Origin of the sequence: Duganella sp. LjRoot269 (assembly GCF_964254095.1) — a bacterium.
GTDB classification, from domain to species: Bacteria; Pseudomonadota; Gammaproteobacteria; order Burkholderiales; family Burkholderiaceae_D; genus Rugamonas; species Rugamonas hordei.
In genome coordinates this window covers 6319292-6374891 of the sequence record NZ_CAXUSL020000001.1, presented here as the reverse complement: position 1 = coordinate 6374891, position 55600 = coordinate 6319292, and the positions used below count along the sequence as shown (strand labels likewise).

General features: G+C 63.3%; 57 protein-coding genes and 1 tRNA gene (2 of these 58 cut by a window edge). 28 read left to right on the top strand and 30 right to left on the bottom strand.

Translation table 11 applies throughout. The features are described 5' to 3' along the window. Positions 1 to 888, top strand: the final stretch of a protein-coding gene (locus tag ACSQ3S_RS28525) for an alkaline phosphatase D family protein (RefSeq protein WP_436144483.1). Its footprint begins 1653 nt before the window's first position; only the last 888 of its 2541 coding nucleotides appear in the window; its start codon lies off the left edge, out of view; its stop codon occupies positions 886 to 888. On the opposite strand, the gene ACSQ3S_RS28520 is transcribed toward ACSQ3S_RS28525, so the two are convergent. Both ACSQ3S_RS28520 and ACSQ3S_RS28515 read right to left on the bottom strand, forming a co-directional pair. After that, positions 881 to 1183 (bottom strand): transcriptional regulator, encoded by a 303-nt coding sequence (locus tag ACSQ3S_RS28520; protein WP_176652660.1) that lies wholly within the window; start codon positions 1181 to 1183, stop codon positions 881 to 883. The two genes, ACSQ3S_RS28525 and ACSQ3S_RS28520, sit on opposite strands and share 8 nt — an antisense overlap. Beyond that, entirely contained in the window at positions 1174 to 1518 is a 345-nt protein-coding gene (locus ACSQ3S_RS28515; RefSeq protein ID WP_436144482.1) for a type II toxin-antitoxin system RelE/ParE family toxin, read from the bottom strand. Before ACSQ3S_RS28515 ends, ACSQ3S_RS28520 begins: the two co-directional genes overlap by 10 nt. A gap of 116 nt (positions 1519 to 1634) precedes the next feature. Here ACSQ3S_RS28515 and ACSQ3S_RS28510 point away from each other — a divergent pair, with 116 nt between their 5' ends. Genes ACSQ3S_RS28510 through ACSQ3S_RS28500 form a run of 3 tightly spaced genes read left to right on the top strand, consistent with a single transcriptional unit; the run spans position 1635 to position 3929 of the window. Next, a complete protein-coding gene (locus tag ACSQ3S_RS28510; protein ID WP_353405124.1) occupies positions 1635 to 2543 on the top strand; it encodes a DMT family transporter in 909 nt (302 codons plus the stop codon). Positions 2544 to 2554: 11 nt separating this feature from the next. Beyond that, a complete protein-coding gene (locus ACSQ3S_RS28505; RefSeq protein WP_176652662.1) occupies positions 2555 to 2941 on the top strand; it encodes a methylglyoxal synthase in 387 nt (128 codons plus the stop codon). Positions 2942 to 2954: 13 nt separating this feature from the next. After that, positions 2955 to 3929: a quinone oxidoreductase family protein gene (locus ACSQ3S_RS28500; RefSeq protein ID WP_436144481.1), complete on the top strand. Its 975-nt coding sequence runs from the start codon at positions 2955 to 2957 to the stop codon at positions 3927 to 3929. A gap of 98 nt (positions 3930 to 4027) precedes the next feature. Here the strand turns inward: ACSQ3S_RS28500 and ACSQ3S_RS28495 are convergent, their stop codons facing one another. Next, complete coding sequence (locus ACSQ3S_RS28495) at positions 4028 to 4699, bottom strand: DUF4136 domain-containing protein (RefSeq protein ID WP_436144480.1); 672 nt, start codon at positions 4697 to 4699, stop codon at positions 4028 to 4030. Positions 4700 to 4906: 207 nt separating this feature from the next. On the opposite strand from ACSQ3S_RS28495, the gene pepN reads away from it, so the two are divergent. From pepN to ACSQ3S_RS28480, 3 genes are all read left to right on the top strand, one after another. Continuing rightward, positions 4907 to 7582, top strand: a complete 2676-nt coding sequence (pepN, locus tag ACSQ3S_RS28490; RefSeq protein WP_436144479.1) for an aminopeptidase N — start codon at positions 4907 to 4909, stop codon at positions 7580 to 7582. Positions 7583 to 7643: 61 nt separating this feature from the next. Then, entirely contained in the window at positions 7644 to 8645 is a 1002-nt protein-coding gene (locus ACSQ3S_RS28485; protein WP_353405128.1) for a class 1 fructose-bisphosphatase, read from the top strand. Between the two features lie 106 nt (positions 8646 to 8751). Beyond that, positions 8752 to 8827 (top strand) — tRNA-Thr (locus ACSQ3S_RS28480). Between the two features lie 286 nt (positions 8828 to 9113). Here the strand turns inward: ACSQ3S_RS28480 and ACSQ3S_RS28475 are convergent. From ACSQ3S_RS28475 to ACSQ3S_RS28425, 11 genes are all read right to left on the bottom strand, one after another. After that, entirely contained in the window at positions 9114 to 9728 is a 615-nt protein-coding gene (locus tag ACSQ3S_RS28475; protein ID WP_436144478.1) for a YopT-type cysteine protease domain-containing protein, read from the bottom strand. Positions 9729 to 9937: 209 nt separating this feature from the next. Continuing rightward, positions 9938 to 10219, bottom strand: coding sequence for a hypothetical protein (locus tag ACSQ3S_RS28470; RefSeq protein ID WP_436144477.1), 282 nt, complete (start codon positions 10217 to 10219; stop codon positions 9938 to 9940). Between the two features lie 131 nt (positions 10220 to 10350). Continuing rightward, positions 10351 to 11148: a DUF4239 domain-containing protein gene (locus tag ACSQ3S_RS28465; RefSeq protein WP_436144476.1), complete on the bottom strand. Its 798-nt coding sequence runs from the start codon at positions 11146 to 11148 to the stop codon at positions 10351 to 10353. Continuing rightward, positions 11142 to 12170, bottom strand: a complete 1029-nt coding sequence (locus tag ACSQ3S_RS28460; RefSeq protein WP_436144475.1) for a hypothetical protein — start codon at positions 12168 to 12170, stop codon at positions 11142 to 11144. Before ACSQ3S_RS28460 ends, ACSQ3S_RS28465 begins: the two co-directional genes overlap by 7 nt. Positions 12171 to 12250: 80 nt before the next feature. Continuing rightward, positions 12251 to 12763 (bottom strand): helix-turn-helix domain-containing protein, encoded by a 513-nt coding sequence (locus ACSQ3S_RS28455; protein WP_436144474.1) that lies wholly within the window; start codon positions 12761 to 12763, stop codon positions 12251 to 12253. Between the two features lie 146 nt (positions 12764 to 12909). Next, the gene (locus tag ACSQ3S_RS28450) at positions 12910 to 13560 is read right to left on the bottom strand and encodes a glycoside hydrolase family 19 protein (RefSeq protein ID WP_436144473.1); all 651 of its coding nucleotides are present in this window, start codon (positions 13558 to 13560) and stop codon (positions 12910 to 12912) included. Between the two features lie 64 nt (positions 13561 to 13624). Further along, on the bottom strand, positions 13625 to 14218 hold the full coding sequence (locus ACSQ3S_RS28445) for a DUF2589 domain-containing protein (RefSeq protein WP_436144472.1): 594 nt from the start codon (positions 14216 to 14218) through the stop codon (positions 13625 to 13627). Between the two features lie 167 nt (positions 14219 to 14385). Then, positions 14386 to 14919, bottom strand: a complete 534-nt coding sequence (locus tag ACSQ3S_RS28440; RefSeq protein WP_436144471.1) for a hypothetical protein — start codon at positions 14917 to 14919, stop codon at positions 14386 to 14388. Between the two features lie 8 nt (positions 14920 to 14927). Beyond that, a complete protein-coding gene (locus ACSQ3S_RS28435) occupies positions 14928 to 15194 on the bottom strand; it encodes a hypothetical protein (RefSeq protein ID WP_436144470.1) in 267 nt (88 codons plus the stop codon). Positions 15195 to 15216: 22 nt separating this feature from the next. Further along, positions 15217 to 15735: a DUF2589 domain-containing protein gene (locus ACSQ3S_RS28430; protein ID WP_436144469.1), complete on the bottom strand. Its 519-nt coding sequence runs from the start codon at positions 15733 to 15735 to the stop codon at positions 15217 to 15219. A 125-nt stretch (positions 15736 to 15860) separates the two neighbouring features. Next, positions 15861 to 16307, bottom strand: a complete 447-nt coding sequence (locus ACSQ3S_RS28425; RefSeq protein ID WP_436144468.1) for a hypothetical protein — start codon at positions 16305 to 16307, stop codon at positions 15861 to 15863. Positions 16308 to 16621: 314 nt separating this feature from the next. Between ACSQ3S_RS28425 and ACSQ3S_RS28420 the strand changes: the two genes are divergently transcribed. From ACSQ3S_RS28420 to ACSQ3S_RS28410, 3 genes are all read left to right on the top strand, one after another. Next, complete coding sequence (locus ACSQ3S_RS28420; protein ID WP_436144467.1) at positions 16622 to 18133, top strand: carboxylesterase/lipase family protein; 1512 nt, start codon at positions 16622 to 16624, stop codon at positions 18131 to 18133. 111 nt (positions 18134 to 18244) lie between these two features. Continuing rightward, positions 18245 to 18643: a VOC family protein gene (locus ACSQ3S_RS28415; RefSeq protein ID WP_353403412.1), complete on the top strand. Its 399-nt coding sequence runs from the start codon at positions 18245 to 18247 to the stop codon at positions 18641 to 18643. Between the two features lie 107 nt (positions 18644 to 18750). Further along, positions 18751 to 19050 carry a hypothetical protein gene (locus ACSQ3S_RS28410; protein ID WP_436144466.1) on the top strand — a complete coding sequence of 100 codons (300 nt, stop codon included), beginning with the start codon at positions 18751 to 18753 and terminating at the stop codon, positions 19048 to 19050. Here ACSQ3S_RS28410 and ACSQ3S_RS28405 read toward each other — a convergent pair. Further along, positions 19047 to 19964: a cupin domain-containing protein gene (locus tag ACSQ3S_RS28405; RefSeq protein WP_436144465.1), complete on the bottom strand. Its 918-nt coding sequence runs from the start codon at positions 19962 to 19964 to the stop codon at positions 19047 to 19049. The two genes, ACSQ3S_RS28410 and ACSQ3S_RS28405, sit on opposite strands and share 4 nt — an antisense overlap. Before the next feature lie 100 nt (positions 19965 to 20064). Here ACSQ3S_RS28405 and ACSQ3S_RS28400 point away from each other — a divergent pair, with 100 nt between their 5' ends. Next, positions 20065 to 20808, top strand: a complete 744-nt coding sequence (locus ACSQ3S_RS28400) for an SDR family oxidoreductase (RefSeq protein WP_436144464.1) — start codon at positions 20065 to 20067, stop codon at positions 20806 to 20808. Between the two features lie 3 nt (positions 20809 to 20811). Here ACSQ3S_RS28400 and ACSQ3S_RS28395 read toward each other — a convergent pair whose 3' ends face one another. From ACSQ3S_RS28395 to ACSQ3S_RS28375, 5 genes are read right to left on the bottom strand one after another with little or no spacing between them, the layout of a single operon-like run. Continuing rightward, positions 20812 to 20988, bottom strand: coding sequence for an XRE family transcriptional regulator (locus ACSQ3S_RS28395; protein ID WP_436144463.1), 177 nt, complete (start codon positions 20986 to 20988; stop codon positions 20812 to 20814). 56 nt (positions 20989 to 21044) lie between these two features. Further along, entirely contained in the window at positions 21045 to 21977 is a 933-nt protein-coding gene (locus ACSQ3S_RS28390) for a hypothetical protein (protein ID WP_436144462.1), read from the bottom strand. A gap of 21 nt (positions 21978 to 21998) precedes the next feature. Continuing rightward, positions 21999 to 22982, bottom strand: a complete 984-nt coding sequence (locus ACSQ3S_RS28385; RefSeq protein WP_436144461.1) for a hypothetical protein — start codon at positions 22980 to 22982, stop codon at positions 21999 to 22001. Continuing rightward, complete coding sequence (locus ACSQ3S_RS28380; protein WP_413448091.1) at positions 22979 to 23509, bottom strand: (2Fe-2S)-binding protein; 531 nt, start codon at positions 23507 to 23509, stop codon at positions 22979 to 22981. Before ACSQ3S_RS28380 ends, ACSQ3S_RS28385 begins: the two co-directional genes overlap by 4 nt. Then, positions 23506 to 26145 (bottom strand): xanthine dehydrogenase family protein molybdopterin-binding subunit, encoded by a 2640-nt coding sequence (locus ACSQ3S_RS28375; protein WP_436144460.1) that lies wholly within the window; start codon positions 26143 to 26145, stop codon positions 23506 to 23508. The genes ACSQ3S_RS28380 and ACSQ3S_RS28375 overlap by 4 nt, the downstream gene beginning before the upstream one ends. A gap of 168 nt (positions 26146 to 26313) precedes the next feature. Between ACSQ3S_RS28375 and ACSQ3S_RS28370 the strand changes: the two genes are divergently transcribed. Together ACSQ3S_RS28370 and gudD are read left to right on the top strand one after the other, a co-directional pair. After that, on the top strand, positions 26314 to 27408 hold the full coding sequence (locus ACSQ3S_RS28370; protein ID WP_436144459.1) for a LacI family DNA-binding transcriptional regulator: 1095 nt from the start codon (positions 26314 to 26316) through the stop codon (positions 27406 to 27408). A 132-nt stretch (positions 27409 to 27540) separates the two neighbouring features. After that, positions 27541 to 28884, top strand: a complete 1344-nt coding sequence (gudD, locus tag ACSQ3S_RS28365) for a glucarate dehydratase (RefSeq protein WP_436144458.1) — start codon at positions 27541 to 27543, stop codon at positions 28882 to 28884. Positions 28885 to 28889: 5 nt separating this feature from the next. Here the strand turns inward: gudD and ACSQ3S_RS28360 are convergent, their stop codons facing one another. From ACSQ3S_RS28360 to ACSQ3S_RS28335, 6 genes are all read right to left on the bottom strand, one after another. Further along, entirely contained in the window at positions 28890 to 29141 is a 252-nt protein-coding gene (locus ACSQ3S_RS28360; protein WP_176652694.1) for a hypothetical protein, read from the bottom strand. A gap of 59 nt (positions 29142 to 29200) precedes the next feature. Beyond that, positions 29201 to 29656, bottom strand: a complete 456-nt coding sequence (locus tag ACSQ3S_RS28355) for an Ohr family peroxiredoxin (RefSeq protein ID WP_176652695.1) — start codon at positions 29654 to 29656, stop codon at positions 29201 to 29203. A gap of 84 nt (positions 29657 to 29740) precedes the next feature. Next, on the bottom strand, positions 29741 to 30694 hold the full coding sequence (gene gcvA, locus ACSQ3S_RS28350) for a transcriptional regulator GcvA (protein WP_436144457.1): 954 nt from the start codon (positions 30692 to 30694) through the stop codon (positions 29741 to 29743). A 29-nt stretch (positions 30695 to 30723) separates the two neighbouring features. Then, positions 30724 to 32154: a putative bifunctional diguanylate cyclase/phosphodiesterase gene (locus ACSQ3S_RS28345; protein WP_436144456.1), complete on the bottom strand. Its 1431-nt coding sequence runs from the start codon at positions 32152 to 32154 to the stop codon at positions 30724 to 30726. 175 nt (positions 32155 to 32329) lie between these two features. Further along, positions 32330 to 32518 (bottom strand): hypothetical protein, encoded by a 189-nt coding sequence (locus tag ACSQ3S_RS28340; protein ID WP_176652698.1) that lies wholly within the window; start codon positions 32516 to 32518, stop codon positions 32330 to 32332. A gap of 69 nt (positions 32519 to 32587) precedes the next feature. Further along, positions 32588 to 32998: a response regulator gene (locus ACSQ3S_RS28335; RefSeq protein ID WP_176652699.1), complete on the bottom strand. Its 411-nt coding sequence runs from the start codon at positions 32996 to 32998 to the stop codon at positions 32588 to 32590. 196 nt (positions 32999 to 33194) lie between these two features. Between ACSQ3S_RS28335 and msrA the strand changes: the two genes are divergently transcribed. The 7 genes from msrA to ACSQ3S_RS28300 all read left to right on the top strand — a co-directional run bounded on the left by msrA (position 33195) and on the right by ACSQ3S_RS28300 (position 41904). Beyond that, on the top strand, positions 33195 to 33698 hold the full coding sequence (gene msrA, locus ACSQ3S_RS28330) for a peptide-methionine (S)-S-oxide reductase MsrA (RefSeq protein ID WP_436144455.1): 504 nt from the start codon (positions 33195 to 33197) through the stop codon (positions 33696 to 33698). 129 nt (positions 33699 to 33827) lie between these two features. Next, positions 33828 to 34226 carry a DUF1842 domain-containing protein gene (locus ACSQ3S_RS28325; RefSeq protein WP_176652701.1) on the top strand — a complete coding sequence of 133 codons (399 nt, stop codon included), beginning with the start codon at positions 33828 to 33830 and terminating at the stop codon, positions 34224 to 34226. A 316-nt stretch (positions 34227 to 34542) separates the two neighbouring features. Continuing rightward, positions 34543 to 36237 carry a glycosyl hydrolase family 18 protein gene (locus ACSQ3S_RS28320; RefSeq protein WP_436144454.1) on the top strand — a complete coding sequence of 565 codons (1695 nt, stop codon included), beginning with the start codon at positions 34543 to 34545 and terminating at the stop codon, positions 36235 to 36237. Between the two features lie 3 nt (positions 36238 to 36240). After that, positions 36241 to 37257, top strand: a complete 1017-nt coding sequence (locus tag ACSQ3S_RS28315; RefSeq protein ID WP_436144453.1) for a cupin-like domain-containing protein — start codon at positions 36241 to 36243, stop codon at positions 37255 to 37257. Positions 37258 to 37272: 15 nt separating this feature from the next. Beyond that, positions 37273 to 39669, top strand: coding sequence for a chitinase C-terminal domain-containing protein (locus ACSQ3S_RS28310; protein WP_436144452.1), 2397 nt, complete (start codon positions 37273 to 37275; stop codon positions 39667 to 39669). A gap of 12 nt (positions 39670 to 39681) precedes the next feature. Further along, entirely contained in the window at positions 39682 to 41097 is a 1416-nt protein-coding gene (locus ACSQ3S_RS28305) for a glycoside hydrolase family 19 protein (RefSeq protein ID WP_436144451.1), read from the top strand. Between the two features lie 60 nt (positions 41098 to 41157). Beyond that, entirely contained in the window at positions 41158 to 41904 is a 747-nt protein-coding gene (locus ACSQ3S_RS28300; protein WP_176652704.1) for a YoaK family protein, read from the top strand. A 17-nt stretch (positions 41905 to 41921) separates the two neighbouring features. On the opposite strand, the gene ACSQ3S_RS28295 is transcribed toward ACSQ3S_RS28300, so the two are convergent. Beyond that, on the bottom strand, positions 41922 to 42899 hold the full coding sequence (locus ACSQ3S_RS28295; RefSeq protein ID WP_436144450.1) for a diguanylate cyclase: 978 nt from the start codon (positions 42897 to 42899) through the stop codon (positions 41922 to 41924). 146 nt (positions 42900 to 43045) lie between these two features. On the opposite strand from ACSQ3S_RS28295, the gene ACSQ3S_RS28290 reads away from it, so the two are divergent. After that, the gene (locus tag ACSQ3S_RS28290; protein ID WP_436145088.1) at positions 43046 to 43531 is read left to right on the top strand and encodes an arsinothricin resistance N-acetyltransferase ArsN1 family B; all 486 of its coding nucleotides are present in this window, start codon (positions 43046 to 43048) and stop codon (positions 43529 to 43531) included. A gap of 15 nt (positions 43532 to 43546) precedes the next feature. On the opposite strand, the gene ACSQ3S_RS28285 is transcribed toward ACSQ3S_RS28290, so the two are convergent. Further along, entirely contained in the window at positions 43547 to 44668 is a 1122-nt protein-coding gene (locus tag ACSQ3S_RS28285) for a branched-chain amino acid ABC transporter substrate-binding protein (protein WP_176652706.1), read from the bottom strand. A 133-nt stretch (positions 44669 to 44801) separates the two neighbouring features. Further along, entirely contained in the window at positions 44802 to 45461 is a 660-nt protein-coding gene (locus tag ACSQ3S_RS28280) for a substrate-binding periplasmic protein (protein WP_353403390.1), read from the bottom strand. Here ACSQ3S_RS28280 and ACSQ3S_RS28275 point away from each other — a divergent pair. Further along, a complete protein-coding gene (locus ACSQ3S_RS28275) occupies positions 45442 to 45726 on the top strand; it encodes a hypothetical protein (protein WP_413448104.1) in 285 nt (94 codons plus the stop codon). The genes ACSQ3S_RS28280 and ACSQ3S_RS28275 overlap by 20 nt on opposite strands. On the opposite strand, the gene ACSQ3S_RS28270 is transcribed toward ACSQ3S_RS28275, so the two are convergent. After that, entirely contained in the window at positions 45723 to 47417 is a 1695-nt protein-coding gene (locus ACSQ3S_RS28270) for a hypothetical protein (RefSeq protein WP_436144449.1), read from the bottom strand. The genes ACSQ3S_RS28275 and ACSQ3S_RS28270 overlap by 4 nt on opposite strands. A gap of 186 nt (positions 47418 to 47603) precedes the next feature. Here ACSQ3S_RS28270 and ACSQ3S_RS28265 point away from each other — a divergent pair, with 186 nt between their 5' ends. The 6 genes from ACSQ3S_RS28265 to ACSQ3S_RS28240 all read left to right on the top strand — a co-directional run. Continuing rightward, a complete protein-coding gene (locus ACSQ3S_RS28265) occupies positions 47604 to 47957 on the top strand; it encodes a hypothetical protein (RefSeq protein WP_176652708.1) in 354 nt (117 codons plus the stop codon). Positions 47958 to 48029: 72 nt separating this feature from the next. Further along, positions 48030 to 50450: a catalase gene (locus ACSQ3S_RS28260; RefSeq protein ID WP_436144448.1), complete on the top strand. Its 2421-nt coding sequence runs from the start codon at positions 48030 to 48032 to the stop codon at positions 50448 to 50450. Positions 50451 to 50611: 161 nt separating this feature from the next. After that, the gene (locus tag ACSQ3S_RS28255) at positions 50612 to 52228 is read left to right on the top strand and encodes an MFS transporter (RefSeq protein ID WP_413449012.1); all 1617 of its coding nucleotides are present in this window, start codon (positions 50612 to 50614) and stop codon (positions 52226 to 52228) included. 5 nt (positions 52229 to 52233) lie between these two features. Beyond that, entirely contained in the window at positions 52234 to 53448 is a 1215-nt protein-coding gene (locus tag ACSQ3S_RS28250) for an HlyD family secretion protein (RefSeq protein ID WP_436144447.1), read from the top strand. Further along, a complete protein-coding gene (locus ACSQ3S_RS28245; RefSeq protein WP_436144446.1) occupies positions 53445 to 54827 on the top strand; it encodes an efflux transporter outer membrane subunit in 1383 nt (460 codons plus the stop codon). The genes ACSQ3S_RS28250 and ACSQ3S_RS28245 overlap by 4 nt, the downstream gene beginning before the upstream one ends. A gap of 66 nt (positions 54828 to 54893) precedes the next feature. Then, positions 54894 to 55600, top strand: the 5' portion of a protein-coding gene (locus ACSQ3S_RS28240; RefSeq protein ID WP_436144445.1) for a response regulator. The gene runs 4315 nt beyond the window's last position; only the first 707 of its 5022 coding nucleotides appear in the window; its start codon is at positions 54894 to 54896; the stop codon falls past the right edge of the window.

The window sequence follows — 55600 nt, the reverse complement described above, 5'->3', positions numbered from 1 at the left end:
AGCGGCATCGTCGCCACGCCGCCGGCCACGGCCGCCGGCATCGGCGCGCAGACCATCGCCTTCGGCTACATCAAGCCGGACGTGCAGGCCAATAAGGCCGAGTCGCCGTTTGTCGCGGCGTCGGGCAAGAAGGCCGCGCTGGCGCCGTTCTTCGCGCGCTTCCTGCTCAACTGCGACCAGTGGGACGGCTACAACAGCGAGCGCAAGGCGCTTATGACGCACTTGAAGACCAACAGCGTCAGCAACGTGGTCGCGATCACCGGCGACATCCACGCCTTCTTCGCCGGCACCGTCAGCGACGACTACGACGCGGCCAACGGCGGCACGCCGGTGATGGTGGACCTGGTATCGGCGGGCATCAGCTCCGATTCCTTCTTCACCTACCTGCGCGACGCGGCGGCCGCGCTGGGCGACATCAGCACGCTGGTGTCGTACCCGCTGGCGATACCGGTGCCGGGCGTGGGTACCTTGAGTTTGTCGTTCAACCTGCTGGACTACACGATGGGCAAGACCGCGCCGACAGTGGCGTCGCTGCTGGAGCAGATGCGTGTGCAGCTGCGCGGCGCGCTGGGCGCCAAGGGCTTGCCGGAAGCGCAACTGGATGCAACCACCAGCGCGGTGCTGGCCGGCCTGCAGGCCAGCAGCGATTTCAGCGTCAGCCTGCTGGCGCTGGCGCAGCAGCTGGCGAGCCTGGGCAACAACCAGTGGATCAAGCATCTGAACAACGATGCGCAGGGTTATACGTTGGTCACGCTGACCCCGGGCAAGCTGGTGGCGCAGTTCAAGCAGGTCAACAAGCTGGTGGGCGGCAACGCGCCAACGACGGTGGTGGCGCGCATCGCCACCGCGACCGTGGCGGCGGGGGCGCCTTCGGTGACGATCAGCTAGCGACTACACCCAGCTCCCGCTTGAGTGCGCTGAAAATGGCACTCAAGCTGGGGCTGGTAGCAAGAGAGTCTGTCAAAAGGGCGCACCGTAAAGCTTCGCCCGTCATAGCCAGCGGACGGGACAGCACGTCAAATCCCGTCGTGCCCGCTACCACAACGCGGAGCATTCCACGTGCGGCGGCCTCTTCCCCAGCCAGCAGCAGCTCGCCGATCTCATCCAACATGGCGTTTGCGAATGCAGGATCGGCGGCGATTCGTTCGATCAAGCCGGTTTCAACATCCTGAGTCAGTTCCATAATTTCGCTCCCGCTGCTTTCTTCCTCAGCTTGAATTCTTCATGTAGTGCCTTGACTTGCGCGATGTCCGCCGATTGCCGATTCTTCGTCCCGCCGCCATACAATATGATCAGCGTCTCGCCGTCCTTTGCCAGGTAGAGGCGATAGCCTGGACCCCAATCGATGACATATTCGCCTATTCCGCCGAACCATTTGATGCGGGAGAGGTTCCCACTTTCCATCCGAAATATTGCGGTTGCAACTTTTGCCGCGGCACGCGCATCAAGGCGATCGAACCATTTCTGGAATGGAATCGACTGGTCCGGCCGCACGTATTTTTTTACACTGATCGCCATCCGTCGATATTTACACAGCCTATCACGGCTGGATTGAGCCGGCTCACCTGATTCGCTGCCCAGCCGAAAAATCGCCTCGTCAAGCGAGGCGAAGCGTTTGCCTTTACAATTTGGGCATGACTAAAAGCATCACGGACAGCGCCCCGGCGCGTGCCGCCTATCTGGGCGGCTTGGGCATCGCCATTGGCGGCGCGGTTCTTTTCTCGACCAAGGCCATCGTCGCCAAGCTGCTGTACCGCTATCACATCGACGCCGTCACGCTGATCGCCTTCCGCATGCTGTTCTCGCTGCCGGTGTTCGCCGCCGTCGCGCTCTGGAAGATGCGCACCGAGGCGCCGCTGACCAATTCCGACCGCTGGCGCCTGATCGGCCTGGGCCTGGTCGGCTACTACCTGTCCAGCTTTCTCGACTTCCTCGGCCTGCAATACATCTCGGTCGGCCTCGAACGCCTGATCCTGTTCCTGACGCCGACCTTCGTGCTGCTGATCTCCTCCACGCTGCTCAAGCAGCACATCAAGCGCAAGCAGTGGCTGGCGTTGCTGACCTCCTACTGCGGCATCGTCTTCGTGTTCCTGCACGACCTGCAGAGCGGCAGCAAGAACGTCGTGCTCGGCGCCACGCTGGTGACCGGATCGGCCGCCGCCTACGCCGTCTACCTGCTGCTGTCGGGCGAAATGGTCAAGCGGCTGGGCGCGCTGCGGCTGGTGTCGTACGCGATGTGCGTCTCCAGCGCAGCCTGCATCGGCCAGTTTTTCCTGCTGCGGCCCGCGTCCGGCCTGATCCAGCCGCTGCCGGTGTACGGCCTGTCGCTGGTCAACGGCATCCTGTGCACGGTGATGCCGGTGTTCATGACGATGGCCGCCGTCGAACGCATCGGCGCCGGTACCGCCTCGCAGGCTGGTATGATCGGACCCGTTTCAACGCTGTTCCTGGGCGCGCTGATGTTGGGCGAGCCCGTCACCTCCTGGCAACTAGGCGGTACCGCGCTGGTGCTGGCCGGGATTTACCTGCTGTCGAAAAAATAGAGGATCACGAAATGAAGACCCGTATTGCCCTGATTGCACACGACAAGAAAAAAGACGACATGATCGCGCTGGCCGGCGAATACAAGGCCTTCCTCTCCACCTGCACGCTGACCGCGACCGGCACCACCGGCGGACGCCTGGCCAACGAGCTGGGCCTGACGGTGGACCGCAAGCACTCCGGCCCCTTCGGCGGCGACTTGCAGATCGGCTCGATGCTGGTCGAAGGCGAGATCGACTGCGTGATCTTCCTGCGCGACCCGATGACGCCGCAGCCGCACGAACCGGACATCAACGCGCTGGTGCGCGCCTGCGACGTGCACAACACGCCGTGCGCGACCAACATGTCGTCGGCACATCTGGTACTGTCTCAGCTTCAGCAGCTCGCCGCTGCAAACTGACACGGAGGCAGGCATGACCAAGGCAATCCGCATCAACCGCGTGGGCGGTCCGGAAGTGATGGAGCTGGTGGACGTGGATTTGGGTCCGCCCGGGCCGGGCGAGGCGCAGGTGCGGCATGAGGCGATCGGCCTCAACTTCATCGACGTCTACTTCCGCACCGGGCTGTATCCGCAGCCGCTGCCGGGCGCGCTGGGCATGGAAGGCGCCGGCATCGTCGAGGCGGTGGGCGAGGGCGTGACGGAAGTGCAGGTGGGCGACCGCGTGGCCTATGCCGGACGGCCGATCGGCGCCTACGCCGAAGCGCGCAACATGCCGGCCGCGCAGCTGCTGGTGCTGCCGGAAAAAATCGGCTTCGACACGGCGGCGGCGATGATGCTGCAGGGCTTGACGGTGCAGTACCTGTTCCACCGCACGGTGCCGCTGAAGGCCGGCGACACCATCCTGTTCCACGCGGCCGCCGGCGGCGTCGGGCTGATCGCCTGCCAGTGGGCCAAGGTGATGGGCGTGACCCTGATCGGCACGGTCGGTTCGGAAGAGAAGGCCGCGCTGGCCACCGAGAACGGCGCGCACCACGTCATCAACTACAACAAGGAAAACTTCACCGAGCGGGTGAAGGAGATCACCGGCGGCAAGGGTGTGTCGGCGGTGTACGACTCGATCGGCAAGGACACCTTCATCGGCTCGCTGGACTGCCTGCAGCCGCTGGGCACGATGGTCAGCTTCGGCAATGCATCCGGGCCGGTGCCGCCGTTCAGCCTGAGCGAGCTGGCCAATCGCGGTTCGCTGTTCATCACCCGGCCGTCGCTGATGGCCTACATGGCCAGGCGCGAGGATCTGGAAGCTGCGGCCAAGTCGCTGTTCGGCGTGGTGGCCAGCGGCGAAGTCAAGATCGACATCCGCCAGCGCTACAGCCTGGCCGACGTCGCCCAGGCCCACATCGACCTGGAAGCCCGCAAAACCACCGGCTCCTCGATCCTGCTGCCCTAAAGCAAACCCGGGGTCAGATCCGACATTTGGACACAAGCTCTACCGTAGCGTGCGCTACGGTAGAGCTTGTGTCCAAATGTCGGATCTGACCCCGGGTTTCAGCCGGCCTTGGTCGAGGTGGCTTCGACGGTTTCGGTTTTTGGCTCGATCTTCAGGTCGACCTTGCGCGGCACGCCGCTCGGGCCGGGGAAGCCGGTGAAGGCGCTTTGCACCAGGGCCGGCATCACGTGCGGCGTGGCCTGCACGCGGCTGGTGTTTTGCACCGTGACGTCATACAGCTTGCGACCATCGACGCCGTTGATCGTCACGCGCAGCTGGCGCTGGTATTCGTGCTTGACGCGCTCTTCCAGCAGCACCGGGCCATAACGGAACGGATCGTAGAAGTACGGGCGGTAATAGCCCCAGCGCGAATATCCCCAGCCGCCCCAGCCATAACGGCCCCAGTACGGCCCGGTCATGAACGGATCATCGGCCTCCAGCACCCGCACCGCATGGTCCACGGTATTGAATTTCATGCCAACGAGCAACTTCGGCTGCTGGTTGTCGGCCACCTGGTGGAAGCCCAGCTTGGCCAGTTCATTGCTCACCAGTACTTGATAATTGCGGTATTCCAGCGTGTCGTCGGCGCCCTGCGGGGCCACGAAGGCATAGGACTTGTCGCCGATGTCGGCCGGCCAGTCGTTGAAGGCGGTCACGTCGCTGTGGATGGTGGTGGCGCAGCCGCTCAGCAGCATGACGGCGGCGGTCGCCAAAATGGCGAGATATTTCATGATGTTGCCCCTCTCTTGTAAGACGGTATTTTCCAGTACTAAGTCTACGACGCACGCGCCGGCCCGGCACGATTATTACAGATTGTTACGGCGGCGTGGAAACCAGCAACTTGTTGGAGCTTATTTGTCCTATAACAGGCGATTCGCGCATGGTCCCCGCGCTGGTATTGGTAAAATAGGCTTTTGCCTACGTCATTCAAAGTCCCCATGCGCACAGACAGCAGCCCCAAGACGATATTCCGCAAAGATTACACCCCGCCATCCTATCTGGTCGACACCGTGGAAATCGGTTTCGACCTCGATCCGGACCGTACCGTGGTCGCCAACCGCATCACCATGCGGCAGAACCCGGCTGCCAAGAGCCGCGGCAGCCACGATATCGTGCTGCACGGCGAAGAAATCGAACTGGTGCAGCTGCGCATGAACGGCAAGCTGCTGGCGCCGACCGAATACAAGATCGACGGCTCGACGCTGACCATCGCCAAGGCCCCGCCCAAGGTGGTGCTGGAAATCGAAACGCTGTGCGCGCCGGTGCAGAACACCTCGCTGTCCGGACTGTACGTCTCGAACGGCAACTTCTTCACGCAGTGCGAGGCCGAGGGCTTCCGCCGCATCACCTATTTCCCCGACCGCCCGGACGTGATGGCCAAGTACACCGTCATGCTGCGCGCCGACAAGGCCGCTTATCCGGTGCTGTTGTCGAACGGCAACCTGATCGAGCAGGGCGACCTGGGCGACGGCCGCCACTACGCCAAGTGGGAAGACCCGTTCAAGAAGCCGTCCTACCTGTTCGCGCTGGTGGCCGCGCGCCTGGTCTGCCAGGAGGAGAAATACACGCTGCAATCGGGCCGCGAGGTGCTGCTGCAGGTGTGGGTCGAAGACGGCAACCTCGACAAGACCGACTACGCGATGCAGTCGCTGAAGAACTCGATCCGCTGGGACGAGGAACGCTTCGGCCTGGAGCTGGACCTGGACCGCTTCATGATCGTCGCCGTGGGCGACTTCAACATGGGCGCGATGGAGAACAAGGGCCTGAACATCTTCAACACCAAGTTCGTGCTGGCCAACCCGCGCGTGGCGACCGACATCGACTACGCCGGCATCGAAGCGGTGGTCGGCCACGAATACTTCCACAACTGGACCGGCAACCGCGTGACCTGCCGCGACTGGTTCCAGCTGTCGCTGAAGGAAGGCCTGACCGTGTTCCGCGACCAGGAGTTCAGCGCCGACATGATCGGCACCGACAGCGGCCGCGCCGTCACCCGCATCGACCAGGTGCGCACCTTGCGCCAGGCTCAGTTCCCGGAGGACGCCGGCCCGATGTCGCACCCGGTGCGCCCCGACTCCTTCGTCGAGATCAACAACTTCTACACCGTCACCGTGTATGAAAAGGGCGCCGAAGTGGTGCGCATGTACCAGACCCTGGTGGGCCGCGACGGCTTCCGCAAGGGCATGGACCTGTACTTCAAACGCCACGACGGCCAAGCCGTCGAATGCGACGACTTCCGCGCCGCCATGGCCGACGCCAACGGCCGCGACCTGCGCCAGTTCGAGCGCTGGTACTCGCAGGCCGGCACGCCCGTCGTCACCGCGCGCACGCGCTACGACGCCGTCAAGCGCAACTTCGACATCATCCTGAGCCAGCGCTGCCCGGCCTCCGCCGGCCAGCCGGAAAAGCTGCCGTTCCACATTCCGGTGGCGGTCGGCCTGCTGAGCGCCAGCGGCAAGGACCTGGCGCTGAACCTGGAAGGCGGCACGCACGCCAAGGGCGCCACCACGGTGGTGCTGGAGCTGACCGGGCAGGAGCAGATCTTCCGCTTCCGCCATGTCGACGAGCGTCCGACGCCATCCATCCTGCGCGACTTCTCGGCGCCGGTGATCCTCGAATACGACTACACCGACGCCGAACTGCTGCACCTGTTCAGCCATGACAGCGACCCGGTCAACCGTTGGGAAGCGGGCCAGCGGCTGGCGATGGAACGCCTGCTGAAGCTGACCGCGCAAGTGGCCGTCGCCGGCGGCAGCGACGCCAACTTGAAACTGGACCCCACCTTCATCAACGCCATGCGCTCCGTGCTGATCAGCGAGTCGCTCGACCCGGCCTTCCGCGAACTGGCGCTGATTTTGCCGTCGGAGACCATCATCGCCGAGCAGATGGACGTGGTTGATCCGCAAGCGATCCACACCGCGCGCCAGTTCATGCGCCGCACCATCGGCACGGCCTTGAAGAGCGAGCTGCTGGAGCAGTACCACGCCAACCAGACGCCGGGCGACTACAGCCCGGACGCCCTGTCGGCCGGCAAGCGCGCGCTGAAAAACCTGTGCCTGTCCTATCTGATGGCGACGCCGGACATGGCCGAACTGAAGCTCGCGCAGCAGCAGTTCGAAAAAGCCGGCAACATGACCGACCGTTCCGCCGCGCTGGTGGCGATGATCCAAAGCGGCGCCGAAGCGGGCCCGTATCTGAAGAACTTCTACGAAGACTTCGAAAGCGAAGCGCTGGTCATCGACAAATGGTTCGCCATGCAGGCCGCCGCGCCGACCACCAACGTGGCGGCGGTGCGCAAGCTGATGCAGCATCCGGCCTTCACGCTGAAGAATCCGAACCGCGCGCGCAGCCTGATCTTCAACTTCACCAGCGCCAACCCGTCGCAGTTCCATGCGGCCGATGGCAGCGCGTATGAATTCTGGGCCGAGCACGTGATCAAGCTCGACGCGATCAATCCGCAGGTAGCAGCCCGCCTGGCGCGCGGCCTGGACCGCTGGCGCCGTTACGCGCCGGCGCTGCAGGCCAAGATGAAACGCGCCCTGGAAAAAGTCGCCGCCCGCTCCAAGCTGTCGAACGACGTGCTGGAAGTGGTGACCAAGGCTTTAGCAAACTAATCACGCCTCACTCCCCGGGCAGCGGGGAGTGAAAAATAATTTTTATACTTCAAGGGAAGCCATGAAACGCATCAGCCTCACACAATACCTGGTCGAGGAACAGCGCCAGAACAACTCGATCCCGGCCGAACTGCGCCTGCTGATCGAAGTAGTCGCGCGCGCCTGCAAAACCATCAGCCACTCGGTAGGCAAGGGCGCATTGGGCGAAGTGCTCGGGACCGCCGACACCGAAAACATCCAGGGCGAAGTGCAGAAAAAGCTCGACATTATCTCCAACGAGATCCTGCTCGAGGCGAACGAATGGGGCGGCCACCTGGCGGCGATGGCATCGGAAGAAATGGAATCGATCCATCCGATCCCGAACCGCTATCCAAAAGGCGAATACATGCTGCTGTTCGACCCGCTGGACGGCTCCTCCAACATCGACGTCAACGTCTCCATCGGCACCATCTTCTCGGTGCTGAAGGCGCCGGACGGCATGGGCCAGCCGACCGAGGCCGACTTCATGCAGGCCGGCACCAAGCAGGTGGCCGCAGGCTACGCCGTGTACGGCCCGCAGACCATGCTGGTGCTCACCACCGGCAATGGCGTCAACTGCTTCACGCTGGACCGCGAAATGGGCTCGTGGGTGCTCACGCAGCGCAATATGCAGATCCCGGCCAAGACCAAGGAATTCGCGATCAACATGTCGAACCAGCGCCACTGGCACCCGCCGGTGCAGCGCTACATCAGCGAACTGCTGGCCGGCGACACCGGCCCGCGCGGCACCAACTTCAACATGCGCTGGATCGCCTCGATGGTGGCCGACGTGCACCGCATCCTGAACCGCGGCGGCATCTTCATGTACCCGGCCGACACGCGCGACACGTCGATGCCGGGCAAGCTGCGTTTGATGTATGAGGCGAACCCGATGGCCTTCATCGTCGAACAGGCGGGCGGCGCGGCCACCGACGGCCAGCAGCGCATCATGGACATCCAGCCGCACAAGCTGCACCAGCGCGTGCCGGTGTTCCTGGGATCGCGCGACGAAGTGGCGGTGGTGACGGGCTACCACGCAGGCTGAGAAGCCTGAAAACCGCACAAAGCAATGACATTTTTGCAGCATGGCCAAAATTTATCGGTTTGGGACTAGCGTGCAGCAAGAAATATTTGTTAGAATGTGCGACTTCGCCGCTTTAGCTCAGTTGGTAGAGCAGTTCATTCGTAATGAAAAGGTCGCCAGTTCGATTCCGGCAAGCGGCACCAGAACTCAGCAGTAAAAAGTATTAAGAAGTCCCAAAACCCGCTTCCTCCCTAGGAGAAGCGGGTTTTTTGTTGTCATTGAAAATCCGAGGGGTTAACATAAAATCAAGGACGTATACTGACACTTTTGACGGTATCTCGTTGCTGAGCTCGATTTCGTACCTAAAGGACTACGCCAATATGAGGGAGCTAGTAGGACAGGTGCAGTACGCGCCAGCAAGGGGGGGGCGGCGCGCTGATCTTTAGAGCGGGGACGAACGACAGTGCCGGCCCCGCTCCGCTCTTTGCATCAGAAAATAGGCGCTAGGTTAAAGTCGCCGCTGGTCTGGAAGGTTTCCACTTTCGAGAGCCCATTGTTGAATTCATGATGGAATCCCGTGAGGTAGTTCTCCATGAACTGGTTGGTGAAGCTGCGGTTGAACACAATCTGGCCATAGTTGGGATCGAACATCGAGACGTTCTTGTCCGATGCAACCAGGGCCACCAAATGGCTGGAACCGTTGCTCAGAACCAGATGAAGCGCCAGCGACGTATTGATGCTGCCAATTGCATCGCTCACTGCCTTGGAGGTGTTCTTGGTTTCGAACTTAAGCGCGGTGGTCTTCAGCCAATTCACCTTTTGCGAAGCGATGCCGACACCTTTTTGCGCAAACACTTCCTTCCATCCCGTTTCATAGAAAGCGTTCTGGGCATTGATGGCCGCCAGCTTGTCTTTAAAGGTCGGAGGGAACGTTGTTTTCCCCTGGTTCAGAGACTTCAGCCAATACAGGCAATAGCCGGCACAGGCGCCCGCTCTGGTTTTGGGTGTGACGCCAATCAAGCCATCCGCCGTTTGGTCCCAGGGGATGAAGCTGGACACATAGCTCTTGCCGAATTCTTTGGATATTTCCTGAAAAAGATTCATGACATTTTCCTTTGCGATATGAGTGAGTGCCAATAGGGGCACAACTTCATTGTCACAGTCAGGCAACTGTCATTGATGACCAAATCTGACAGCCAATCAACCTAGGTCCGTGTGACTGCCCCGCCCAGTGCCACCTGCTGGACGATGTGCGAAATTCAGCATCTGTAACGCGCTTCTTAATGACTTTGGAAGCGCGTTATCCTGGGCGATTAACCTATCGACCATTGTGACGAGCCAGGCAGCCCGTGGGACTCGTCGCCTAGCAAGATGGTGCTTCCCTCGGCCCCTTCCGTCATATGGAGCCGCCCGTCATCGCCGTAATACGCCACAGTCAATGTCTTTCCATGACCGTATGCCGGGTCGCCACCCATAGACTCGTTGTTGATGGCGATGGTGCGGTTCGAATCCTGCGCCATGAGCTGAATGCGCGCGGTGACATCGTTGTGTCGGTCGGGTAGGCCGTAACGTGCCGATTGTATTTTGATGCTCATAATTCTTACCTTTCTATCGTCGCGAATTGGAAAGCCCGGTACCGCCGCGACATTGCGGGAACCGGAGGTAGTGCAGGGCCAACATCAAATATCTCAGTTGCAGTGCCGGGCTTTCCGGGGAGGCATCTGCACTACAGCGCAGGCCAGACATGGCTTTGAGTCAGATTCTCTATAGCCTCTTGTAGCGCAGAAGAAGTCACGCTGAAGTCACCCGCAAACGGATGATCCACGGCGACGATGAAGAAGAAGGCTAAACCCAAGGTGCAGGCCCAGCAGCCTATGAGGAAGATATCAAAGGGCCTCGGCGGTAGCACGTACAGCAATACAAACGACATGGCGCTGACAATGAGAATGACCGCCCACAATGTCAGGGGCATGCAGACAACCAGTCCCTGCAGGCGTTGCTGGCGAAATTTGACCATTTCATTCATCCGGGCCATGACTTCAGACAGCAGGATGGTTTGCCGTGGCGTCGTGGGACTGAGGAGACTGACCGACTCAAAAACCTTGTTGAAGCAGATTTCTGTGCCCGGATCGGCACGCTGCTGTCGCTGCATGCTCGGCCATTCGGCTTCAACGACGCGCACCAAGTAAGTTCGTAAATCGAGGTCGGCCGCGTCGGCATCTCGGCTGCCAAAGACCGATAAATCTCGCGCCAGCTCGCTGGCGCTGATGGCTTCGGAGGCGACCGTGCGATCGGCGTCGTTGTAGTTTCCCCATACGCTGATCGCCGCAAAGGCAACCAGCAGGGAATTAATGGTGGTGATGATGGAGACCATCATCAGTGCCAGGGCGCGCTGTTCCGCATCGACCTCCAGCCAGTGAAAATACTTGACGATGGCATAGCCGAAGAAGACGCTGAACACGGTCATGCCAACAATGATGAGGGCCATATAAATGCCGGGTATATGGTATAAAAAGTTCAGCATGATTTACTCCCCGGAGTGGCCGTAGTGGATGACGGAGCTGCCGCGGTGTAAATCGGTGGCAGCATCGACAAGGTCAATTCGGCCAGCCGCTGGCGTAGCAATTCAGGACCGGAGTCGGTGTGGCACGTCTGCTGCAGTGCGAGTAGTTGTGCGGCCAGCTCATTCTTTGAATTGGCGCGGTCGGCAAGCATCTGGGCCTTGTACGTGTCCAGTGAAGACCGGTACTGGGCCGACGGATCACCACGGACCAAGGCGTCGAGTGTTTCGATCAGGCGATGCAGGATGTGATGGACCGCCGTCGAGGAAAAGCCGCCCAGGATGGCAAGCGCGGGCTTCCCGAAATTGCCCAGGGAATTGCCCTCGAATAATTGGGCCGGCAACATCTCGGACAGGATCAGGCCGGCGATCACGCCCAGGATCAGGCGGGCATAGTAGGAGGCGTCATATTTCGGATCGTAGCTGGAGTTCGCGATATAACGGTGGGCCTGAAACAGCGCCGCAAAAGAGGCTCCCAGGCCGGCGCAAAATAACAGGAACAACAGGTTCAACAGTAGGACATCGCCGGCTGACTCCAGCAGGCCGAGCGTAATGTTCTTGCTCGAAACCTCGCTGGATAATCCGGTCAACATCACGGCCATCAAAAAGACCATGGCGGTGACGGTCAGCATGCGGATCAGCGGCACCGGGCCCAGCCAGGCAAGGCGCTGACCCGCAAGGCGCTGCGGGTCCAGCAGCATGATCCCCTGTGGCGTGGCCGGCGCCACAGCGGTAGTCAGCTTGCCGTGGATTTCGGCCAGTGCGAAGATCGCGGCCGGATCTGCCGCCTCATCCTCGTTCGGGGATGCTGTGGTTGCAGCGAGCAAGGCCGCCAGCCTCGCAACGAGCTCCGGCGCAATCGCCAATCCCTGATGCAAAATGTGGCTGGCCATAGCTTGGCATTCCAGCTGGATCTGGCAGATCAAGTCTTGCGTATGCAGCCGATTCGGCGCGTCTTCGCTGAGCTGGAAAGTGTCAGTGTTCATACGATCGACCTTCAGTTAAATTACCGCGATTGAGAGAGTTCATTCGGATGCTGACGGCCCAAAAAAAGATGGCGGCCTGCCTAGCGATCGATGACCAATACGTCGTTGAAAGAAAATCCGCGCACCCTCACCGTGTGCAAAGGCAGCATTTTCTGCGCCTCGTGTTCAACTTTCTTGCGCAAGCGGGTAACCAACGTGTCCAGCCGATTCTGGTCGTAGTTGAGATAGTTCTCGCCGAACTCCTGGACAATGCGTTTGCGCGAAACCGGCTCGCCAACCTCATGCAGCGCGAACAGCTTAATGAAGGTAAATTCCAGGCTGGTGAGGGCGACGCTAACGCCGTTCGGTGCCTGCAATGACTGGCGGCGCATGCTCAGGCACCACCCCGTCTCCACTGGTCGCTCCAGGTCAGCCAACAATCGTTGAAGTTTTTGCAGCTCCGCCGGCGCTTGCACCGCGCCATCGTCGTCCAGCAAATACTGGGAACAACTCGCCGCGCTACTGACTTCCGTAACGTGGTATCCGGCGTTGCTGAATAATTTCGTTAGCTCTTGATCAACTAAGTTGACTCTAAATAGTACTAAATTAATCATATGTTTCCAGACCCTAGATTGACGATTTGTTACAATCTTAGGATCATGGATCGTTTACAATCTGACAGTATCTGACAATCAACACTATCATTTTGGCATCTACTAAAAATCACTATTTAGTGCCATGCTGAACGCGTTACTGACCGTCAGGAGCCGGCCAATATTTTCTGCAGGCGCCGCCACAAATCGATGCGTGCCTGCAGGCCGTGATCGCCTCCGTTGATTATTTTGGTGATGCGGCTAAAGTCGGCGACAGCATCGCCGCCCGGCCGGGCATCAGCTAATTCATTCAATCCACGCGACTTCCAAAACCAGGCGGCCGACCGGGATGCTGCTGTGGGCTGCAAGAGCAAATCGGGTCTGGCGAGCAAGTCCTGCTGGAGTGCGAGGCCGCAGCGGGTATAGTTTTCGCGCCCGGTCAGCTGGATCAGGCCGCGTCCACGGAAGCTATAGCCGTCGCCGCTGCGTTCGTCGCCATTGCCCATGCGGTTGGCATAGACCAGGTTGGCCAGGCGTTCGGGATTGTTGGCAAACGGCGCCGCCGCTTGGGCGCTCTCAAAGCGCTTCGGCCAGACCATGCACAGGCGGGCGGCCGTATAGTTAAGGTTCTCGGTGAGCTGGTTGAACGACGCCGATTCATGGATGACTTGCGCCAGGAAGGCGGCCACGCGCGCGTCGGTATTGATCTCCCATTCATCCATCGCCTGGCGCACGGGCTCGATCCACGACGCGGCCAGATCTTGACGGTTTTTGTGTTCCAACATCGCGGCCAATTGGTCTTTGGTAAGGTGTGACATGCTTGCTCCTCAAGTGGCGAAAAAAAGGCCATGCCGGCGCTAGCTCCGGCATGGCCGCGGGGACTTAGGTTTTGTCCTGGATCGCGGTTTGCAGAATGTCGATCACGCGCGACAGGCCTTCCGGCATGCCGGCGTCTTCAGCGAGCACTTGCACGTGGTACTTGGCCGAATTATCCGAGGTGCGCGTGTTTTCCTTGTGCGAAGCCACCGAGCCTTCCATGTGGACCGAAGCGCTGAAGGGGCCCCAGCCCACCTTCATGTCCGCGCTGAACGAGGCGGAGGAGCTCGAGCCCTCCTTGGCCACGAAGGACGACTTCACTTCCATGTCGAAGGTGATATCGACTTTGGTAATCGCCAGGCTGGGCACCTTGACGATCGCCAGCAACGGCACGTCCAGCGTGACGTCTTCGTCCACCTGCTTGCTCGGATCGGCCGGATCCTGCTTTTTGCGCTTGAACTGGAACGTGGCGGTGCGCGTCACCGTCGGCTTATCGCCGGCCGTCGCCGGCGCCTCGAAGCCGATATATTTGATGAAGTCGGCAGTGGCGTTGGCCAAGCGCACTTGGGCATCGCAAGCGGCGGTCAGCGGGGCTCCGATCAGGTCGGCCATCGGCAGACCGCGGAATTGTGAGGCGATATTGACAAGTTCAGTCATCATGTACTCCTTCAGTTAAGTGACCCCTAAGGGTCGGGAAATTGCCGCGCTTGCACCATGCAGGCGTGGCGAGGCATCGCTGGGTGGCAGCGAATTCTGTTTGATGCGGAATGAGGAAAGCTGGGTGGGGACTTGGCATCCCCGGAATACAGCTTAAGAGCCGTACAGCGCTACTTCGTGACGTTTCCTGTCACTCGCCGCAACCAGCGCAGCAGACCTGCAAGCCAATGGCTGCTGCGCCGCTTCGCCGACGGTTCCAGGCGCAGCTCAGCCAGTTGTGCTTGCTGTTGCGGGCTGAGTTTTAAGCGCAGCGCGGCGCCGGATCGTGTTGCCATGGGAGTCAGTCCGGTGGCGGGATGGAATCGCAGCGTGCAGACGCCATCGGCAACGGCGAGATGGACTTCCAGCGTTATATGCGCACCCTGCCACCACGCCGGCGGGCGCGTGCTCAACATGGCTGACCTGGCAGCGGTCTTGCGTCTGACATAGAAGGCGAGCATCAACTCGGCCGATTCCAGCTTCAGCCGCTGTCGTGAGTAAAACTGCTGCCAGGGAGTGGGCCCGCCGCCGCGATCGCTCCAGTCCGGCCCGCCTGCCATTGAGTCGCCAGGCAGGGGGATGTCGGCCAGCAGACGATTGGCGCGGGCGAACGAGGCCTGTAGGGCGGCGCACAGCGCGTCCAGTGAAATGTCGGTCGAGGTCACGATGGCGCTCAATCGAAGAACATGGGCTTGCGGTTGAAACCGATGTTGTAGACCGCGTACTGCAGCACCACCTGGTGTTCGCCAATGGTGTAGAGGCCGAAGTTCTTTTCGATGCTGACGATATGACCGCGCGGCGTGCCTTGCAGGCAGCGGTTGACCAAGGCCATGGCTTCTTCCACTTCGGCCTCGGTACGCATATTTGTCGGATTGTCGTTGCCCACCACGACACGTTTGATGAAGCGGACCTCGCTGAGGCTGAATCGTTCGGTGCTCACGGCTGTCTCCTGGCGCGGCGCATCACAAGGCCGCCACGGGCGTGTAGCCCTGGCCTTTGACGACATCGTTGATCAGTCGTGCCAGTCCTTCCGATTTCTCGGCGGCGACCAGTTTGAGTTTGATGTGCGCAGCATTGCCGCTCTTCTTGGCCAGACCGCCCGTTTCGGGATTGACCATCAGGCTGGGCCTGCCGGCCTGCGTATCGAAGCCGTCCGGTTGCAGAGCGTCAGGATGGCTGGTGGCAGGCTCTGCTTCGGACAGGGCGCCGAGTTCGACGTCCATCTCGATTTCCGCTTCACCGATGATCAGCGCGCTGTGCGGCACCAGCGAAATCAGCGGCAGCCGGTACAGATAAAATTCGTTGTCGGCGGCGGTGCTGTGGATGGCCGGCAGTTCCAGGTCGATGACCATCGGTCGACGTTCGCGATCGAAGAAGGAGCTGATGTTCGCCACCTGCGCCTTTTCCACCAAATTCTGCGCATCCATTATCGAGCCGGCAATCGCCCGTACCACGTTTTCGAGATTCGCCATCATAGCCATGTAGCCCTCCGAGTTTAGTTTGAGGACTCAGCTTACGCGGCGTTTTTTTATGCCACCTGACCGTTTCTGACGAAGTAAAAAGTACGAGGAACGAGGCCATCGCCACGGCCCCGTATTCAAGCGCTCTATTTGCAGCTTCCTTTGGCGGTGATATCGATTTTCACCCCACGGCGCAGACTTTCACCGAGGGTCGTGGTCAGTGCGCGATGATAGTCATGCAGCCACTTCTGGGGCACGTTAGACGGACCATGAACGGAAGCATACAGCGCTGGCTTCTTGTTGGACTCGACTTCCCGGCCAATGGTCCAGGTATCTTTGCCTTCGCGCGCAAAGACGATCCCATCCTGGCTATGCGGAAGAAGGCGAGCCGCCACGATATCGTTAGGCGCTAACTTTTCAATAAGTTCCCTGCCATTCGCATCCTCGACAGGTGTCGGCTTAACGTACTCTTCGATTAGCCCAGCTTCTTTGGGGTAAAACTTGCACGTATCATCACTGGCGATAGCCAGGTTTGCCGTCAGCGTCACCAACAGGCCCAGTAAGATTTTTTGTTTCAGTAGCTTTTTCATCATGAGATCGCTCCGCATTAGTGTGAAAGGAAAAGAACGGGATACCCAGCAAACAGGCCCAACGACTATACGGCTCCGTCGGGCTCCTAACTGGGGTCCGGTCATAAACCGTCAGGAACAGTCATGTCCAGTGCGGTTCCGTACTAATTTGGGTAGCGGGTCACTAACATCCTAGGACCGAAAGAAGGTAATAAACCCTTCCGAATTTGATCGGCATGATAGTTTGAGTTGTGGTGATCAGAATGCTGTTAGCATTTCCCTCGTTTGGATGAGTTGGTTCAAGCACCGCCCAGACCAAGCTGCCAAAACCAGGAGAAATGATGACGATGAATTTTCGTGCGTGCACCTTGCTCGCATTGTGCCTTGTAGCGCTTTCGGCCAGTCTCGGACATGCCGCCGAGCTAAGCCCGGTGAAAGTTACCGGCGGCGAAGTCGTCGGCTCGCGAGTGGGCTCGCTGACGACCTATCTCGGCATTCCCTTCGCCGCGCCCCCTGTCGGCAATCTGCGGTGGCGGGCGCCGCAACCCGTTGTGCCTTGGGCCGGCGTCAAGGAGGCGCGCAGCTTCTCTACTGCTTGTGCCCAGACCGCCGTGTGGATCACGATGCCCAAAAGCGAAGACTGCCTCTATCTCAACATCTGGGCGCCTGAAAAAGCCAGGAAACTTCCCGTCATTGTCTGGATTTATGGGGGCGGCTATTACGGCGGCACGGCCGCGCAGCCAAGGTACGACGGCGCCAATCTGGCGAAGCGCGGCGCGATCATCGTCACGATCAACTATCGTCTTGGAATATGGGGTTTCTTTGCGCACCCGGAACTGACGGCGGAGTCGCCGGACCATGTCTCCGGCAACCAGGGCATCCTGGACCAGATCGCTGCCTTGCGCTGGGTGAAAAGCAATATCGCAGCCTTTGGCGGCGATGCCGACCGCGTGACGATCATGGGCGAGTCCGCCGGCGCCGGATCTGTTGCGATCCTGATCGCTTCGCCTCTGGCGAAAGGGTTGTTCCAGCGTGCCATCGCCGAGAGTGGCAGCGATATCTTCAACAGTCAGTACGACCGGAAGAGCGCCGAGGCAAAAGCGGAGGTGTTCACCAAGACCGTGGGCGCGCACAATCTGGCGGAGTTGCGCGGCATGAGTGTCGAGGCCCTGCACAAGTCTGCATGGTCGCCGCGCGCGATTATCGATGGTTATGTATTGCGCGAAGACTTGCCCACGGCATACCGCAATCACCGTCAAAATGACGTTCCCTTGCTGGCGGGATGGAACGCGGAGGAGGGCAACGACCTGGCACCGGAAATCCTGGGCACCGGCGATTTCAAGGTAGCCAACCATCGCGAACTGATGGGGCAGATGCTGGGCTATGCGCCTTCCGATGCATTGCTGGCGGCCTATCCCGCTTCCACCAATGCCGAGGCCCAAGCCTCAATGCTTCAATTCACCAGCGACTGGTGGGGCTGGCGCACGTGGTATTGGTCGGGACTTCAGGCGAAATACGGGCGATCCAAGCCGTATGTCTATTTCTTTGCTCACCGGCCGGTGCAGCCGCTGACGCCTTGCGGTTATGGCTGTGGCGCAGGCCATGGCGCCGAGCTGCCGTACGTGTTCGACAATATCGATCAGGACCAGCGCCCGTGGAGCAAGGCGGACCGGCAATTGTCGACCAGACTTGCCGATACCTGGGTTAATTTCGCCCGCACGGGAAATCCGAACGGAAAAGGCTTGCCGGCTTGGCCGGTATTCGATGGATCGAATGCGTCTATCTTCCGCATCGGCGACCAGGACCGGCTGCCGGATTTCCCGTTATTTCAGCGGGCCGGCAAGGATTAGTCATCCGCGCGAGCGGAAAATATTTTTCGCAAGCGTGTCGATTTTGTATGCCGCCACCCGTCGTAGGGATGAAGTACCGATTGCCCATTCCACTCTAACCAAGGAAACGCCATGAACAAACAGATCATCCTCAACCTGCCTGTGAAAAACCTGGACAAATCCAAGGCCTTCTTTTCCGCTCTCGGCTTTACCTTCGATCCCCGATTTAGCGGAGAGAAAGCGGCGTTCATGAACATCGTCGACGACACCATCCGGGCCATGCTGACGAGCGAACCCTTCTTCCAGTCCCTGATCGACAAGCCCGTCGTGAATGCAAAGGAAGCCAATGAAGTCGTCATTTGCCTGACTTGCGAAAGCCGGGACGAGGTGGACAGCCTGATCGCCAAGGCCCTTGCCGCTGGTGGCCGCATACCGCATCCGCCCGAGGACCATGGCTTTATGTATGACCAGGGCTTCGAAGATATCGATGGCCACCTGTGGAATCTGGTCTGGTCGGCGCCAGAAGCCTGATTATTCCTCGGGGCACGCGCCTAGCGGATTACAGAGGAAAATCTGGCCGCAAGATCCCTGGCGGTACGCTGATAAAATACAGAATCAAGCCGACACCGCGAGAGACCATGAACGACTACATCATCCTCATGCTTGACGATACCGCCCACCCTGATGCCGCCAGCAGCACGCTGTGGGAAGCCTATATCACCGGCCTGCGGCAAAGCGGCCAGTTCGACGGGGGCAGTTCCATCGGCCAGGGCGCGCTGTACCGCAAAGGCGCCCCCACCGATTCCGCTAGCCTGGACGTCACCGGTTTCCTGCGCGTGCGTGCGACGAGCATCGACGATGCCGCGCGCTTCCTGGTCGGCAATCCGCACTACGAAGCCGGCGGTGGTGTGGAGATCCGCGAGCTGCCGCAGGATTAATTCGGCGGCTGCGCCGCCAGTTGCTCTCGCACGTAGCGCGCTGGCGGCAGTCCGACATGGCGGGTGAAGGCGACGCTGAACGCGCTGGCCGAACCGTAACCGACGCGTTCGGCAACCTCGGCGATGCCAGCCTCTTGCCGCCGCAGCAGGTTCTTCGCCAATGCCATGCGCCAGGCGAGTAGGTACTCCATCGGCGCGACGCCCAATGCGCGGCTGAAGCGCTCGAAGAACGTCGAGCGCGAGAGGGCGGCCTCTTTCGCCAACTGCGCGACCGTCCAGGGCTTGGTCATGTTTTCGTGGATGCGCCGTAGCGCGACAGCGAGGCGTTCGTCGGCAAGGCCGCGCAGCAAGCCCGGCGATGCGGCAGTTCCCGCCGCGGAGCGCAGCGCTTCGATCAACAGCACCTCCAGCAGCCGCGCCAGGATCACCTCGCGCGCGGGCCGGGCCGACCGCGATTCTTCTCCCACCAGCTGCACGATCGTGGCCAGCCGCTTCTCGCCGCGTACGTGCACCAGTTGCGGCAGCAGCGAAACCAGCAAGGCCGCATCGGGCGAGCCGAAGGTGCAGTGGCCTACCAGCAGCTGCGTGTCGGCCGGTATGTCCTGAGGGCCGTGCCTGAACTCGCCATTCGGCAGCAGGACAGGCGGGCTATCCAGATACTCCAATGCCGGCGGCTCCAGGCTGGTCATCGTGAATGCGTATGCCGACGGAACCAGGACAAAGTCGCCTTGCTGCAGCTGGATCGGCTCGTGACCATTGACTTCAAGCCGGGACGAGCCTTCAAGGATCACGCAGTAGAACGGCTGCCCGGACTCCGTGCGCCGCACCCGCCACGAACCTGCGGCGCTAACGACTTTCGAGAACCGGGCCTGCGGTTGCAGCAGCGTGACAACCTCGGCGAGCGGATCGATCATATCTGGACTATTGCTAATTAAAAGTGGACTCCTGATTGTAGCAAGTCCGGAGACTGCGCACTATAGTTTGGCTACTGCAAACCACCCAACAGGAGTCGCCATGAAAACCGTCCTCATCACCGGATGCTCATCCGGTTTCGGCCTTGAAACCGCCCAATACTTTCTTGATCGCGAATGGAGGGTCGTCGCCACCATGCGCACGCCGAGCGAGGACGTGCTGCCGCGTTCCGAGCATCTGCGCGTGATCGCGCTCGATGTCACCGATGCCGACAGCATCCGCCGTGCGGTGGAGGAGGCCGGGCCGATCGACGTGCTGGTCAACAACGCGGGCATAGGCGCGCTGGGCGCGTTGGAGGGCATCTCGATGGCAACCGCGCGTGAGGTCTTCGAGACGAACACCCTCGGCACGATCGCGATGACGCAGGCGGTGCTGCCGCAGTTCCGGCTGCGGCGGGCGGGTGTCGTCGTGAACGTGACTTCGAGCGTGACGCTGATGCCGCTGCCTCTGTTGTCCGTGTACACGGCCAGCAAGGCGGCGGTCAATGCGTTCACCGAGTCGCTTGCGCTGGAACTGCAGCAATTTAACGTGCGGGTGAACCTGGTGCTGCCGGGACGTTCGCCGACGACCAAGTTCGGCGAGAACGCACGGTCACGCATGGAGGGCGCGATCCCCGAGGCCTATGCCGGCCTGGCGCAGAGCGTGTTCGAGGCGTGGGGGCAATCGACTGCGGTCACTTACGCGGCGGATGTGGCGGAAGCGGTATGGCGTGCGGCGAACGATCCGTCATGCCCGCTGCGCCAGGCGGCTGGTGCCGATGCTGTTGCGTTGTCGCAGCCGAGGTGATCTTCAGGCGACGACTACCTGTGTTTGCCCCAACGCGTGTCGGCCATCCTTTTTCACGACGATGTCCACATCGCAGCCGAGCCGGTTCAGACACTCGATCATTCTTGCCCGGCTAATACCTCGGAACTTGCCGCGAAGTAGATCGGATGGAATCCCGCCAGCGACTGATTGATCGCGCACATGAGCGGGGCCGACATTCGCGGCCGAGCGGCCGCCATCCTTCGCGGTTGACTACTTTACTTGCTCACTTGTGCGCAAATGGCCATGTGGTCGGTCACGGCGGCGACGCTGCCGCCGATCGGCGTGAACTGGGACAGGTATACGGCCTTCACCTCCTTGACCGTCTTGGTGTTGTAGACCGCGACATCGTACTTGGCCGTTCCTTTTGCGTTGGTCCCGCCGGACGTTCTGCCGAACGAGTCGGCCATCTGAATTTCCTTGCCTCCATACGCATCCGTGAATTGAATGCCTATCGCATTGGTCAACGCTGTCGGCGTGAAGCCTGCGCTCTTCTGGTTGGTATCACCCATCAACAGGTCGATCAGGCCGCCGCCTTTGGCGTTGGAGACAATCCCTTGGATCTCGTGGTAATACTCTTGTACTTTGGTCGCGTTACCCGCGAAGTCATTCGGCACGTGAACGAAGAGAGCGATAACGTCGATGCAGCGCACTGCGACCCAGCTCGTACCTTGCGCGATGATGCCGACACCAGAATGATTGCTGTGTACCGAAAAGCATTGGCAGGTCTTGCTGCTCGAGGTCGCCCCGACCAGCGTGCCGGCGTGCTCCGACAGCTTGTTCCAACCCGAGTTGCTGCTGTCGAGTTCGCCGATGACCATCAGGTCGCAGTTGACGCCAAACTCGCGGAACTGCGCCTGCTGCATTTGCCGCATTTTTTCATAGGTCATCCTCTGAAACTCCGCGTCGTCGATCTGGCCTTTGGTGGTGTAGTCGGACGAGGTAGAGGTGGACATCAACTGTGCCGGGCCTTGCAGCGCAATGTGCGGTGCCAGCGTGTGCGAGGTGGGATACACCAGCGCCCAGTTTTCACTTCCCTGTTGCATGGAATGCTTTTGCGCCATGCGTGTGTAGTACTGGATATTGCTGGCCGAAATATCATGGCTACTGCTGCTGTTGGAGTTCAATGACTGATAAACGATAACTGGCATGCGTATCCTTGGATGGCGGAGTTATTTCTTCGACGCCGGCGTAATAATCGGCGTGATCGTGCAGATCGGATTCTTCGGATCGTCGCAGCAGGTCATGATTTTCTGCAGCGATTCCAGGTTCGCCTTGGTCCAGAACGCCTTGGTCTGATCGTTATTGACCGGCATCCAGTGGCTGAGCGGATAACTCATCGCCATCGCGTCGCCGCCTTTCGGGCTGATCTTGCCGGTGGCCATGGGGATATACACCGCGCAGCTGGCCTGGTCGCCGATGCGGTGGCAGCCGACGCAGGTGTTATCGCGCGTGCTGATGCTGTTCGAATGCCACGACGCGAAATCCTTGCCGATGTTGCTGTAGCGGCCCAGCGGATCGGTCGGCACCTTGTGCCACACCTGGCCCAGCCACGGGCTGTACATGAACGGATCGGCGTCGTGGCAGCTGGCGCAGTTCTTCTGCGCGGTGCGGCCGGGCGTCCACCAGAAGTCCTTGGCGGAGACGCGCTTGGGCGGGGCCACCTTCTCGTTCGGCGGCGGCACGCGCGAGGCGTCGAAGCCGCCGCGCTGGCCCGGCTTGTCTTCCGCATGGAACCAGCAGGTTTTGCCGCTGTTGGCGTTGTGCGCGATGATGTCGACCTCGTCGAACATCACGCTCTTCGGATCGCGCAATTGCTCGCGCCGGCAGAAGGCCGAGATCTGCACCTTGTCGCGGGAAAAATTCAGGATGCGCGAATACGGCGTGCACTGGCCGAACGAGTCCGGCTTGTACGGCAGCAGGGCGGGGCGGTCGCAGGTCATGCCGGACGTGTATTCGGACGGCGTCTTGCCGTCGACGGTGATCGGCACGATGGTGCCGTCGAGGCAGTCGAATGCGGGAATCTGTCCGATCATCTCGGCGCATTCCTGGCCATATTCCTGCAGGCTTTGGGTGGCGATCTTGGGCGTAGCCGCGTGCGCGCCGCCGGCGGCCGCGGCCAGGCACAGGGCGGACAGCAATGACGTGATTTTCATTTCTCCTCCTCGCGCGCGGCTTTGGTATAAGGCAGCGCCACCTGGCGTATCGCCTCCATGTAGCGCACATAGCCGGTGCAGCGGCAAAGGTTGCCGCCGACCCAGGTGTTGATGACCTCGTCGAGATGCTCGGCATAGACCGGCGCGTCCTTCAGGTGCGACAGCATGGCCGTCGCCGCCATCAGGAATCCCGGTGCGCAGTAGCCGCATTGGAAGGAGAAGTTCTCCAGGAAGGCGAGCTGCAACGGCGCCAGTGCTTCCTGCGTGCCCAGGCTTTCCACCGTATAGATCCGCATGTCCTGCACTGCGCTGACCGGCGTGGAGCAGGAGAGCGTCTTCTCCATCAGCGCGCCTTTCTCGTTGCGCGTGGCGACGGTGCAGGCGCGGCAGACGCCGATGCCGCAGCAGAACTTGGTGCCGGTGAGGTTCTGGCGCTCGTGCAGGAAATCGATCAGGGCCATGTCGCTGTCGGCCGCATCGGCCTGCACCGGTTTGTCATTGATATGGAAGTGGATGGGCTGTCTCATTTCAATGACTCCAGGACGTTGTGCGCCGTCACCGGCAGCATGGTGTAGCGCTGGCCTCCGGTGGCCATGGCCAGCGCATTCAGGATGGACGGCGCGATCGGACACATGACCGCTTCGGCGATGCCGCGCGCCGTGGTTTCGCCGGGTGCCGGCGGCAGTATCACCAATTCCTGTTTCGGGATGTCGGTGGAGCGCGCGATGGCGTATTTGTTCAGGTTCCAGGTGCCGTTGCCAGGCCCGGACTCGTTGTTGGGGCAATGCTCAAGCAGCACGTTGCCGATGGCCATGGCGATTGCGCCCTGGGATTGTCCGGACACCATTTGCGGGCAATGCAGCACGCCCGCGCACAGTACCGACACCACCGATTCGATCGCGATCTGGCCGCTCTCCGGGTTGATGGTGGCGGCAACCAGCGAGCCGCAGGGCGCGTATGTGGTGCGGCCGAATTTGCTGTTGATCACCGGCGGATTGTTCAACTGGCTGCGGGTCAGGGGCTGCAGCGTGTCGACCGTGGCGCCCATCGCGATATAGTCGAGCGGAACCGTGGCGGCGCCGCTGGTGAACGCATATTGGGCGGTGGCGAACGCACCGACGTAGCTGGCGTGCACCACCGCCACCATCGGCAATTTCATCCGCATCGCCTGCTTGATCAGCGCCGACCATGGCAGCGACGGCAGGTCGCCCGCATGCAGCCGGTTGTCCTTCCAGCTCAGCGCGGAGGCGGGCGGTTCCGCTTTCCACAAGGCCCGCGCGGCCGGCAGCAGGCTTTGCAAGATCAGCGCCAGTCCAGCCTGCTCGACCACGTGGTATTGATAGAAGGCGCCCAGGCAGGCGCTGGACGAGCCGGAACTCTTCAGCACGTAATTGGGCGGCGTCGGCGTGGCGGGTTTGGTCGTCAGGTTCAGGGCGTCGAACAACTGGGTTTCGCCCATGTTGATGCTGTTGGCGTTGCGCCCCAAATAGGCGGCCGGCGCGAGGCCGAGCGCGGTGGCCGCGCCGTTGCCCATGTCGACATACGGCGTGTAGACCGTGATTGTGCCGGTCGGCTCGATCTGCACCGCGCCGAACATGCCGTCTCCGGAAGTGCCGTAGGCTTCGTTGGACATCGCGAAGCCCACGCCGTACAACAAGCCCTCGCGCTTCTTGGCCTGCTGCGTGGCCGCGCGGTTTTGCCACAGCGGATGCTGCTCCAGGCGCTTCAGCATGTCGTCCAGTTGCAGGTCCTGTAGTATCGGCGCGCCTGTCACGGTGGCGCCGCGGTTTTTTGCCAGCAGGTTTTTCCGGCGCAGCGCAAACGGATCGATCTTCAGTGCCTGCGCCGCTTCGTCGAGCAGGGTTTCAATGGCGATGAAGGCTTGCGGTCCGCCGAAGCCGCGCTGCGAACCGCCCAGCAATTGCGGCGTCTGCATCGCGCTGGCGGTGGCGACGGCGCGCGGGATGTTGTAGCAGCTCATGGAACTCAGCGCGGCCAGCTGCGCGACATAAGGGCTGAGATTTTTCTGGTCGCCGCCGTTCAGCGTGAAATTGCAATCGATCGCCTGGATCATGCCGCTGCTGTCCACGGCGAGCGTTTCGCGGAAGTGGGTCTCGCAGCGCTTCAGGCCGATCTGGAATTGTTCGAAGCGGTTCTGCGCCCAGCGCAAGGGCTTGGCCGAAAACGGCGCCGCCATCGACAGGTACATCGAGAAGTACGACTGGTCGCGCCCGCCGAATCCGCCGCCGGGGTAGCACGACACCAGGTCGATATCCTTCACCGGGTAGGCGCTGTTTTCGAAGATACCTGCGGCGTCATACGCGTCGCCGGTCGGCGATTGCGTGCCCAGCACTAGGTTCAGCTGCTGCGGCCCCGGGTCGTACCACGCCAGTCCGGACTCCGGTTCCATGAACATCGGGTCGATGGTCTGCGTGTAGAAGGTGCGCGCAAAAGTCGGCCAGGTCTGGCTGTCGATGCTGGCCTTGATCTGCTTGGCCACCTCGGCCTGGCGCGTCTGGTAGTCGGCGCTGTACACGTAGTTGAAATTCTGCGTGTCGTCGCGCACGTAGCTGGTGGCGGGAGAGTAGACGGTGCGCTTGGTGCTTTCCTTGGCGCCGTAGGAGATAACGTCGGGATTGAATTGCAGGATCTTTACGGCGTGGCGATAGATGTCGAAACTGGCGAAGATTAGCATCACCACCGGCTGCCCGAAGAAGTCCGCCGGCTTGCCGATCGTCGCCAGGAACGGGCTGTTCATGTTGCTGGCCAGGTTCATCTTCTTGGCGACCAGCGCTGCCGCGTCGATGACGGCCACCGGCTGCAGTTCCTTCGGCAGCATGCTCAGGTCGTAGCTGTCGATAACCTGGTCGTAGCGGTCGCAGCGCACGGCGTACAGGAAGTACTCGCCGTCCTGGGGCCAATCCTTGAAGTCGCGGGCCTTGAAGTCGCGCGCGTAGATTTTCTGCCCCAGCACCTTTTGCATGCCGTCGATGCGCCAGCGCGCCTTGCCCGGTTCGGGCGCCCATTCCGGCACCTCCGTCATCCTTGGCCTTGAGGCGTTCATGGCCAGCGCGGTCAGGCTGGTCACGGACAGGCTGACCGTGGCGCCGCTGGCCAGCACTTTCAAAAAGGTACGACGCGTGACTTCCGAAGAAATATCCATATTCATCCACCGGTAAAAAGCCGTTCGTGGACCGATTATAGATAAGTTGACAATTGGAAAACTCTCCAATTGTTGCGCTGTGGCAGCAATGGCGATGGCCGAATTGATGGCCGTTACCGCCAGTGAAACGTTTTATAATTGGTCTCAATTGCCCAACTACGCTAGTCAATGAAAAAAAATGTTTCCACTATCCGCGACGCGGCCGCCGCGACGAGCGTATCGACGGCAACGGAGCCGGCCCGTCCGGGCCGCCGCAACAAGACCGGCGGATTGACGCTGCGCGACGTGGCCCTGGTGGCCGGGGTGGCGCCGATCACCGCATCGCGCGCGCTCAACACGCCCGACGCCGTGTCGGCCAAGGTGCTGAAAAAAGTGCGCGCCGCCGTCGCCAAGACCGGTTATGTGCCCAACCTGCTGGCCGGCGCCCTGGCGTCGAAGAAAAGCCGGTTGGTGGCGGCGGTGGTGCCTAACCTGTCTGGTCCGGTGTTCCTGGAAACCATACAGTCGCTGACGCGCACGCTGGAGGAGTCGGGCTACCAGCTGATGCTGGGCCAGAGCGGCTATGAAAACTCGCGCGAGGACGCGCTGCTCGACGCCATCATCGGCCGCCGTCCGGACGGCATCGTGCTGACCGGCGCCCTGCATACTGAAGAGGCGCGGCGCAAGCTGAAGGCCAGCGGCATCCCGGTGGTGGAAACCTGGGACCTGACGCCGACCCCGATCGACATGCTGGTCGGCTTCTCGCACGAGCAAATCGGCATCGCCGTAGCGCGCTACCTGCATGCCGCCGGCCGCCGGCGGGTTGCCACCATCAGCGGCGACGACGACCGCAGCCTGCGCCGCGCGGGCGCGTTCCGCAAGGCCGCCGCCGAACTGGGCATGGGGCAGGCCGACGGCGAGGTGCCGTGCTGCTCCGTGCCGGCGCCGACCACGCTGGGCGGCGGGCGCAGCGGCCTGTGCGAACTGCTGGGCCGCGGCCTGGAGATCGACGCCTTGTTCTGCAGCTCCGACATGATGGCGATCGGCGTGATGATCGAAGCGGCCGCGCGCGGCATCGCCATCCCGTCGCAGCTGGCGCTGATCAGCTTTGGCGACCTGGGTTTCGCCCGCGACCTGCAGCCGGCGCTGACCACGGTGCGCGTCGACGGCACCGCCATCGGCCGCACGGCCGCGCAATTCATCATGGACCGGGCCGCCGGCCGCGTCGTGGCCGAGCCGTGCTGCGACATCGGCTTCACCATCATCGAACGCGACAGCGTGTGATGCAATTTGAGCAATTCCACGCAATTATCGGTTGACACACTAAAACGGTACCGCTACCATTAAATTTGGTAGCGGTACCGTTTTGCGTGAAAAATTGGGCGCGTCGCTATCTTTACCTTGAAGAACATCAACATGAATCAATCAATTCAGGCGGGCACTCCCACCGTCGTCAAGCTGCAGGTGATCCCGGTCGCCGGCCATGACAGCATGCTGCTCAACCTCAGCGGCGCCCATGGCCCTTACTTCACCCGCAACATCGTGATCCTGACCGACAGCGCCGGCAACACCGGCGCCGGCGAAGTGCCGGGCGGCGAGCGCATACGGCAAACCATCGCCGACGCCGCCGAGCTGGTGGTCGGCCAGCCCATCGGCCATTACCAGCGCATCCTCAACCGCATGCGCACCGCGTTCGCCGGGCGCGACGCGGGCGGCCGCGGCCAGCAAACCTTCGACCTGCGGGTGGCGGTGCACGCCGTCACGGCGGTGGAGTCTGCGCTGCTCGATTTGCTGGGCAAGTTCCTCGGCGTGCCGGTCGCAGCGCTGCTGGGCAACGGCCAGCAGCGCGACCAGGTCGAGGCGCTGGGCTACCTGTTCTTCGTCGGCGATCGCAAGGCCACCGACCTGCCTTACCTGGATGGCGCCGGCGAGCAGGGCGACTGGCTGCGCCTGCGTCACGAAACGGCGATGACGCCGGACGCCATCGTGCGCCTGGCCGAGGCGGCCTACGCCCGCTATGGCTTCAACGACTTCAAGCTCAAGGGCGGCGTGCTGCGCGGCGAGGAGGAAATGGAAGCGGTGACGGCGCTGGCCGAGCGCTTCCCGAACGCCCGCATCACGCTCGATCCGAACGGCGGCTGGCTGCTGAAGGACGCGATCCGGCTGTGCCGCGACCACGGCCACGTGCTGGCCTACGCGGAAGATCCGTGTGGCGCGGAGGACGGCTACTCGGGCCGCGAGGTGATGGCCGAGTTCCGCCGCAGCACGGGCCTGCGCACGGCGACCAATATGGTGGCCACCGACTGGCGCGAGATGGGCCACGCGATCCAGCTGCAATCGGTCGACATTCCGCTGGCCGATCCGCATTTCTGGACCATGCAGGGCTCGGTGCGCGTGGCGCAGATGTGCCAGGAGTGGGGCCTGACCTGGGGTTCGCATTCGAACAACCACTTCGATATTTCGCTGGCGATGTTCACCCAGGTCGCGGCAGCCGCGCCGGGCGACATCACCGCCATCGATACCCACTGGATCTGGCAGGATGGCCAGCAGCTGACCAAACAGCCGCTGCGCATCGTCGGCGGGCTGATCGACGTGCCGGCCGCGCCTGGCCTCGGCGTCGAGCTGGACATGGAGCGGATCGAGGCGGCGCACCAGCTGTACCGCGGCATGGGCCTGGGCGCGCGCGACGACGCGGTCGCCATGCAGTTCCTGATCCCCGGCTGGAAGTTCAACAACAAAAAGCCCTGCCTGGTGCGCTAGCCCCGTCAGTAATCGGCCAGCTTGGCGCCGTCGACTTCGATGAGCTGGTCGAGACGCAAGGTTTCGCCGGTGCTCATGGCCAGGTAGTCGGCGCCGGCTTTCGCGTACACGTCGGTAATGACCGCGTTGCGCAACTGCTCGGCGCCGTCCGCGTCGCGGAAGGCGATCCGCGCCGGCTTGCGCCGGGTCGCGTGCACTTCCAGCAGGTCGTGAAACTCGCAGTTGATCGGCTGGTAGCTGGATGGCGTGGCGGTCATGTGAAACTCCGATTATATGTGCACGCTATTATATCGCATGCGCTTTTAATGATCAAAAATTAAGCGACGACAGCTGTCAACACCACGTCGATATTGCCCCGGGTGGCTTTCGAATACGGGCAGATCTGGTCGGCGGCGTGGGCGATCGCGGTGGCGACTTCCTGGTCCAGGCCGGGCGCGTTGAGGTTGATGCGCGCCTGCAGGAAGTATTCATTGCCGGCCACGCCCAGGTCGACTTCGATGTCCACCGAGGTGTCGGCCGGCAGTTCCACTTTCTTTTCCTTGGCCACGATGCCGACGGCTGCGCTGTAGCAGGCCGACCAGGCGCCGGCAAACAGTTGCTCGGCGGTCGGATGCGGCTGGATGTCGGCAAACACGTGTTCGCGCACCGCGCTGTTGCCCGGCGCCGTCAGGTGAATGTTGAGGTTGCCATTGTGGCTGCGCGAAAGACCGCCGGCGTCGCTCGAGGTGGTGTGGGTTTTGCCTGTGGTCAGGACTTTTTGAATTTTGCTCATGATGTTTTCCTTTGATTGCTATGGTTGGTTTAAGCTTCGCATCCGCTTGTGTCGTATGCGATGGAATGCATCATGAGCCACAAATCAAGCACTGTCAAGCGCTTTCTGAACGATGGTGGAGCCGAGCTGGGTCAGCAGCCAGGCGCGGAAGCGGCGCACCTTGGCGGCCTTGGCCAGGGTCTGGGTGGACACCAGAAAATACGAGCGCGGACTACGCACGCTGATCTGGAACAGCCGCACCAGTGCGCCGCTGGCGATGTCGTCCTGCACCAGCGAATGCCGCGCCAGCGCGATTCCCTGCCGCTCCCTGGCCGCCTGCAGCAGATTGACGGCGTCGCTGTAGGTGGTGCCGCGCGGTTCGCTGGTGTCGTGCAGCCCAGCCGCCTGCAACCATGGCGACCACGGCTCGTCATGGCACAGCAGCAGCGGAAACTGCCGCAGCGCGGCCGGCTCCGGCGGCAGCGCCGCCGGCCAGTAGCCGGGCGCGCACACCGGATAGTATTCATCGTCCAGTATCCGCTCGCATGCCAGCCCCTCCCATGGACCGACGCCAAAGCGGATGCACAGGTCGACGTCGCCGCAGCGCAGGTCGGCCAGCTGCGTCGACGTCTCGATGATCAGTTCCAGATCGGGGTTGGCGTCGATGAACGCGCCGACCCGCTTGACCAGCCAGCGCGCCGCGAACGATGGCAGCACGCTGAGCGTCAGGCGGTTGGCGGCGTCGGCGCGGGCCATCTCGGCGGTCGCGGCGGCCAGCTCCAGCAGCAGGGCGCGCGTGCGCCTGGCATAGCGGGCACCGGCCTCGGTCACCATCACGCCGCGCCCGACGCGGTCGAACAGCGGTACGCCCAGCATGCCTTCGAGCGCGCGTACCTGCTGCCCGATCGCGCCGTAAGTCAGGCTCAATTCCAGCGCGGCCTGGGCAAAGCTGCCCAGCCGGGCCGCGCTCTCGAATGCGCGCAACGCCTGCAACGGCGGCGTGCGCGGTAGGGCTCCTTCGTATTTCATCTGCATCGGTATGCGGCTAACTTTGAACATGGTTTCAGCATAGTCGCGCCGCAACGCGTCTAACTTACAAATCGATAATCTTCGTTCAGGCAAGATTGCTGGCGCAGCAAGTCGCCAAACTGGACCGCCGACAAGGGCTTGCTGAAGTAGTAGCCTTGCGCCGCGTCGCAGCCCAGTCCCGCCAGCTCCTCCAGCTGGCGGCTGGTTTCCACGCCCTCGGCGATCACCGACAGCTGCAGCGTGTGGCCGAGCTGGATGATGGCTTTGACGATGGCGCTGTTGCCGGCATCCTCGCCCAGCCCGCGCACGAACGATTGGTCGATCTTGAGCTTGTCCACCGCCAGGCTTTTCAGGTACGACAAATTCGAATAGCCGGTGCCGAAGTCGTCGATCGACAGCGCCACGCCCATCGCCTTGAGTGCCTGCAGCGAGCGGTTGACGCTGACGCTGTCGTGCAGCAGGATCGATTCGGTCAGCTCCAGTTCCAGCTGCGCCGGCGCCAGCCCGGAGCGCCGCAACGCCGCCGCGACGGTGGCCACGATGTCGCCGTGGCGGAACTGCAGCGCCGACAGATTGACCGCGACCGTCAGCGGCGCATGGCCCTGGTCCTGCCAGGCGCGCGCCTGGCGGCAGGCTTCGTTCAGCACCCATTCGCCGATGGGGATGATCATGCCGCTGCGTTCGGCCAGCGGAATGAAGCTGCCGGGATATTCCATGCCGCCGCCCGTGCGCTGCCAGCGCAGCAGCGCTTCCATGCCGATCATGCGGCCGCTGCCGACCGACAGCTGCGGCTGATAATGCAGCAGCAACTCGTCGCGGCCGATGGCGTTGCGCAGCTGTCCGTGCAGCCGCATCCGATGATCGGTGTCGTCGCGCATCTGCCCGGTGCAAAAGGTGCAGCCGCCGCGCGTGCCGTCGGCGGCGTGGGCCAAGGCGATGCCGGCGGCTTTCTGCACCTCGTCGTAGGTGCGGCCGTCGGCCGGGAACAGTGCGATGCCGATGTTCAGCGATAGCGCCAGCATCAAGCCGTCCAGCTCGAACGGTTCGACAAACGCGGCATGCAGCGCCTGGCCGATCTGCCGGGCGTCGCCGGCGTCGCAGGTCAGCAGGATGGTGAATTCGCCGCCGCCGTGATGGCTCAGCAGGGCGTCCGGCTGCAGGCAGGCAAGTAGCCGGTGCGCCGCCTGCAGCAGCAAGGCGTCGCCGTCGGCATGGCCGAGATTGTCGCGCATGTGCTTGAAGTCGCAAAGGTCGACCGCCATCAGCGTCAACGCGGCGCCCGGCGCGGCGGCGCGTTCGAAACGCTGGCGCAGTTGCAGGCGGTTGGGCAGCAGCGTCAGCGCGTCGTGGCGCAGCAGGAAGTCCAGCCGGCGCCGCAGCTCGGCCACCTCTTCCCGGATCTGCGAGGCTGGCGTGCAGCCGGCCGGGGAGAACGGTGCGCTTCCGGGCAACGGCTCGGCAGCGGCTGCGATGCTGGCTCCTGGCGGCATGGTTCATCTCCTGTCGGTGGTTCGTGCCGGTATTGCGCGCGAAACAGCGCAACCAGTCGCTATCATAGGGAGAGGAATAGTTGTGGACCAGTCATTAGTTTTGCCTGACTGGATAGTTTTGAAGTTGAATGATGAGTGCGCGCCGCAGCGGGGCGGCGGCACCGGACAGCCGCCGCTAGCGCAAGTCTTCGGCGCGGCGCTTTTCCGGCTCGCTCAACACGCGGGCGATGACCGGCAGCGGCACGCCGGCGTCTTCCAGGAATGTGGCGGCAGCCTCGCGGCCGTCTTTTTGCGCCATAGCGATGCCGGCATTGACCGCAGTGGCCTTGACCCGGTCTGGGCGCGAACGTCGTTCGAATTGCATATTGATGCCTCCCCGTTTTTTTATTAACGGTAGCACAAAAATTATTTCAACGGGGCACGGGCTGGCGCTTTATGCAATCTTGCGCTCGAAACTGTCGCGCATCGCGCAAGCCGCGCCGATGCCCTTGACGATTTCATCCAGGCTGGCCGGCTTGGTGATGTGCTGGTCGAAGCCGACGCTGCGCGTGCGCTGGCGGGTGGCCACGTCGCCCCAGGCGGTGAACGCGACCAGCGCCAGGTTGCGATTTTCCGGCAGCGCGCGCAAGGCGGTGGCCACCTCGTAGCCGTCCATGCCCGGCATGCCCAGGTCGAGCAGGATCACGTCCGGCGCGAAGGCAGCGGCCGTCCGCAATCCGTCGGCGCCGGAATAGGCGACCGTCGTCTGATGGCCGTACAGGGCGAGCAATTCCGCAGCGATATCGGCCGCCTGATGATTGTCGTCGACGATTAAAATACGTTTGGCAGGGATGGTCTGGTCCATGATGTTGAACGAAAGAGGGGCAACAAAGACTGTTGCGGTCGTTCGGCTGGGTCCAGGCCGGGCAAGAGATACGGAATGTGTTTGGGATTTCCGTCTGTAAATTATATCCCAGTAAGGACGGCGTGAGTAACCTTGAAGAAAGGGATAACGTCACTAAATCATGGAGAGACCAATGCGATACAACAAAGGATAGATAATGACTACAGTAACGGAAAAGGCCATCCTGGCCGGCGGATGCTTCTGGGGCATGCAGGATCTGGTGCGCAAATATCCCGGCGTGCTGGCCACGCGCGTCGGCTACAGCGGCGGCGATGTGGCGAACGCAACCTACCGCAACCATGGCACCCATGCCGAGGCGATCGAGATCGTCTTTGATCCGGCGGTCATCAGCTATCGCAAGATCCTGGAATTTTTCTTCCAGATCCACGACCCGACTACCCGCAACCGCCAGGGCAACGACATCGGCACCAGTTACCGGTCGGCGATTTACTATGCCAGCGAGCAACAAAAGGCGACGGTGGAAGACACCATCGCGGACGTCGACGCGTCCGGTTTGTGGCCGGGCAAAGTGGTGACCGAAGTGGCGCCCGCCGGCCCATTCTGGGAAGCGGAACCCGAACATCAGGACTATCTGGAACGTCTTCCAAACGGCTATACCTGCCATTTCGTCCGCCCGGACTGGCAACTGCCGAAGCGTTGATGTTGTTTTTTTGATTTGAAATATAGTTTATAAACAATCACTTAGCTCTCGGAAGGTATTCGGAAGGCAAACTTGGCTCACCATCCCTACAGTGGACTCATGTTTTCATCATCACCGTCAGGAATCACCATGAGTCAATTATTTACCGCAGTCTACGAAGTCACCACCGAGCGCCAGGATCACCCCACTTTGCGCCTGAACCTGATCGTCAACCGGCAAACCGACAGTGTGCTCGGGCATGCCCACCTCGCGTTCAGCGATGGCGAAAGTGTCGGCATTTCGGTCCGTGGCCACTACACGGAAATCGGCGGCGAGCGTCCGTTGCAGGCCATCGTGCTGGCCGGCTTGCCGGCGATTTTCCCCGGTGTCGAAGAGGTACCCAGCGGATTCCAGATGCTGATGGTGCTGCCGACCGCCTCCCGCGACGGCCAGGTTTGCTACAAGATGAGCTTTGGCACCGATCGCCGGCGCATCGTGGAAATCCGTGACGGCGTCGGCCGTGCCTTGCTGCCTGAAATGGTCCACTGACCGTTTTTGTGCGCGGGTGGCGCACTACCACTTTTCCAGCCCTCAAAATTGGTACTAGCCGTTTAACGGAATGTTCATTTTCAGACATTCTGTTAAGCGGCATGCTAGTCGCTTGATTTGTAGCGCCAACGAAGTTGGTGGGCGCTCACACTCCGTGTATCGTTTGATACCTATTCTTTCCCGCGTGGCTCTTACCTCCTTGCAACTGGTATTGGATTGGATGCTATTTAATAAAACCACTTGACTACCACTTATTTCGGTTTCATCCTGAAAAGATAATAAAAAAGAAAACCACCCACCACACCAAGGAGAGACCATGGAACGTGCAGTCAAGGGGAATGCGGCCGTATTAGGCCTGATCGCCGGCATGCTTGCGGCTTGCGGCGGGGGCAGCGACAGCCCCGCCACCGATACACAAAAAATGAAGCTGCTCGGAGGGACGCAAACCGTAGCAGCCGATACTTGTCCGGCATGGTCGTCCAGCGCGATCTACACGCTGGGCATGTGCGTGACCTACAACGGCGCCACCTACAAAGCCAAGTGGTGGACGCAGAATAATATTCCGGGCACCGAGGAATGGGGACCATGGGAGCTGCAAGCGACTACGCCGACCCCGACCCCGACCCCAACGCCAACTCCGACGCCCACTCCAACTCCAACTCCAACGCCAACTCCGACACCCACCCCGACGCCTACTCCAACGCCAACACCGACCGGCGGCCGTGAAATCGGCTCCTACTTCGCGCAGTGGGGCGTCTATGGCCGCAACTACGAAGTGGCCGACATCCACACCACCAAGACCCCGGTCAACGGCGTGCAGACCAGCATCGCCGACCAGCTCACCTTCGTCAACTACGCCTTCGGCAATACCTACGCCAAGAACGGCGGCTACGAATGCGACATGCAGACCCGCGCCGAGGTCGGCAACGACAGCCCGACGTCGCCCGCGGCCGGCACCGGCGGCGACGCCTACGCCGACTATCAACGCTCGCCGGCGCGCACCGTCAACGGCCAGGCCGTCGCATGGGATGCTCCATTGAGCGGCAACTTCCTGCAATTGAAGCTGCTGAAAGCGGCGCACCCGAACCTGAAGATCTTCATCTCGCTGGGTGGCTGGAGCTGGTCGAAGAACTTCTCGGCAGCGGCCAAGACCGACGCGCTGCGCAAGCAGCTGGCCAAATCCTGCGTCAAGATGTTCATCGCCGGCGACCTGCCGGTACAGGATGGACGCGGTGGCGCGGGTTCCGCCAAAGGCGTGTTTGACGGCATCGACATCGACTGGGAATACCCGGGCGGCGGCGGACAGCCGTACAACACCTTCGACACGGTCGCCGACAAGCATAACTTCACGCTGCTGATGGCCGAGTTCCGCGCGCAGCTTGATGCGCAAGGCGCCATCGACGGCAAGCGCTATGCGCTGACGGCCGCCATCGGCGCCGGCACCGAGAAGATCGCCCAGACCGAACCCAACCTGTATTCGCAGTACATGGACTGGGTCAACCTGATGAGCTACGACTTCCACGGCGGCTGGGAAAGCACCACCAACTTCCACGCCCCGCTGTACCACGACAGCGCCGATCCATCGACCGGCGTGCTCGCCAAGTACAACGCCAACGACGCCATCACGGCGCTGGTGGCCGCAGGTATGCCGCGCAATAAGATCCTGCTCGGCGTGCCGTTCTACGGACGCGGATGGAAGGGCGTCGCCGCCGGGCCTAACGCCAACGGCCTGTATCAATCCACCACGGGCGCCGCGGCCGGCACCTACGAGGCGGGCATAGACGACTACAAAGTCCTGGTCAACAAGACGGGATCGCGCTGGTACCACCCGGCCACCAAACAGCTGTTCCTGTACACTGGCAGCGGAGAATGGTGGAGCTATGACGACCCGACGGTAATCGCGACCAAGATGCAGTATGTGCGCGACCAGAGTCTGCGTGGCGCCTTCTCGTGGGAGCTCGACGGCGACGCCAGCGGAGCTTTGACCAGCGCAGTGTGGAAAGGACGATAAGCGATGAACCGCCATGACGCCGTACAACAGATAGACGTTAACGACTCATGGCGGGGATGGATCGCCGAGAACCTTATTCTCGGCGGCCATCCGGAAGCGCTCATCGGCATCATGATCCAGTCTGGCATCGTCGAGACCTCGGCGCGCGCGGAGATGGACGCCGCGCTGCGCAGCCCATACCTGCGGGGCGTATCGCGACTGCACAACCGGCTGGCCAAGCGCGACTGGGTGCTGCGCATCCAGCAGCGCCTGAACCGGCTGGGGCCCAATGAAGTGCCGCGTCGGGAGCGCCTGTCCGGCGCCGCTTTCCTCGACGAGCACTATCGCCGCAACGAGCCGGTGATCATCACCGGCATGCTGGACGATTGCGTCGCGCGCGAAAAGTGGACTTACGACTACCTGATCGGGCAACTGGGCGGGCGGGAAGTCGAGGTGCAGTTCGGCCGCGAGGCCGATCCGAACTACGAAATGAACAGCAACTCGCACAAGCGCCGCATGCCTTTCGGCGAATACGTGGCAATGGTGCGGGACAGCGGCCCAACCAACGATTTCTACATGACCGCCAATAACGACGGCCGGAATCGCGAGGCGCTGCAGGAGCTGATGGCGGATCTGCCGCCGTTGGCGGAATACCTGGAGCAGGGGCGCGGCGGCTTTTTCTGGTTCGGACCGGCCGGCACGATCACGCCGTTCCATCACGACCTGACCAACAATTTCATGATCCAGATAGCGGGGCGCAAGCGGGTGCGGTTGATCGCACCGTGCGACACGCCCAACGTGTACAACCAGCGCCACTGTTATTCGCAGGTCGATGGACGCAACATCGATCTGCAGCGCTTCCCGATGATGGCCAACGTGCCGGTCATCGAATGCGTGCTGGAACCGGGCGAGATCCTGTTCCTGCCGGTGGGTTGGTGGCATTTTGTCGAGGCGCTCGATGTGACCATCACGGTCTCGACCACCCACTTCCTGTGGGATAACGACTTCTATACCCATTACCCGAGCAATCAAGACTTCTAATCACGGGATATAAAAATGAGACAAAATATTTTGATGCTGACGCTAGTCGGCAGTACTCTGGCCGCCTGTGGTGGCGGCAGCGACCCTCAAAACGCAGCTGCTCCAGCGCCGAAATTATTGGGCGGCGCCGTGCGCATGGGCGCCGCGGCCGTCACCTGCGACGCGTGGAGTGCTTCGGCGGTCTACACCGTCGGCATGTGCGTGACGTACAACGGCGTCACCTATACAGCCAAGTGGTGGACGCAGAATAACGTGCCCGGCACGGAAGAGTGGGGCCCTTGGGCGGCGCAGACGACCACGCCAACTCCGACCCCAACTCCGACCCCAACGCCAACTCCGACACCGACGCCGACGCCGACGCCGACACCGACGCCGACGCCGACGCCGACGCCGACGCCAACTCCGACGCCAACTCCAACGCCAACTCCAACTCCAACGCCGGTCGCATGCCGCCCGGACGGCCTGGCCACGCCGGTACCGAACGTGAACTACTGCGGCGTGTACGATGCCAACGGCCGCGAGAAGCTGGCCAATGGCCTGAATCGCCGCATCGTCGGTTACTTCACCAGCTGGCGCACAGGAGCGAACAACACGCCGTCCTACCTGGTCAACAACATCCCGTGGGACAAAATCACCCACGTCAACTACGCCTTCGCCGCGGTCGACGCCAACGCCAAAGTCCAACTTGGCACCGGCGCCAACAACCCGGACACCGGCATGACCTGGCCGACGATCCCCGCCGCCGCGATGGATCCGTCGTTGCCGTACAAAGGCCACTTCAACTTGCTGGCGCAGTACAAGAAGCGCTACCCCGGCGTGAAGGTGATGCTGTCGATCGGCGGCTGGGCGGGCAGCGGCGGTTATTACACCGCCACCACCAACGCCGACGGTTCGCTGAACACCGCCGGCATCAACACGCTGGCCGATTCGATGGTCGCGGTGCTGCGCCAGTACACCTTCTTCGACGGCATCGACATCGACTATGAGCACCCGACCACCAACAACGCGGCCGGCAATCCGCTCGATTTCGGCGTCTCCAAGCCGCGCCTCGCGGGACTGATGACAGGCTACAACGCGCTGCTGAAAACCGTACGCCAGAAACTGGATACGGCCGCCGTCGCCGACAACAAGTACTACATGCTGACCATCGCCGGTTCGGCTTCGGCATGGATACTGCGCGGCGAGGAAAACCTCTCCGGCCTGCAGTACCTCGACTACGCCAGCCTGATGTCCTATGACCTGCACGGCGGCTGGAACCAGTACGTCGGCCCGAACGCCGCCCTGTTCGACGACGGCAACGACGCCGAACTCAAGGCCGGCAACGCCTACCAGTACGGCGGCATCGGTTACCTGAATGTCGACTGGGCCTACCGCTACTACCGCGGCGCATTGCAGGCGGGCCGCATCAACCTCGGCGTGCCGTACTACACGCGCGGCTGGAAGGACGTCACCGGCGGCACCAACGGCTTGTGGGGCACGTCGCCACTGGTCAGCAACACCGTCACCTGCGCCGGCGTTCCTACCTGCGGCACGGGCGCCATCGGCATCGACAACGTCTGGCATGACCTGGATACCAACGGCCAGGCGGTACCCGGCGGCGGCAATCCGCTGTGGCACGCGCTGAACCTGCAAGGCGCGATCGTGCCGGATTACCTGGACGCCTACGGCATCACCGAGAAGACCATCACCGGCGTCTACAGCCCCAACTACAGCGCCACGATGGCCGCGCCGTGGTTGTGGAACGCCACGCGCAAGGTCTTCCTGTCCACCGAGACGACGCAGTCGATCGCGGCCAAGACCCAGTACGTGATCGACAACGCCATCGGCGGCATCATGATCTGGGAACTGGCCGGCGACTACGCCTGGGACGCCGGCAAGAATGGCGGCAAAGGCGAGTACTTCATGGGCTACACGCTGACCACCAACACCTACAACGCCTTCAAGACCGCCGGTCCGTACGGCGCGGCGCGGGCGGAATCGGCGATGCCGGCCTGCAGCGCCAAGGTCAGCATCTCGCTCGGCGGCTGGAAGCTCGGCGACAGCAACTACCCGATCAACCCGGTCATGACGGTGACGAACAACACCACCGTCACCATTCCGGGCGGCTCGGTGGTGGAATTCGACTATCCGGTATCGGCGCCGGCCAACATGAGCGACCAGTCGGGCTATGGCCTGACGGTGACCAAGGCCGGCTACTCGGGACCGAACAACATCGGCGGCTTCAAGGCCAATTTCAACCACGCCAGGTTCACGATACCGTCGTGGCAATCGCTGGTGCCGGGTGCTTCGGTGGCGATCACGCTGAACTACTCGCTGCCGATTTCCGGACCGTCCTCCTACGTCGTCACCGTGAACGGCGTGCGCTACGCGCTGAGCGAAGAGTACCCCGGCCTGCCGGTCGCGCTGAAGTAAGGAGACGGCGAGATGAAGATCACTTATATCTTTGCCTCGCTGACCGCCGTGCTGCTTGCCGCCTGTGGCGGCGGCAGCGACGGCGGCCAGGCCGGCAGCGCGGCGCCCCGCATTCTGGCGGGCGGCACGACGGTAGCAGCCGCATGCCCCGTATACAGCGGCACCGCCGTCTATACGGCCGGCATGTGCGCGATCTATCAGGGCAAGCAGTTCGAGGCGAAATGGTGGGTGCAGGGCACCGCGCCCGACGCCGCCGATACCTACGGGCCGTGGAAGTACGTCGGTGTCGCCACCGATCCGCCGCCGACCGATCCCGGCACCACGCAACCGGGCGGCGTGCCGACCAGGGGGCAAGCCGAGGCGCGCGAAGCGGAGCTGACCAACAACGACTTCTTCCGCAAGGTGAAGGCATCGATCCGCACGCTGGACAACGCGGCGGTCGATGCCGTGGCGCCGGGCGTGGCCGCCAATCCCGCCAACGTCAAGCGGGTGGAGCGGCTGCTGTCGCCGGCCAGGTGGGACTACTACTTCGGCGTGCGCGAGCCCAGCTACACGTACGGCCGCTTCCTGCAGGCGGTGGCCAAGTTCCCGGCGGTCTGCGGCGACTACACCGACGGCCGCGACGCCGACGCCATCTGCCGCCATTCGCTGGCGACGATGTTCGCTCACTTCGCGCAGGAGACGGGAGACCACAACGCCAGCTTGCCATTGCCGCAGTGGCGGCAGGGTCTGAAGTATCTGCGCGAAATGGGCTGCGACGAAACCGGCACCAACTGCGGCTACAACGCCGAGTGTTCTGATCCGGTGTTCAACACCGTCTGGACCTGCGGTAAGAGCGCCGACGGCAGTTTCAAGAAGTACTACGGACGTGGCGCCAAGCAGCTTTCGTACAACTACAACTACGGCCCGTTCTCGCAGGTGATGTACAACGGCGACCAGTCGGTGTTGTTGAAGAATCCGGACCTGGTGGCGTCGACCTGGCTCAATCTCGCTTCGGCGACGTTCTTCTTCGTCTATCCGCAGCCGCCCAAGCCGTCGATGCTGCATGTGCTGGATGGGACCTGGGTGCCGAATGCGGCGGACCGGGCGGCCGGTGCGGGCAACAACTTCGCCACGACGATCATGATCATCAACGCCGAGTGCGGCACCGGTACGGAGAAGGCGGCGGCGCAGAACCGCATCGACTACTACAAGCAGTTCGCGGCGGACCTGGGCTGGAACGTCGGCAGCGAGCAGCTGTCGTGCGCCACCATGCAGCGCTTCACCGCATCCAGTTCGGCCGCCTACAATATCTATTGGGAGAAGAACTGGAGCAGCGGCGGCGATTATCAGTGCCAGCTGGTGAGCTACCAGACGCCGTACAGCGCCCTCATCGCCGGCAACTACACCAGGTGCGTCGAAAAGAACTGGAACGTGGTATTGAAGTAGATGCCTGAAGTGAGGTGATGGCATACAATGGAATGGCCGACAGCAATAAAGAGGCCAGCCATGCCCATGCACTACCTGCGTGCCTTAACCAGCCCGCAACGAACCGATATCAGCAACCGCCGCCTTGGCCGTTCGCTGGCCTTCGTGGCCGGCGCGGTCAATGCCGGCGGTTTTTTCGCAGTAGGTCAATACACGTCGCACATGTCGGGCATCGTCTCGGCGCTGGCCGACAACGCCGCCCTGGGCGAGGTGGCCCTTGTGGCGGCGGGGTTCGCGTCACTGCTGGCCTTCCTCTTCGGCGCGGCGACGTCGGCGATCCTGATCAACTGGGGCCGCCGGCGCGGCGCGCACAGCCAGTATGCGCTGCCGTTGATCGTCGAGGCGGCTCTGTTGTTGTGCTTTGGCCTGATGGGCGCCAAGCTGGGCGCGTCGGGCCAGATCTCCGCCATCGTCGCGCTGCTGTGCTTTGTGATGGGGTTGCAAAACGCCATCGTCACCAAGGTGTCGCGCGCCGAAATCCGCACCACCCACGTCACCGGCCTGGTGACCGACATCGGCATCGAGCTGGGCAAGCTGGTTTACTGGAATGGACTGCCAAGCGCCGGGCCTTCGGACACGGTGAGGGCCGACCGCGGCAAGCTACGGCTATTGGGTTCCCTGCTGGCGATGTTCCTGGCGGGCGGCCTGGTCGGCGCCTTCGGCTTCAAATATATCGGCTATATCGTTACGGTGCCGCTGGCCTTGGCGTTGCTGACGCTGGCCATCATCCCGGTTTTCGACGACCTGTACGCCGCGCGCCAGCGCTGAACGATGATCAAGGTGGATCAATGCGGCGCAGTCTGCGCCTGTAGCAGCTGCTTGTTGCGGTACATGGCCATGTCGCCCTCGGCCAGCATGTCGCCGATGGTGTGGTGGCGGGCCAGGTCGAGGTTGACCTGGCCGACGCTGAAGCGGATGTCGTAGCCGCGCCGGTCCTGCGCGTTGCGCACGTCGACGGCATCCTGCAGCCGCTGGACGGCGGCCATGGTTTCGGCAGCGTCGGAGTTGATCAGCAGGGCGGAAAATTCGTCTCCGCCCAGGCGGCCGATCAAATCGCTGTTGCGGAAGATGGTGCGCAGGATGTCGGCAAACACCGTCAGCGCGCGGTCGCCTTCCGCATGGCCGAAGGTGTCGTTGATTTTTTTAAAATAGTTCAAATCGAAGAACAGCAACGAGGCCGGCTTGCCCAGCCGGTGGCATACATTCATCGCCTGCTGGCCCAGCACCTCGAAGCCGCGCCGGTTCGACAGCATCGTCATTGTATCCATGGTCGCCAGCTGCAGCGCGCCCATTTCCTGCTCGACCATCGCCGCCAGGTCGCGCAGCAGCTTGCAGTCCTCGCCCTCCAGCATGCGCGGCATGGTGTCGAGCAGGCACAGGGTGCCCAGCCGGCAGCCGCCCGGTATCGTCAGCGGGCAGCCGGCATAGAACCGCACATAGGGATCGTCGGTGACCAGCGGGCTGTCGTGAAAGCGCAGGTCCAGCGTGGCGTCCGGCACCACCAGGATATCTTCGCTGAGGATGGCGTGGGCGCAGAAGGATGCGTCGCGCGGTACCGACACCACATCGTTGCCGGCGCAGGATTTGACGAACACGTTGTCGGAATCGACCAGGGTGACGATCGCGATCGGCACATTGAACAGCCGCCTGGCGAGCCTGGTGAGCCGGTCGAAGCGTTCCTCCCGCTCGCTGCCAAGGAGGTTAAGGGCGTGCAGCGCCTCGATGCGCTGGGTCTCGTTTGACGGTCTAGCGGCGGCCAGCATGTCGATCTCCCGGTTCTTTTTGTTTTGTCCTGAACAGACGAACAGATAAATCATACGCGCTTTTTATTCGCGTAAACCGGGGCGTTGCGGCTTCCATACAAACACGCTATTGTTAAGCTCATCTCTTCAACCACAACACCATGCCGATGATACGACCCGCCACGCCTGACGATGCCGCCGCCATCGTCGCCATCTACAACCACTATATCGCCACCACCACCATCAGTTTCGAGGAGCACCCCGTCTCGCCGGAGGAAATGGCCGGCCGCATTCGCGACGTGACGGCGCACCTGCCATGGCTGGTGCACGAGCGGGATGGACAGGTGGCCGGCTATGCGTATGCGACCAAGTGGCGGGTGCGCGCCGCCTACCGCTATTCGGCCGAGACCAGCGTATACGTGGCGCAGGGGCAGGGCGGCCAGGGCATAGGTTCGGCGCTGTACAAGGCGCTGCTGGAAGAACTGCGCACGCGCGGCATCCACATGGCGATCGGCGGCATCGCCCAGCCCAATCCCGCCAGCGTGGCGCTACATGAAAGCCTGGGCTTCGAAAAGGTCGCCCACTTCAAGCAGGTCGGCCGCAAGTTCGATCGCTGGATCGACGTCGGGTACTGGGAGCTGCGGCTCTCCTAGACGGCCTCCCTCAACTTAATAGGTAGTCAGCGGCACCGGCTGGCCGCCCTTGAAGTTGAAGATGGTGACCGGCGACTGCTTCATGTCGCCGTGGTCGTCGAACGAATAGGTGCCCGCCACGCCCTTGTACGAACCGGCGCCGATGGTGGCCGCCACCTTTTGCGGATCGAGCGAGTTCGCCTTCTGCATGGCCTGCGCATACATCATGGTCGCATCGTAGTAGGCGGCCGCGTAGACGTCGGCATCCTGCTTGAAGCGGGCCTTGAACTTGGCCTTGAAGGCCGGGCCGCTGGCCGCCTTGTCGAGGATAGCGCCGCCCTGCGAGCACAGCACGTTGTCGCCGACGGCGTCGCCGCCAAGCTTGCCCATCTCCGCCGTGCAGATGGTGTCGCCGCCCAGCAGCCTGGCGTTGATGCCCAGCTGCTTCATCTGGCGCGCCATCGGCGCGGCCTGCGGCGCGTAGCCGCCGAAGAAGATCGCTTCGACCTTCTTGGTTTTCAGCTTGGTCAGGATGGACGTGAAGTCGAACGCCTTGTCGTTGGTGAACTCATGGCCGGCCACGGTCATGCCGGCGGCCTTGGCCTGCTTCTTGAATTCCTCCGCCACGCCCTGGCCGAACGCGGTGCGGTCGTCGATGACGGCCACGGTCTTCAGTTTCAGTTCATTGGCCGCGTACAGCGCCATCTTGGTGCCCAGCTGCGAATCGCTGGCGTTCACGCGGAACAGGCCCTTGTAGCCTTGCTGCGTGATCTTCGGATTGGTGGCCACGGTGGCGATCAGCACGCCGGCGTCGTTGTAGGCGCGCGATGCGGGAATCGCCACGCCCGAGTTGTACGGGCCGACGACGAACTTGACGCCCTGGTCGATCAGCTTCTGCGCCGCCGCCACGCCGGCTTTGGGATCGCCCTGGTCGTCTTCCGACTGCAATTCGAACTTGAGCTTCTTGCCCGCCACGGTGATCGGCTTGGCGTTCAGTTCCTCGATCGCCAGGCGCGCGCCGGATTCATTGTCCTTGCCGGAGAAAGCCTGGGCGCCGGACAACGGGCCGCTGTGGCCGATCTTGACCACGGTGTCTTGCGCGTGGACGGTGGCGGCGCCCAGCAGCGCCAGGGCGGCAGCGATATGCTTCAGTTTCATGCGGTCTCCAGAAGGTGTGAATAAATGCGATGACAGGATTATCGCCAAAATCCGCAAATATTATCGCGTGAGTTGGGCTTGCGTATGGCCTTTTTTCGGGCAGATCCGCTTTCGAAGGGCGGCCTGCCAAAATTTAATTCGGCGCGCGCTGGCGCCTGGCCTCTTCCTCGCGCTGGCGGATGCGGGCCAGCGCCGCGTTGATGCGGTCGATGATGCCGTCGTCCTTGCCGCGGGCGATGGCGAAAAACTGGCCGCTGTCGGTGGCCATCGGCTTTGGCAGCACGCTGAAGCCGGCGTTGGCGGCGGCGCCGATGGACGGCAGGCGCGGCGCCATGAATTGGCGGATGTCGGCCTCGAGATCTTTCGCGGTCTGGCCGTTGGGCTGGAACAGCAGCACCACGTCGACCCGCTTCAGCATCAGGCGGGTCAGGCGGGTGCCGCGCGAGGAGATGTCGTCGTCGGTGCGGAACAGTTTTTTGCCGCGCGCCTGCTCGAATTCCTCGCCGTAGTTGTAGCCGCGTACCGTGCCGACGGTCTTGCCGCGCAGGTCCTCGAGGCTGTTGAAGGGGAAGGTGGCGTCGCTGCGCGTGACCAGCCACAGGCTGTTGTGGGTGGCGATGTCGGAGTAATGCAGCGCGCGCAGGCGTTCTGCGGTTTTCGGCAGCCCGAAAATCAGGCCCACGCCGTCGAGGGCGTAGCGTTCGGCGCGCGCCCATGGATACATATGCGGCTCGAAGGTCACGCCCAGCTCCCGCTCCACCGCGGCGATCACCTTGCGTTTGACTTCCGGCATGGGCCTGGGCCTGCCCCTTTCGTCGAGCGTATCGCCCATCAGCAGCTGCACCACGGGACCGGCGGCCGTCGCGCGGGGCGGTAGTCCGCACCACAGCAACGTGACAAGCAAAGTGGCAGACAAACCCGCCGGCATCGACAATTTGGCTTTGAGCATCGTCCGATTATTGCAGAAAATTCCAAGCATGTTCACAAATACTGAAAGGCTTGTTGCGCCATTGCGCGTTCTGCCGGGCGATTCTGATCCTGAGGGGCTGCCCCTCTAACGCGCGGTGCCGATGCCGCGCGAGCGGGCCGGGGCTTCGACCGCCGACACGCGCGGCACCGCACCGCCGGCAGGCGACGCGGCGCGGGCATTGGCGCCCAACACCGTCGTATCGTTGATGTTGTAGGCGGCGATGGCGGAAGCCAGCGCCGGATTGGCGCGCAGCGGGTCGGTTTGCAGCAGGTTGGCGCGCACCGCGGCCTGCTGCGCTGCGGTGTTCTGCGCGGCCAGCGCCTGCGCCGCCTGGGATGCCTGTGTCGCCGCGCTTTGCGCGGCGGCGGCTTGTTGCGCGGCGGCTGCCGCAGCGGCGTTGGCCGCGGCCAGGCTGGCGGCGGTGGCCTGGGCCGCACCGGCTTGCTGGGCGGCGACGGCCGCCGCGGCGTTGGCGGCTTCCGGCGTCGTGGCGGCGGCTTGCGCCGCGCGCGCGTCCGCCACCGCGGCGGTGGCCGCAGCGTTCTGCGCGGCCAGCGCGTCGGCCGCACTTTGCGCGGCCTGCGCCTGGGCCGCCGCCGAGGCGGCGGCGGCATTGGCGGCAGCCACGTTCGCAGCGGCGTTTTGCGCAGCCGTGGCCTGTTGCGCCGGCGTGGCGTTGGCGGTGTTGAGCGCGGCAGCCGAAGCCGCCGCGTTCTGCGCAAGCCCGGCCTGCGCCGCGGCCTGCGTGCCGGCCGCCGTCGCCGCGCCCAGGTCCGCCGTCGATTGCTGCCGCGCCGTCTGCGCCGCCGCGGCGGCGCGTGCCGCGTCCGCAGTGGCTTGCGCGGTGTTCGACGTGGTCTGCGTGGTATCCGTGCCGGCCGGTGCCGCCGCCGCATCCGCGGCAGCCTGGGTTGCCTGGGTTGCCTGCGGCGCCTGCGCATTTTGCGCGGCGATCACCTCGGCCGTCGATGCCTGCAGCGGATTGACAAGCGGATTGACGATCGGCGAAGGCGGCGCCAGCGACTGCGCGGCCGGCGGCTGTTCCTGCGCCGCCCGCTGCGCGGCCAGCCGGTCGGCGGCGGTTTCCTGGAACGGATTCCGTGCCAGCTGACCCAGGTCGGCACGGGCCAGGTCCAGCTGCGCGTTGGCCACCGCATCGGCCAGTGTCAACGGCGCCTGGCTGGCGAACGGCAGCGCCTGGGTTGCGCTGGTGCCGGCCGCGCTGAGCTGCTCGGCGAACCGCGTGGCCAGGTTGCTGAAGGTGTCCAGCGTGTTTTGCAAGGTCGACGTGGTGGCCTGGCTGTCCGTGTTGAACGCCGCACGCAGCACCTCGTTGTCCAGCGACAGGCCGCCGGTCGCATCCGACAGCAGCGGCGGCTGCAAGGTCACGCCCACGCGCGCCAGCTGCTGCGCGGTATTCTGCTCGCTGATGCTCTGCACCAGATTGTTCAGCAGGGAATTGCCTTGTGGCTGAGCTTGATTGAAATCCACCGACGGCAATAAGTTGAACGCATTCACCACATTTTGCGTTGCGTCATTCAAGAGGCCGGCACGCAGGTCGGCGTCCCGTGTTTGCAGGCCAGTAAGTTGCTCCCGGGATTGCGATACGGCCAGCAGGAAATTCGCCACCGGCGACAGCTCGACGGAGACCGATGCCGCCCTGGGCGCATCGGTGGCGGACCCGACGGCGGTGACGCCTTCCTGGCCGACCTGCGTAACGGCGCTGCTTTCCACCACTGCCGGCACGAAGCCTGGCGCTGCGGATGAGATGGGAAACATGGCGCTCTCCTGGACTCGATCGTAACGCCCCAGCATCCTCCTTTTTGCCGGCCCCGTCCGTGTGCCAGTTCACATATAAGAACGCATTGGTGCGATGCACCCGTTTGTTAGTTTCCGCACGGTCAAGCATCGGCAAGGGGCCTATCGTGTCCCTTGCAGTCCAACATACAACGAGAGGAAAGCATCATGGAAAACAGTATTGAAAACAAACTCAACAGCACCCGCGACGGCGTCACCCAAATCGGCAAGGATTTGCGCGCCGACGCGCACGCCGCCATCGACAAGGTGGCCGATAAGGTGCCCGCAACCACCGACCGCCTGGCAGCCAGCGCCCATGGCGGCGTCGACAAGGTTGCCGACACGGTGGAAAGCACCTCGGACCGCCTGATCGCGCGCAGCAAGCAAGTGAAAGAGAGCTACAAGGCGCTGGCCGAATCGGGCCGCAGCCACGTACGCGCCAGCCCGGCGATTTCGGTGTTGATCGCCGCCGCCGCCGGCTACGGCATCTCCAAACTGCTGAGCTCGCGCAGCGCCAAATAACATCTGGCTGTCCGGCCGGTGCTGCCGGCATGACCGGCTGCCCGTCCGGGCGCCGTTCATCAAGGGACATCCATGAATCAAGGTAAAAAAGTACCGGCCGCCATCATGGGGGCCGGTTCCGTTTTGAGCACGGTGGCAGGGCCGTCGTCGGCGCCTCCGCCGGACAGCCTGGGGAACGATTCCCCGCAACAGCAAGCCTTGCTGGACAAGGCGGCAGGCGGCCAGCAACTGGCCGGCGAAATGCCTTACAACGCCAACAAGGAAGGCGAACATGGCGAGGCCGCGCGCACGCCGCAGGCGGGCCTGACCTGCCCGGTGCCGCATCCGGTCGCCACCGCCAGCACCGCCGGCGAGACCACCGAGTCGCCGAAGACCGGCGGCGGCGTGCCGCCGCACGGCGTCAATCCCGCCAACGCTTCGCTGGACCGGGCCCGCGTCGATTCCGGCGGCCAGCGCCTGACCACCAACCAGGGCGTGCCGGTGGCGGACAACCAGAATTCGCTGAAGGTCGGCCTGCGCGGCCCGACCGCGATGGAAGACTTCATCCTGCGCGAAAAAATCACCCACTTCGATCACGAGCGCATTCCCGAGCGCGTGGTGCATGCGCGCGGTTCCGCCGCACACGGCTACTTCGAAAGCTATGGCGACTTGAGCGACGTCACCCGCGCCGCGCCGTTCGCCAAGGCGGGCAAGCGCACGCCGGTGTTCGTGCGCTTCTCCACCGTGGCCGGCGAGCGCGGCTCGGCCGACACGGTGCGCGATGTGCGCGGCTTCGCCGTCAAGTTCTACACCGACGAAGGCAACTGGGATCTGGTCGGCAACAACATTCCGGTGTTCTTCATCCAGGACGCGATGAAGTTCCCGGACCTGGTGCACGCCGTCAAACCGGAGCCGCACAACGGCATGCCGCAGGCGGCGAGCGCGCACGACACCTTCTGGGACTTCGTCACGTTGATGCCGGAATCGACCCACATGCTGATGTGGCACCTGTCGGACCGCGCGATCCCGCGCAGCTACCGCACCATGCAGGGCTTCGGCGTGCACACCTTCCGCCTGGTGAACGCCGAGGGCAAGTCGGTGTTCTGCAAGTTCCACTGGAATCCGCTGGCCGGCACGCACTCGCTGATGTGGGACGAGGCGGCCAAGATCTGCGGCGCCGACGCCGACTTCCACCGCCGCGACCTGTGGGAAGCGATCGAGGCGGGCGCCTATCCGGAATGGGAGCTGGGCCTGCAGATATTCACCGAGGAGCAGGCCGCGCAATTCCCGTTCGACGTGCTGGACGCCACCAAGATCGTGCCGGAGGAACTGGTGCCGGTGCGGGTGGTCGGCAAGATGACGCTGAACCGCAATCCGGACAATTTCTTCGCCGAGACCGAGCAGGTGGCCTTCTGCACCGCGCACATCGTGCCGGGCATAGACTTCAGCAACGACCCGCTGCTGCAGGGGCGCATCCACTCCTACCTGGACACGCAGATCAGCCGCCTGGGCGGAGCCAATTTCCACGAGATCCCGGTCAATGCGCCGCTGGCGCAGGTGCACAACAACCAGCGCGACGGCATGCATCGCCAGGCCATCCCGCGCGGGCGCGTGGCGTACGAGCCCAATTCGCTGGGCGGCGGCTGTCCGTTCCAGGCCGGCATGGCCGGCTTCACGACCGCCTTCGGCATGCCGCAGCCGCCGGAAGACAAGGTGCGCGGCAAGCCCGAGCTGTTCGCCGATCACTATTCGCAGGCGCGCCTGTTCTGGATCAGCCAGAGTCCCGCCGAGCAGGCCCACATCGTCGACGCCTACCGCTTCGAGTTGAGCCGCGTGCAGACGCAAGCCATCCGCGTGCGCCTGCTGTCGATGCTGGCCAATGTCGACCCGATATTGGCCGACGGCGTGGCGCAGGGCCTGGGCCTGGAGGTGCCGCCGCCGATGCCGCTGGCGACCAGCCTGCCGCCGCCGCACTACGAGCCGTCGCCCGCGCTGTCGCTGCTGGCGCGGCCGGGCGCCACCGGCGTCGCCACCCGCCGGGTCGCCATCCTGGCCGGCCATGGCGTCGATGCGGACAGCGTGAAGGCGATCTACGCGGACCTGCTGGCGGCCGGCGCGGTGCCGCGCCTGGTGGCGCCGCAGCTGGGGCAGCTGATGGCGGCCGACGGCAGCAAGCTCGATATCGAGATCTCCATCGAAGCCGGCGCGCCGGTGCTGTACGACGCGCTGATCGTGCCGGACGGCGCGGCCAGCGCGGCGATGCTGATGCGCGACGCCGACGCGCTGGACTTCGTGCGCCAGCAGTACCGCCACTGCAAGCCTATCCTGGCGGCCGGCGCGGGCGCGGAACTGCTGCTGAAGGCGGGTCTGCCGGCCACGCTGGAGAACGGCGCGCCGGATCTGTCGCTGTGGTGCGTGAAGAAGGAAGAGCTGGCGCCGGCGCTGGCGCAGTTCAAGCATGCGTTGGCGTCGCACCGCAACTTCCAGCGCCAGGTCGAGGCGGTGGTGCTGTAGCGTTTTGTCTATCCCTTTTGGATAGCGTGCAAAATATTCAACGATGGCGCGCATAGTGATATGCTCGTCATCGTGGTATTTTGCCTCCCAAAAGACAGATCAGGAAACGCTGACGCATGGATGTTTATGCCCCACAAGTTTGGCTTCCACACGAGCGGCCCTTGCTGCCCGGGTCGCCGTCCAGCCCCCTGCACACGGCGCCGCGCCGGCTGGCGTTTTTCGTGGTCGGCTTCATCGTCGCCATCACCGGCGGCCTGGGCAACGCGCTGGTGTCGGTCAACCTGCCTTACCTGCAAGGCTCGCTGGGCGTGTACTCGGCCGAGATCCAGTGGCTGCCGGCCGCCTATGTGATGGCCAACGTGTCGATGAATCTGTTGCTGGTCAAATTCCGCCAGCAGTATGGCCTGCGGCTGTTCACCGAACTTTTCCTCGTGATCTATGCGATAGCGACGGTGGCGCACTTGTTCGTGCACGGCCTCGGCTCGGCCATCGCGGTGCGCGTGGCGCACGGCATGAGCGGCGCCGCGCTGTCCACGCTGGGCCTGTACTACGTGCTGCAGGCCTTCCCGGCCCAGCACCGGCTCAAGGGCGTGGTGCTGGGCATAGGCTTCTCGCAACTGGCGCTGCCGATGGCGCGCCTGTTTTCGTCCGAGTTGATGGAGTACGGCGAGTGGCGCGGGCTGTACTTCTTCGAGCTGGGACTGGCGCTGCTGTCGCTGGCCTGCGTGCTGGTGCTCAAGCTGCCGCCGGGCGACCGCATCAAGGCGTTCGAGAAAATGGACTTCCTCACCTTCGGCCTGTTCGCGCCCGGCGTGGCGCTGCTGTCGGCGGTGCTGGCGCTGGGCCGCACCGTGTGGTGGCTGGAGTCGCGCTGGCTCGGCCTCAGCCTGGCCGGCGCCATCGTGCTGATCGCCGGCGCGCTGCTGGTCGAGCACAACCGCGCGCGGCCGCTGCTCAACACGCGCTGGCTCACCAACGCCAACATCGCGCGGCTGGCCTTGTCGGTGCTGCTGATCCGCGTGGTGCAGTCGGAGGCCAACGGCACCGTGGGCTTCCTGCAGACGCTGGGGCTGAACAACGACCAGATGCAGATGCTGTGGTGGGTGGTGATGGCCGGCACCGTGGCCGGCCTGGTGCTGAGCGCGCTGACCATCACGCCGGCGCGCATCCCCCTGCAGCTGATGTTTTCGCTGGCGGTGATGGCGGCCGGCGCCTACATGGATTCGGACGCGACCAACCTGACCCGGCCCGCCGACCTGTATGTCAGCCAGTTCCTGCTGGGCTTTGGCGGCGCCTTCTTCATCGGGCCGACGTTTGTCTCGGGCTTCGGCGCCGTGATCGCGGCGCCGAACAACCTGGTCAGCTTCTCGGTCATGTTCAGCATCACGCAAACGCTGGGCACCCTGCTCGGATCGGCGCTGGTCGGCACCTTCCAGTCTGTGCGCGAGAAATTCCATTCGAGCATACTGGTCGACCATCTGACCCTGCTCGATCCGCTGGTGGCTGCGCGCATCCAGAGCGGCGGCGCGGCGCTGGCCGATCCGTCCACCCGCGGCGCCACCGGCGTGGCGGCGCTGGGCGCGGCGGCCACGCGCGAGGCCAACATCCTGGCCTATAACGATGTGTTCCTGATGATCACACTGGTGGCGCTGCTGACGCTGGCCTGGATGCTGGCCCGCTACCTGTGGGACATCTGTGTTGTCTGCCAGGCCAAGCCCGCGCACAATGCGCAGACCGGCATGGCCAACGTTTCCCTCAACAATTCCGGAGCTCGCTGATCTACATGGCTACCAATACTCCCGACGATTCCTCTTCTTCCGAAAAGCGCGTGGCGGCGGTGGCTGCCGCCGCAGCGGCGGCCGCGGTGGCTGCGGCGGCGCCCACCGCGCCGGCGCCGGACCGGCGCGCGCAGATCATCTCGGCGATCGCCTTTTCGCTGGTGGCGCTGATCGGCGTGCTGGTGGTGCTGTATGCGTGGCGCCTGCCGCCGTTCAGCAGCGCCATCGTCTCGACCGAGAATGCGCTGGTGCGCGGCCAGGTGACCTTGATCGGCACACAGTTGTCCGGCTATGTCACCGACGTCAAGGTGCAGGACTTCCAGCAGGTGAAGCAGGGCGATCTGCTGGTGCAGATCGACGACCGCATCTACCAGCAGCGCTACGAACAGGCGGAGGCGCAACTGGCGGCGCAGAAGGCGGCGCTGGCCAACTGGGAACAGGCGCACCGCACGGCGGAGGCGGGGGTGGTGCTGAACCAGGCCACGCTGGCCAACGCGGAGGCGCAGTCGGCCAAGTCGGTGGCGGACCTGAGCCGCGTGAACTCGCTGGCGGCCGACGGTTCGCTGTCGCTGCGCGAGCAGGATTCGTCGAAGGCGGCGCGGGCGCAGGCCATGGCGGCGGTGTCGCAGGCGCGCGCCAGCCTGGATATCGCCAGGCAGCAGGTGCAGTCGGTGGTGGTCAACAAGCTGTCGCTGGAGGCGGCGGTGGCCAACGCGGCGGCCGCGCTGAAGGCGGCCAAGGTGGATCTGGACAACACCCGCATCACGGCGCCGGAGGATGGCCAGCTGGGACAGGTCACGGTGCGCAAGGGCGCCTACGTCAACACCGGCGCGCAGTTGATGGGGCTGGTGCCGCGCCAGCTGTGGGTGATCGCCAACCTGAAGGAGACGCAGATGAACGGCGTGCAGGTGGGGCAGAGCGCGACCTTCAAGGTCGATGCGCTCGACGGCGCGCTGCTGACCGGGCAGGTCGAGCGCATCTCGCCGGCCACCGGCTCGGAGTTCAGCGTGCTGCCGGCCGATAATGCGACCGGCAACTACGTCAAGATCGCGCAACGCATACCAGTGCGCATCCGCATCGATCCCGGCCAGGCCAAGGCGCGGCGGCTGGCGCCGGGGATGTCGGTGATCGTCAGCATCGACACATCGGCGGTGCTGAACGATGCGGACAGCGCGCCGGCCAAGCCGTCCGTCGCCGCCGCGGCCGGGGCCAAGCCATGAAATGCCGGGCAGTCCTGACCGGGGCCGCGCTGGCGCTGGCCGGCTGCGCCGCGAAGGCGCCGCCGCCGCCCGCATCGTCGTTGCAGACGCCCGCCGCGTGGCGCAGCAGCGACTCGGGGGCGGGCGCGGCGCAAGTCGAACCGCAGTGGTGGCAAGCCTACGGCGATCCCGCGCTGACGGCGCTGGTCGCCGCCGCGCTGGAACACAACGGCGACCTGCGCATCGCCCGTTCCCGCGTGGCGCAGTACCGCGCGCTGGTCGGCGTCGCCGCCGCCGGGCAGAAGGCCAACGTCTTCGTCGACACCGCGCCCACCCGCACGCGCCAGCTGGCCTACAACGGCGTCCCTTACGTCACCAATGTGTACCAGGCCGAATTCCAGGCCAGCTATGAGGTGGACGTGTGGGGCCGCCTTGCCGCGCTGACCGACGCCGCCACCGCCACCTACCAGGCCGAGCAGGCCAACGCCGACGCCGCCGCGTTGTCGATCGCCGCCACCGTCGCCTCGGGCTACCTCAACCTGCGCGGGCTGGACGCCCAGCTGGCGCTGACCGAAGCCACGCTGAAGCTGCGCGAGGAATCGCGCGACCTGGCCAAGCGCCAGTTCGACGTCGGCTACAGCTCGCGGCTGGAGTGGCTGCAGGCGCAGGCCGAATACCAGGCCACCGCCGAACAGCTGCCGCAGCTGAGGCGCTCCATCTTCGAGCAGGAAAACGCGCTGGCGATCCTCGCCGGCGGCAATCCCGGCCCGATCGCGCGCGGCGCCGAACTGGAAAAGCTCGAAGCGCCGTCCGTGCCGGCTGGCCTGCCGTCCGAGCTGCTGCGGCGCCGGCCCGACATCGCCCGCGCCGAATACAACCTGATCGCCGTCAACGCCAACCTGCAGGCCACGCGCGACCAGCTGCTGCCGTCGTTCAAGCTGACGGCGGTGGGCGGCGTGCAGAACCTGAAGTGGCACGATTTCGTCAACGCCCCGACCGCGCTGTGGCGGCTGACCGGTGCGGTGGCCGCGCCGGTATTCGAAGGCGACCGGGTCCAGCATCAGACCGACGCCGCCGCCGCGCAGCGCGACCAGTCCGTCTTCGCCTACGAAAACGCCGTGCGCACCGCCTTCGCAGAAACCGACAACAGTCTCGGGGCGATCTACCGGCTCAAGGAGCAGGCGGTGCAAAACGACGCCCGCCGTGCCACGGCCGCCGAAACGCTGCGCATCGCCCACAACCGCTACCGCAACGGCTATGCCTCCTACCTGGAAGAACTGGACGCCCAGCGCACGCTGTACAACGCCGATGTGGGGCGTTTGCAACTGAAGACGCGCATCCTGGTCGCCTCGGTGGACCTGTATCGCGCCATGGGGGGAGGCTGGGTGGCAAAAAAATAGACAGATGGCCAACAATTCCGTATGCTTGCTGTGCAATTCCCATTGCTAGCTAGCATGGGAAAATTCATGGCAGGCTTTTACGGCTCTTCGTTTGTGAGCAATTTCAACGTCCCCTCATCTGTTGCCGGCACCCTTGCCGGTGCCTTTTTGCTGCGCCTCAGTGCCGTGCCGCTACTGGCTTGCCTGTGGTGCGCGCCGGCGGGCGCGGCGGATGCGCCCGACCGCTGGCAGGCGCTGGCGCCGGCCATGTTCGACCATCTGGTGCCGGCCGACCGGGGCTTCCCCAGCCCCATCGTGATGAAGGTGGTGCAGGACGGCGACGGTTTCATGTGGTTCGGCACCCAGGCCGGCCTTGGCCGCTGGGACGGCTACCACATGCGCAATTTCTTCTTCGATGCGGACGATTCCCATTCGCTGCCGGGCGACTTTGTCCAGGCGCTGCACGTGGATGGCCAGGGACGGCTGTGGATAGGCACGACCACCGACGGCCTGGCCATGTACGACAAGCAGCAGGAGCGCTTCATCCGCTACGCCGCCGGCAAGAACGGCTTGAGCAGCCCCGCCATCGGCGCCATCGCCAGCGACAGGCGCGGCGGCATCTGGGTCGGCACCGGTGCCGGTCTCGACTACATCGATAGCCAGAACGGCAACGCCATCAGCCACCTGCCGCGCGCGGCCGGCGCGACAGGCGGGCCCCGCAGCAACCAGATCCGCGCCCTGCTGGTCGACCGCGGCGGCAACCTGTGGATAGGCTCGAACGGCGGCTTGGCCCG

Bases quoted from the DNA above. Each gene is read 5' to 3' on its own strand.
- ACSQ3S_RS28520 (WP_176652660.1), bottom strand. From the start codon at position 1,183: ATGGAACTGACTCAGGATGTTGAAACCGGCTTGATCGAACGAATCGCC.
- ACSQ3S_RS28515 (WP_436144482.1), bottom strand. From the start codon at position 1,518: ATGGCGATCAGTGTAAAAAAATACGTGCGGCCGGACCAGTCGATTCCA.
- ACSQ3S_RS28510 (WP_353405124.1), top strand. From the start codon at position 1,635: ATGACTAAAAGCATCACGGACAGCGCCCCGGCGCGTGCCGCCTATCTG.
- ACSQ3S_RS28505 (WP_176652662.1), top strand. From the start codon at position 2,555: ATGAAGACCCGTATTGCCCTGATTGCACACGACAAGAAAAAAGACGAC.
- ACSQ3S_RS28500 (WP_436144481.1), top strand. From the start codon at position 2,955: ATGACCAAGGCAATCCGCATCAACCGCGTGGGCGGTCCGGAAGTGATG.
- ACSQ3S_RS28495 (WP_436144480.1), bottom strand. From the start codon at position 4,699: ATGAAATATCTCGCCATTTTGGCGACCGCCGCCGTCATGCTGCTGAGC.
- pepN (WP_436144479.1), top strand. From the start codon at position 4,907: ATGCGCACAGACAGCAGCCCCAAGACGATATTCCGCAAAGATTACACC.
- ACSQ3S_RS28485 (WP_353405128.1), top strand. From the start codon at position 7,644: ATGAAACGCATCAGCCTCACACAATACCTGGTCGAGGAACAGCGCCAG.
- ACSQ3S_RS28475 (WP_436144478.1), bottom strand. From the start codon at position 9,728: ATGAATCTTTTTCAGGAAATATCCAAAGAATTCGGCAAGAGCTATGTG.
- ACSQ3S_RS28470 (WP_436144477.1), bottom strand. From the start codon at position 10,219: ATGAGCATCAAAATACAATCGGCACGTTACGGCCTACCCGACCGACAC.
- ACSQ3S_RS28465 (WP_436144476.1), bottom strand. From the start codon at position 11,148: ATGCTGAACTTTTTATACCATATACCCGGCATTTATATGGCCCTCATC.
- ACSQ3S_RS28460 (WP_436144475.1), bottom strand. From the start codon at position 12,170: ATGAACACTGACACTTTCCAGCTCAGCGAAGACGCGCCGAATCGGCTG.
- ACSQ3S_RS28455 (WP_436144474.1), bottom strand. From the start codon at position 12,763: ATGATTAATTTAGTACTATTTAGAGTCAACTTAGTTGATCAAGAGCTA.
- ACSQ3S_RS28450 (WP_436144473.1), bottom strand. From the start codon at position 13,560: ATGTCACACCTTACCAAAGACCAATTGGCCGCGATGTTGGAACACAAA.
- ACSQ3S_RS28445 (WP_436144472.1), bottom strand. From the start codon at position 14,218: ATGATGACTGAACTTGTCAATATCGCCTCACAATTCCGCGGTCTGCCG.
- ACSQ3S_RS28430 (WP_436144469.1), bottom strand. From the start codon at position 15,735: ATGGCTATGATGGCGAATCTCGAAAACGTGGTACGGGCGATTGCCGGC.
- ACSQ3S_RS28425 (WP_436144468.1), bottom strand. From the start codon at position 16,307: ATGATGAAAAAGCTACTGAAACAAAAAATCTTACTGGGCCTGTTGGTG.
- ACSQ3S_RS28420 (WP_436144467.1), top strand. From the start codon at position 16,622: ATGATGACGATGAATTTTCGTGCGTGCACCTTGCTCGCATTGTGCCTT.
- ACSQ3S_RS28415 (WP_353403412.1), top strand. From the start codon at position 18,245: ATGAACAAACAGATCATCCTCAACCTGCCTGTGAAAAACCTGGACAAA.
- ACSQ3S_RS28410 (WP_436144466.1), top strand. From the start codon at position 18,751: ATGAACGACTACATCATCCTCATGCTTGACGATACCGCCCACCCTGAT.
- ACSQ3S_RS28405 (WP_436144465.1), bottom strand. From the start codon at position 19,964: ATGATCGATCCGCTCGCCGAGGTTGTCACGCTGCTGCAACCGCAGGCC.
- ACSQ3S_RS28400 (WP_436144464.1), top strand. From the start codon at position 20,065: ATGAAAACCGTCCTCATCACCGGATGCTCATCCGGTTTCGGCCTTGAA.
- ACSQ3S_RS28390 (WP_436144462.1), bottom strand. From the start codon at position 21,977: ATGCCAGTTATCGTTTATCAGTCATTGAACTCCAACAGCAGCAGTAGC.
- ACSQ3S_RS28385 (WP_436144461.1), bottom strand. From the start codon at position 22,982: ATGAAAATCACGTCATTGCTGTCCGCCCTGTGCCTGGCCGCGGCCGCC.
- ACSQ3S_RS28380 (WP_413448091.1), bottom strand. From the start codon at position 23,509: ATGAGACAGCCCATCCACTTCCATATCAATGACAAACCGGTGCAGGCC.
- ACSQ3S_RS28375 (WP_436144460.1), bottom strand. From the start codon at position 26,145: ATGGATATTTCTTCGGAAGTCACGCGTCGTACCTTTTTGAAAGTGCTG.
- ACSQ3S_RS28370 (WP_436144459.1), top strand. From the start codon at position 26,314: ATGAAAAAAAATGTTTCCACTATCCGCGACGCGGCCGCCGCGACGAGC.
- gudD (WP_436144458.1), top strand. From the start codon at position 27,541: ATGAATCAATCAATTCAGGCGGGCACTCCCACCGTCGTCAAGCTGCAG.
- ACSQ3S_RS28360 (WP_176652694.1), bottom strand. From the start codon at position 29,141: ATGACCGCCACGCCATCCAGCTACCAGCCGATCAACTGCGAGTTTCAC.
- ACSQ3S_RS28355 (WP_176652695.1), bottom strand. From the start codon at position 29,656: ATGAGCAAAATTCAAAAAGTCCTGACCACAGGCAAAACCCACACCACC.
- gcvA (WP_436144457.1), bottom strand. From the start codon at position 30,694: ATGTTCAAAGTTAGCCGCATACCGATGCAGATGAAATACGAAGGAGCC.
- ACSQ3S_RS28345 (WP_436144456.1), bottom strand. From the start codon at position 32,154: ATGCCGCCAGGAGCCAGCATCGCAGCCGCTGCCGAGCCGTTGCCCGGA.
- ACSQ3S_RS28340 (WP_176652698.1), bottom strand. From the start codon at position 32,518: ATGCAATTCGAACGACGTTCGCGCCCAGACCGGGTCAAGGCCACTGCG.
- ACSQ3S_RS28335 (WP_176652699.1), bottom strand. From the start codon at position 32,998: ATGGACCAGACCATCCCTGCCAAACGTATTTTAATCGTCGACGACAAT.
- msrA (WP_436144455.1), top strand. From the start codon at position 33,195: ATGACTACAGTAACGGAAAAGGCCATCCTGGCCGGCGGATGCTTCTGG.
- ACSQ3S_RS28325 (WP_176652701.1), top strand. From the start codon at position 33,828: ATGAGTCAATTATTTACCGCAGTCTACGAAGTCACCACCGAGCGCCAG.
- ACSQ3S_RS28320 (WP_436144454.1), top strand. From the start codon at position 34,543: ATGGAACGTGCAGTCAAGGGGAATGCGGCCGTATTAGGCCTGATCGCC.
- ACSQ3S_RS28315 (WP_436144453.1), top strand. From the start codon at position 36,241: ATGAACCGCCATGACGCCGTACAACAGATAGACGTTAACGACTCATGG.
- ACSQ3S_RS28310 (WP_436144452.1), top strand. From the start codon at position 37,273: ATGAGACAAAATATTTTGATGCTGACGCTAGTCGGCAGTACTCTGGCC.
- ACSQ3S_RS28305 (WP_436144451.1), top strand. From the start codon at position 39,682: ATGAAGATCACTTATATCTTTGCCTCGCTGACCGCCGTGCTGCTTGCC.
- ACSQ3S_RS28300 (WP_176652704.1), top strand. From the start codon at position 41,158: ATGCCCATGCACTACCTGCGTGCCTTAACCAGCCCGCAACGAACCGAT.
- ACSQ3S_RS28295 (WP_436144450.1), bottom strand. From the start codon at position 42,899: ATGCTGGCCGCCGCTAGACCGTCAAACGAGACCCAGCGCATCGAGGCG.
- ACSQ3S_RS28290 (WP_436145088.1), top strand. From the start codon at position 43,046: ATGATACGACCCGCCACGCCTGACGATGCCGCCGCCATCGTCGCCATC.
- ACSQ3S_RS28285 (WP_176652706.1), bottom strand. From the start codon at position 44,668: ATGAAACTGAAGCATATCGCTGCCGCCCTGGCGCTGCTGGGCGCCGCC.
- ACSQ3S_RS28280 (WP_353403390.1), bottom strand. From the start codon at position 45,461: ATGCCGGAAGTCAAACGCAAGGTGATCGCCGCGGTGGAGCGGGAGCTG.
- ACSQ3S_RS28270 (WP_436144449.1), bottom strand. From the start codon at position 47,417: ATGTTTCCCATCTCATCCGCAGCGCCAGGCTTCGTGCCGGCAGTGGTG.
- ACSQ3S_RS28265 (WP_176652708.1), top strand. From the start codon at position 47,604: ATGGAAAACAGTATTGAAAACAAACTCAACAGCACCCGCGACGGCGTC.
- ACSQ3S_RS28260 (WP_436144448.1), top strand. From the start codon at position 48,030: ATGAATCAAGGTAAAAAAGTACCGGCCGCCATCATGGGGGCCGGTTCC.
- ACSQ3S_RS28250 (WP_436144447.1), top strand. From the start codon at position 52,234: ATGGCTACCAATACTCCCGACGATTCCTCTTCTTCCGAAAAGCGCGTG.
- ACSQ3S_RS28245 (WP_436144446.1), top strand. From the start codon at position 53,445: ATGAAATGCCGGGCAGTCCTGACCGGGGCCGCGCTGGCGCTGGCCGGC.